Below are 56,722 nucleotides of genomic sequence, written 5' to 3' on the forward strand. Positions count from 1 at the left end.
GAAACAAATGGTTCAGGCGGAGCAAAGAATGTGCTAACTCCTGATGAAATCGAAAGAGCAACAGCCGTCATCGTCGCTGCTGATACAAAGGTGGAGATGGCTCGCTTCAAAGGAAAGCGCGTAATCGAAACCGCAGTGGCTGATGGAATTCGCAAACCTCAGGAATTAATTACTCGTGCTGTAAACCAAGATGCCCCTGTATATCAGGGCGCAGCAGGTGATGCTACCGAAAGAACAACAGGTCAGCAAAAAGGTAAAGGTGTTGGAGCAACTATTTATAAGCATTTAATGAATGGTGTTTCTAATATGCTTCCTTTCGTAGTCGGTGGCGGAATTCTAATCGCGATATCGTTCATGTTTGGTTATAAGGCATTTGACCCTGAGGACCCTACTTATAATGTAATCGCTGAAGCGCTGATGACAATTGGTGGTGGAAGTGGCGCATTTGGGTTCATCGTACCAGTATTAGCTGGATTTATCGCGATGAGTATTGCTGATCGTCCCGGCTTTGCACCAGGTATGGTCGGCGGAATTTTAGCATCAGCAGGTGGTGCTGGCTTCTTAGGTGGAATGATCGCCGGTTTCTTAGCTGGTTATCTCGTTGTCGGTTTAAAGAAAGCTTTACAAGGTTTACCAGCATCGCTTGAAGGGATTAAAACCATCCTGTTATATCCGTTGTTAGGTATTGCTTTGACTGGCTTTATTATGGTTTTCGCAATCAATAAGCCTGTAGGTTTGCTCAATAGTGCGATTACCGATTGGTTATCCGGTATCGGAACTGGAAATGCTGTGGTACTTGGTATGATTCTTGGCTTAATGATGGCGTTTGATATGGGTGGCCCGGTTAATAAAGCTGCTTACGTGTTTGGAACTGGACTTTTAGCAAATGGCGTTTATGAGCCGATGGCTGCGATTATGGCTGCAGGAATGGTGCCGCCGCTAGCGATTGCCGTCGCGACAACATTATTTAAGAATAAATTCACTAAACAAGAAAAAGATGCAGGTAAAGCCAATTATATTATGGGCTTATCGTTTATTACTGAAGGCGCGATTCCATTTGCTGCCGCTGACCCGATTCGTGTGATTCCATCGGTTATGGCCGGGGCTGCTGTAACAGGTGCATTATCGATGATGTTCCATATTGGTATTCGAGCTCCACACGGTGGTATGTTCGTAGTTCCATTAGTAGATGGCAACTGGTTAATGTATCTAGTGGCGATTTTCGCTGGAACACTCGTTAGTGCACTATTAATCGGATTTTTGAAGAAACCTGTTACGGAATAGGTGGAAGAACGGCAGCGCTGAGTCGCTGCCGTTTTTATTTGGGGTAGGGGTGACAAAGTGGTGTGTGTGTGTCGTAATTCGTCGAAAATCGGATAAACCGCCTAATTCGTCGGATAAACGGGCCCAAACGTCGGATAAACTCCAATATTCATCGGATAAACGGGCGAAATCGTCGGATAAACCGCCCGAAACGTCGGATAAACCATCAGACGGGCTTCCAATTGATCCTGAAATTGTCGCTAAAACCCAGAAATGCGTGTATCTGGATAGAAACTGGTGATAAACAATCTTTCCTTGCAATCCCCCGCAACGGAAAGGATTTTTATTGTTTTCGGGCATTTTTGCCTATATACTATTATAATGTGTATGGGTTTTGTCACTTATGGAATTAATGGCTAGTAAGTGATTTTTTATTTTAAAAAAATAAGCTAGACAAACGAGCATGCCCAAAGGTTCACTTTATTGTAAAATGGAAGGAGCAAGACAGTTCAATGAATGAAAAGCAACGTTTAGAAGGTCAACAAGTGGAGGCGGCTAATTCTTCGGACAAAAAATCCGCAAAGGATTACAGCCAATACTTTCAGACTGTGTACGCGCAACCGTCCTTAAAAGAAGCGAAATCGCGCGGGAAGGAAGAAGTCAAGTACCATAAGGACTTCGAAATCCCTGAAGAATTCCGCGGTATGGGCGATGGTAAAAAGTTCTATATTCGCACTTATGGCTGTCAAATGAATGAGCATGATACGGAAGTTATGGCCGGGATTTTCCTAAGCCTTGGCTATGAGCCGACTGATTCAGTTGAAGATGCGAATGTGATTCTGTTAAACACCTGTGCAATCCGTGAAAATGCCGAGAATAAAGTGTTTGGTGAAATCGGCCACTTAAAGCCGTTAAAATTGGAAAAGCCAGACTTACTGCTTGGTGTTTGCGGCTGTATGTCACAGGAAGAATCTGTAGTAAACAAGATTCTTTCAAAACATCAACATGTGGACATGATTTTTGGAACTCACAACATTCACCGTTTGCCGCATATCCTTCAAGAGGCGTATATGTCGAAGGAAATGGTCGTGGAAGTGTGGTCCAAGGAAGGCGATGTCATTGAAAACCTTCCGAAAGTGCGTCGTGGCAATATTAAAGGTTGGGTTAACATTATGTACGGCTGTGATAAGTTTTGTACGTATTGTATAGTGCCATTTACGCGTGGTAAGGAAAGAAGTCGTCGTCCTGATGATATTATCCAAGAAGTGCGTAACTTGGCCGCTCAGGGTTATCAAGAAATTACCCTCCTGGGTCAAAATGTAAACGCATATGGGAAAGATTTTTCCGATATGAAATACGGTTTGGGTGACCTAATGGAAGAAATCCGCCATATTGGGATTCCGCGCATTCGTTTTACAACAAGTCACCCTCGCGATTTCGATGATCATTTAATCGAAGTATTGGCGAAAAAGGGCAATCTCATGGAGCATATTCACCTGCCAGTGCAATCAGGTTCTACTGATGTATTAAAGATTATGGCGCGTAAATACGACCGTGAGCAATATTTAGAGCTTGTTCGTAAAATCAAAAATGCGATTCCTGACGTCGCATTAACCACTGATATTATTGTCGGTTATCCAAACGAAACCGATGAGCAATTTGAAGAAACATTATCACTTTACCGCGAAGTTGGCTATGAGGCAGCATACACGTTTATTTACTCACCTCGTGAAGGGACACCTGCTGCAAAAATGGTCGACAATGTGCCATTGAAAGTGAAAAAAGAACGGTTACAACGTCTCAACAACCTTGTGAATGAACTTTCTGCTGAGGCGCTCAAAAAATATCAAGGACAAATTGTTGAAGTGCTAGTTGAAGGGGAAAGCAAGAATAATCCAGACGTATTAGCTGGTTATACTCGCAAAAGCAAACTAGTTAACTTCATCGGTCCAAAAACGGTAATTGGAAAAATTGTGAAGGTCAAGATTACTGATTGCAAAACATGGTCATTAAACGGAGAAATCGTAGAAGAATTAGAACAAGTAGAGGTGTAGGGGAATGGCGAAATATACAAAAGATGATATCATTCAACGTGCAGCTGAGATTGCACAAATGATTGCTGAAACAGAAGAGGTAGAATTTTTCAAAAAAGCGGAAGCAAAAATTCATGCAAATGAAAAAGTTGCGCAAACGATTAAAACGATTAAAGGCTTGCAAAAACAAGCTGTCAATCTTCAACATTACGGCAAGGAAAATGCATTGCAAAATGTAGAAGAAAAAATCGCTAAATTGGAAGCGGAGCTAGATGAACTTCCAATCGTACAAGAATTTAAGCAATCACAAATTGATGTGAATGATTTACTTCAAATTATCGCTTCAACGATCTCAAACACAGTAACAGACGAAATCATCACTTCTACAGGTGGGGATGTTCTCCAAGGCAAAACAGGTGCTGCTGTCGAGAACGAGCACTGCCACCACGATCATTAATCATTAGCAGGGGATTGGGATGAAAATATTCCAATCCTCTTTTTTATTTGGAAAATAAGCTTATGTTTTGAAGCGTTATTTAGGAGTGTGGCTATGTTTGGAGGAGGTCTCTCGCAAAAGTAGCGCCAATAGCGTGGATTGGAGCTATATTTGGAGGAGGTCCCTCGCAAAAGTAGCACCAATAGCGTGTATTGAAGCGATATTTGGAGGAAGTCCCCTGAAAAAGTAGCACCAATAGCGTGGATTGGAGCTATATTTGGAGATGGTCCTCTGAAAAAGTAGCGCCTATTTTTACTTTTAAATTTTTGTAGGAATCTTTTTGGGACAGCCGATTTTTCGGAACCACTCATCGTAAAATTCATACTATGAACTATGCCTAAACTTTTACCGCAAGGGTTAAAATTGTCGCACACTAGTCTAATATCTCGCATAGGATGAATTGAAAATGAATGAGGAGGTTCGCTCGCAATGGGAGAATACAGAGAGATTATTACAAAAGCGGTTGTGGCGAAGGGTCGTAAATATACACAGTCTAAACACACGATATGCCCTGATCACGATCCGTCCAGCATTCTCGGCTGTTGGATCATTAACCATAAATACGAGGCGAAAAAGGTCGGTAAAACTGTAGAAATCAAGGGGACTTATGACATTAACGTTTGGTACTCTTATTGTGATAATACAAAGACGGAAGTTGTTACTGAGCGTGTCAGCTACGAGGATGTTGTAAAGCTTAAGAACCGTGATCCTGGCAGTTTTGATGATCAAGAGGTTATTGCTCGCGTTCTGCAGCAGCCAAATTGCTGCGAAGCGGTCATTTCCCAAAGTGGCAATAAAATCATTGTCCATGTTGAAAGAGAGTTCCTGGTTGAAGTGATTGGTGAAACAAAGGTTTGTGTAGCCGTCAATCCAGGCAAATGTGTCAGCAAAGATGATGATTGGGGAATGGATTTGGATGATGAGTTCAAGGATATCAATCCTGATTTCCTTAAAGAGAAAAAGGAAAAGTAACCAAAGACTAGGAAGGTCCTACTTCCTAGTTTTTCTTTTTTAATGTATGCACGGGATTTGGACTTAAACATCGTTTTTGGTTTTGGCAAATAAATCGGGATTTTGGCAAATAAATCTCGATTTTGGCAAGTAAATCAGGATTTTGGCAAATAAAATTGCAAATTGGCAAATAAATCACTAAAAGGATTAAGAGATTTAATCGCCATTTCCATTTCAATCAAAATAGGTAAAGGTTTCTTATCTTCACGCTGTGACCGTTATGGTATAATTAATTGTCGAAAATGAACAGATAGATTGAAAACGTTGGAGGAAATTATGGCAGCATACACCCCGATGATACAACAATATTTACAAGTAAAGGCAGACTACCAAGATGCCTTTTTATTTTTTCGCCTAGGCGATTTTTACGAAATGTTCTTTGAGGATGCCATCAAAGCATCACAGGAACTCGAAATAACCCTAACGAGCCGGGACGGTGGCTCAACGGAGCGAATCCCGATGTGCGGCGTGCCCCACCACTCGGCTGCTCAATACATTGATCAACTGATTGAAAAGGGCTACAAAGTCGCAATTTGCGATCAGGTCGAAGACCCCCGCCAAGCAAAAGGAGTCGTAAAGCGCGAGGTTGTTCAACTCATCACGCCGGGAACGATGATGGAAGGGCGTGGCTTGAGTGAAAAAGAAAACAATTACCTCGCATCGATTTCGATTTTTGCTGACGGAACGTATGGATTTGCTTATAATGACTTATCTACTGGAGAAAATCGCGTAGCTCTCCTCGCCGGAAATTTTGAAGAAGTGCTCAATGAACTATCGATTTCGGGTGCTAAGGAAGTTGTCGTTGCATCAAACTTTCCTGACGAGCTGCACCGGAAAATTCGCGAGCGGGCAGTGGTGACACTTTCGATTGAAGATGATGTCAACATGGCTGATTTTTATGAGCCATTGCTGAAAAATGTAGAACAGCCAAACATGCGTCAGGCGGTTGTGCGCTTGCTCAATTACCTATATCGGACGCAAAAGCGCAGCCTGGACCATTTGCAGCCAGTCCAGCCTTATGAAGTCCAGCAATTTATGAAAATTGACTATTACTCTAAGCGAAACCTGGAGTTAACGGAGACGATTCGCTCAAAAGGGAAAAAGGGTTCGCTGTTATGGTTATTAGATGAAACGAAAACGGCCATGGGTGGCCGGTTATTAAAGCAATGGATTGATCGTCCGTTGATCAATCGCACGGAAATCGAGCGCCGTCATGCTCTTGTTGATACGTTTATGACGCACTATTTTGAGCGACAAGATCTTCGTGAAAAATTAACCGAGGTGTACGATCTCGAACGGCTGTCCGGACGGGTTGCGTTTGGGAACGTAAATGCTCGTGATTTAGTTCAGCTGAAGCGCTCGTTATGGCAAATTCCTTTCATTAAGGAGCTGCTTAAAAGTCTCCCGAATGAGATGGCTGTGCAACTAGGTGAAGCACTTGACCCATGTGAGGAAGTAACCGATCTCTTAGAACGGGCATTAGTGGAAAATCCACCCCTTTCGATAAAAGAAGGAAATATCATTCAAGATGGCTATAATCAGGAGCTTGATACTTACCGCGATGCCAGCCGTAACGGCAAGACCTGGATTGCCCAGCTTGAGCGACAGGAACGTGAAAAAACGGGCATCAAATCGCTGAAAATCGGTTATAACCGCGTGTTTGGCTATTATATTGAAATTACGCGGGCAAACCTTCATTTGCTTGCTAATGACCAATATGAGCGGAAACAAACACTATCGAATGCTGAGCGCTTTATCACACCTGAGTTGAAGGAAAAAGAGGCTTTAATTTTACAAGCTGAGGAAAAAATCGTTGAGCTTGAATATCAGTTGTTTACAGAAATCCGCGAAAAAATTAAAGAATATATCCCGAACCTGCAGGGTTTAGCAAAAAAAATCAGTGCGCTTGATGTGCTGCAATGCTTTGCGACCGTCAGTGAAGAGCGGCATTATGTGAAGCCGGAGTTTTCAGAAGAACGCAGAATTTATTTGAAGGATGGCCGTCATCCGGTTGTCGAAAAGGTGATGAACGCCCAGGAGTACGTACCGAATGACTGCTACATGGATAATGAGCGCGAAATATTGTTAATCACCGGACCGAATATGTCTGGTAAAAGTACGTACATGCGTCAGGTTGCCTTAACTGCTATCTTAGCGCAAATCGGCTGTTATGTTCCCGCTAGTGAGGCGGTGTTGCCGATTTTTGACCAAGTATTTACGAGAATTGGCGCTGCCGATGATTTAATATCTGGTCAAAGTACGTTCATGGTTGAAATGTTGGAAGCGAAAAATGCGATTACAAATGCAACGGCTTCAAGCTTAATTTTATTCGATGAAATCGGACGGGGGACCTCAACATACGATGGTATGGCGTTAGCGCAGGCGATGATTGAATATATTCATGAACGGATTGGTGCGAAAACGTTATTCTCAACCCATTATCATGAATTAACGGTTCTTGATGAAACGTTGCCACGCTTGAAAAACGTTCACGTCAGTGCGGTCGAGCAAAATGGCAAGGTTGTCTTCCTTCATAAAATTAAGGAAGGAGCTGCCGATAAGAGCTACGGAATTCATGTCGCCGAGCTTGCCGAATTGCCGCGCGAAGTGATTACTCGGGCCAATGAAATCCTACGGGCCCTTGAAGCGAAAGCTGGGGATACTGAACATGAGATTCCGGCACTTAAACAGCCTGTAGCAGAAAGTAAACCATCCGAAGCAGAGCAGCATGTTGCGGTAGAACCGAAATCGCAGCCAGCTGTTGAGCCTCGAAATGAAGCGGAAACTCGGCCAGCCTCGGAGGCGCAATTAGATGCAAAATCGCAGGTAATCGAAGAGGCACAGCTTTCCTTCTTTACAGAAATGGAGCAGCCGAAAAAGAAAGAAAAAGAGCTCGATAGTAAGGAACGGAAGGTCATTGAGCAATTAAAGGAACTAAATCTATTAGATATGACGCCGCTTCAAGCGCTGAACACATTGTACGAGCTGCATAAGAAAATTAAATGATCCTGCTAGTTTTCGGGGAAAGCCAATATTAGCTTAATTTTAGCAATGAAAATATCAGCTGTGTTTGGAGGTGAGCTTATGGGGAAAATTATTCTGTTAGATGACGCATTATCAAATAAAATTGCCGCCGGTGAAGTGGTCGAGCGACCTGCATCGGTTGTGAAAGAATTAGTAGAAAACTCGATTGACGCCGGAAGCAGCATTATTGAAATCGACGTCGAAGAGGCAGGACTTGCCAAAATCAGAATTATTGATAACGGAGCAGGAATCGAGGAAGAGGATGTGCTGCTCGCTTTTCAGCGCCATGCCACCAGTAAAATCAAGGACGAAAAGGATTTGTTCCGTATTAAAACGCTCGGCTTCCGCGGTGAGGCATTGCCGAGTATCGCCTCCGTTTCAAGGTTGGAGCTCAAGACCTCAACCGGAACTAGTGCCGGAACACGGGTAATTATTGAAGGGAATCAGCTCGTCACCCATGAGAAAGCGCCGAGTCGTAAAGGGACCGACATAACTGTTACGGATTTATTTTTCAATACACCGGCTCGCTTGAAATATATGAAAACGATTCATACTGAGCTTGGGAATATTACTGATTTGGTGAACCGACTTGCGCTCGCACATCCTGAAGTATCGTTCCGGTTGACACATAACGGTAGGCAGCTGCTTCACACGAACGGAAATGGCGATGTCCGCCAAGTGCTCGCGGCGATTTATGGGATGAATATCGTCAAAATGATGGTGCCGATTTCTGGCTCATCCTTGGATTTTACGGTGAATGGTTATATTTCCATGCCTGAAGTGACCCGAGCATCACGTAACTATATCTCGACGATGATAAATGGCCGTTTTATTAAAAATTATTCATTAGTCAAAGCGATTCAAGAAGGCTATCATACATTATTGCCGATTGGCCGTTTTCCGATTGTGATGCTCAATATCGTGATGGACCCGATTTTAGTCGATGTCAACGTCCATCCATCTAAGCTAGAAGTCCGGTTAAGCAAGGAGCAGGAATTAAATCAATTGGTTAGCTCGTTGATTAAGGATGTATTTAAAAAGAAGGAACTCATTCCTTCAGGCTTTACTGCTCCTAAAATCGAAAAGCCAAAAACTGAGCAAACTTTTTTGGAGCTCGATCACATGCCGGTTGCTGCTGAACCTGTACCGGCACGTAAAATAAATATTGAAGAGACTTCTGATGTTTCTGAGCGGAGAGCTGTTGAGCAAGTGATTCAAGAGAAAAGACCTGTTTTTCCGGACTTTAGTATAACTGGTTCAGGATATGTGCAAAAATCAGTCCCGACAGTTGAACCAGAACCAGAACAGGGACCTTCTGATATTTTAGATGATGAACCAGTTGAAATCCCGGCAGAAGTGGAAGAGTCTCTAGTTGGAATATCGGCTGAAACAGAAGATTCACAAGCTGTCGAAGACGCGTCACCTTCACGAATTCCGCCGTTTTATCCGATAGGGCAAATGCACGGAACGTATATTTTGGCCCAAAATGATAAGGGATTGTATTTGATCGACCAGCACGCTGCCCAAGAGCGCATCAAATACGAATACTTTAAAGAAAAGGTCGGTCAGGTCGCCAGTGAACTGCAGGAGCTGCTCGTCCCGATTACGCTTGAATACTCAACCGATGAAGCGATAAAAATCAATGAAAATATCGAGGAGCTTGAAAAGGTCGGCGTGTTTTTAGAGGAATTTGGTCTGAATAGTTATATCGTTCGCTCGCATCCAGTTTGGTTTCCAAAGGGTGAGGAAAAAGAAATTATCGAGGATATGATTGAGCAATTGTTAATGATGAAAAAGGTTGATATTAAAAAATTACGCGAGGAAGCGGCAATTATGATGAGCTGTAAAGGCTCCATCAAGGCCAATCGCCATTTGCGAAATGACGAAATTCAAGCGCTCTTGGACAAGTTACGGACGACAACCGACCCATTTACCTGTCCACATGGACGCCCAATCATTATTCATTTTTCAACCTATGAACTTGAAAAAATGTTTAAACGAGTCATGTAATAGCTGAAACAGTTTAATATTTCTCATCGTCTAATAGGATAGAAGGAAATTTTACAACGTTAAGAGAATATGTAGTAGAGATTCTAGTTTGTGAGGTGTTGAGATTGATTGTATTCGGGCTCCTCAGTACATTTTTACCAGCCATAATCATTATTTTTGTTGTTGTTTATGCTGTGAAAAACAAAGAGCAAGGAGGAGAAAACGTGATTCGGCATCTTTATACTTATCTTGTCTTATTCGCGACACTCATGATGGTAATCGGTGGAGGAATCTCGATTTTTATGGCCGCTGCGGACTTAGTCAGTCCAGCAGGCTATTATCAAAGCTTTTCAGATTATCAGCAAATGAGATTGTCAGGGAAGGAACCTGGTGTGACCGACGCAACCGCCCTAACCGAAAAGCAATTACGGAGCGAATATCAGCTAATGGTCGATGATGAGAAGGCTCGTACAAAAGAACGAGCAATCAATCAAATCATTAAAAGCACAGGCTTCATTATTATTCCGCTACCAGTATTTATCTATTTCAATCGGATGAGAAAAAAGATTAAAGAAGAATAGGTAATATAAAAGAGGCTGCAGATTCCTGCAGCCTTTTTAGTTTGTGGTTTTGTGTGGTGGAGCCTTTGACATTTGTCCGAGGAATTGGGGCGATTATCCGACGAATTTGCATGTTTGTCCGCCAAATCTGAGTGTTTATCCGAGCTTTTCGATGGTTTATCCGACGAATTAGGCGATTTATCCGAAAAGCGACACAATTCGACAGTGAAGGCATGTTCAGCAAACCACGCTGACTTCGGCAGAAACCACAACTTCGTCAAACCACCAAACCACAGATCCATCACCACGCAAGTCCACCTAAATCGCACTAACCCCTTATTTCGCTTCCTTCCCGGCAGCTTGCAATAAATTAAAATAGCTTAATGCTTTTCCGGCTCCGAGCGCAACTGATTCGAATGGATTTGGCGCTAAATGCACGGGCACGGATATTTCCGACCACAACCACTGCTCGATTCCTTTAAGTAATGATACGCCTCCTGTTAAAATAACCCCGCGATCGACAATATCACCGCTTAGTTCGGCTGGACAATCTTCCAGTGTTGCCCGAATCGCTTCTAAAATCGCTAATAAGTTTTCCCTTATTGTCTCGTGAATCCCGTAAGACGACAGGGTGACGGTTTTCGGAAGACCGGTTACTAAATCGCGGCCGCGCACTTCCATGAACATTTCTTCATGCTCACGCATGGCGTGTCCAATTTCAATTTTGATTTTTTCAGCGGTAGGTTCACCGATGAGAAGATTAAATTTTTTGCGGACATATTGGACGATATCCGCGTCCATTTGGTCGCCGGCAATCGGAATCGAATGGGCGGCAACGACACCGCCGAAGGAAATAATTCCGACCTCGGTCGTGCCTCCGCCGATATCGACAATCACGTTTGCGACTGGTTCGTCGACGGCTAAACCAGCGCCAATTGCTGCGGCCACCGGTTCTTCGATGATTTGGACTTTCTTGGCCCCGGCATTGCGAACTGCATCCGAGATCGCACGACGGTCAACACTTGTTGAGCCAGTTGGCGTACAGACGATGACATTGGGCTTTCTGATGGTAAGGCCGCCAACTTTCCCTATTTTTTTCAAAATAATTTTAAGCATGTCCGTTGTAATATCAAAATCGGCAATAACTCCGTCCTTGAGCGGGCGAATCGCTTCAATATTTTCCGGTGTCTTTCCGACCATTTCCTTTGCATCTAGACCAACGGCGACGACCTTTTTGGTTAGTTGATCGATTGCTACGACCGTTGGTTCGTTATAAATTACCCCTTTATTTCTGGTTGCAACAAGTATATTGGCTGTTCCTAGATCAATACCAATCTCTGAAGTTGAAATCATTATGTTTTCCCCTATTCTTAAATGAATTTGTACCTTTATATACTTCTTTTGACAAAAGCAGAAATGAGGGGGTTGATAAACAGTTGTTATCAGATTGTTACCTGTTCGTAAACTAGATAAGATATAGTAATATAATACGATTGTGACGGTGGCAACCTGTTGTATAAGCAAGATTTGATTTGGTCATAATGTTTAGGTGTTCATACAAGAGCTTGAATTATGTTAAGATAGGGGGGAAACCGTGCAGCAACGGTAGCGGCAGCGGCAACTGTAAGGGCAAGACTGCTGAAATTGCAGCATGGATTGATATGTGTAATTAGTTAAAGGCAGAGTGAATGTATTGACAAATAAACAAAAAATCATTGTGATTATCGGTCCAACGGCTGTTGGAAAGACGAGGCTCAGTATTGAGTTGGCTCGCGCTTTTGATGGAGAAATCATTAGCGGAGATTCGATGCAGATTTATCGGGGAATGGATATCGGGACCGCAAAAATTAAGCAGGAAGAGATGGAGGGAATCCCCCACCATTTAATCGATATCAAACAACCTGACGAGGAATTTTCTGCGGCTGAGTTTCAAGACTTAGTTCGCGAAAAGATCACGGAAATTTCCACGCGAAAGAAGCTGCCGATTATCGTTGGCGGCACGGGGCTTTATATTCAATCAGCGATTTACGATTATCATTTTTCTGAGGCTCCATCAGATCTTGATTTTCGGCGAAGTTTAGAAAAGCGAGCAGAAGCTCTGGGAAACCAGGCGATACATGATGAATTGATGAAAATTGACCCGAGCAGCGCCGCAGAAATCCATCCGAATAATGTGCGCCGTGTGATTCGAGCGCTGGAAATTTATCATTGCACGGGTAAAACCAAGGAAGAAACACAAGCAAATCAATCACCTGAGCTCATCTATGATACAGCCTTAATCGGGTTAACAATGGAGCGTGATCGTTTATACGAACGGATAAATCAACGCGTTGATCTTATGGTCGAAGAAGGATTGCTTGATGAGGTTCGCACCCTGCACGACCGGGGACTGCGCGATTGCCAATCGATTCAAGCTATCGGCTACAAGGAAATCTATCAGTATTTAGATGAACAAATCAGCTTATCAGATGCAATCGAAATGCTTAAACAAAATTCACGTCGTTATGCCAAGAGGCAATTAACTTGGTTTCGCAACAAAATGCAGGTAAAATGGTTTGATATGGGCGCTAATGTTCCGTTTGAAAAAAAATTCAACGAAATTTCAGCCTATATTGAAGGAAAGCTTCAACTTAAATCGAATACATAATACTAGAGATAAAAGAGGAGGATCAGTAATGAAAACATCCATTAATATCCAAGACCAATATTTAAACCAACTCCGCAAGGATGGAACGAATGTCACTGTATTTTTGTTGAACGGATTTCAATTAAGAGGCCAAATTAAAGGTTTTGATAACTTTACGGTCTTATTTGAATCTGAAGGTAAGCAACAATTAGTTTACAAACACGCAATTTCTACTTTTGCCCCTCAACGTAATGTACAATTGGATTTAGAAGGCGCTCAATAATCCTTCTTAAATAGATGCTTAAAAACGATTCACTTTCATAGTGAGTCGTTTTTTTTATTTGTTAAAGTCCAATTAAACATAATGAACGTTGGAGGACGTGAATACATTTATAAGAGGAGTCCCGTTTTAAAAGTGAGGTGAAAGCTTTGGACCAACCAATGCGAATGAAAAATAATGGACAAATCAGCATCGTGCTTAACTCACAAAAGCGAAATGAGTTAACAAAAACTCTCCCTGACTTATCAAACGTTGTTCCAAATAGCATTCCCCCTGAGCATACAGCCTTAAAGGAAATTGAGGAAGAGCTTGGAGCACTCGTTGGTATGGATGAAATGAAGCGAATGATTAAAGAAATCTACGCCTGGATATATGTGAATAAAAAAAGAGCGGATATTGGATTACGTTCAGAAAAACAGGCCCTTCATATGATGTTTAAAGGAAATCCCGGAACCGGAAAAACGACGGTTGCCAGGCTCATCGGCAAACTGTTCTTGAAAATGAATGTTCTCTCAAAAGGGCATTTAATTGAAGCGGAGCGGGCTGATCTCGTTGGTGAATACATTGGTCATACCGCCCAAAAGACGCGGGATCTCATCAAAAAATCACTCGGCGGTATTCTCTTTATTGATGAGGCCTATTCACTTGGGCGCGGTGGTGAAAAGGATTTTGGAAAGGAAGCCATCGATACGCTTGTAAAGCATATGGAGGATAAGCAGCACGAATTCATCCTCATTTTAGCAGGATATTCACGGGAAATGGATTATTTCTTAAGCTTAAACCCCGGCTTGCATTCGCGTTTTCCACTTGTGATTGATTTCCCTGATTATTCAATTGATCAGCTGATGGAGATTTCCGGGTTAATGCTGAAGGACCGTGAATATGTCCTAAGTCATGAAGCTGAAAAAAGGCTTCGCAGTCATCTGGCATATGTGAAAACTGCGCACAGCCCAAGCGGCTTTTCCAATGGCCGCTATGTCCGAAACATTATCGAAAAATCAATCCGGTCCCAATCAATGAGGTTATTAATGCAAAACAGCTACGACCGTCACGAGCTCTTAACGATCAGAAGCAACGATTTGGTGCTGGAGGAAGAATGATGAAACTTTGAAAAGAAGGTATTGGATGTTTCTTTTGGAGTTGAGCGGAGCGTAGCGGACATCTATTCCTTTATTATTGATTTTAACGGTGGATTTTGCGCTTTGGGGGACATGAGATGCCTTATTTCGCTTAAAATAGTGACTCTGGCTTGATTTTTAGGCAAATAGCGAACCCCATGTCCGATAATATCCCCATATGAGCATTTTTTATGAAAATAACGAACTATATGTCCCCACAAAAAACCGCATGGACGCCATCATGGTCCATGCGGTTTTCATTACGTTAATATTCCTGTCCTCTAACACTTTGGAGCTTTTTTTGCGGTGACATACTGCGAATCGGCAACTTCCAATCATAAGTATAAGAAAGAATCCGCAATGCCGTGATAATGACAAACAAAACGTACAGCTCAAGTCCTGTTTTAGCCATGCCAAGTCCGATAGCAGCACCAGCTATTATGGCCCAAAGCCCGTAAATTTCTTCTTTTAAAACAAGTGGTTTCCGTTTTGCTAGCAGGTCACGGATAATTCCTCCGCCAGCACCTGTTAAAATGGCTGCAACGATTACGGCGCTTATAGGGTGATCCATTTTAACCGCATAAAGGGCTCCCTGAATCGCAAACGCCGACAAGCCGAGGGCGTCAAAAAAATTACCCCAGCGCTGCCAATGGGCAAGCAATCGATTGGGAAACATAAAGATGATCGTTATCGAAACAATGGCAGTAGTAAAATATATACCTTGATCCCAGAGGGCAGACACGGGAACGCCAATCAATAGATTCCGGATCGCTCCACCACCAAATGCGGTGACAATGCCCAGAATATAAACTCCTAATATATCATATTCCTCTTCCATTGCTACAAATGCTCCGCTGGCAGCAAAGGCAATTGTACCAATCATGCTTAAAACTTCCCAGGTCATTTCGTGTCCACTCCCAGTTTATTGCAAATTTTCAAAAAGTGACAATTTAGTGAATTCGATATAAAAATTTTAACATGGATAATCGGAATTTCAACTGTTTTCTTGGTGAAAAATGTTGAATAATAGTACATTAGGGAAATAAGGATAATTTTGTTATGATAGGGAGAGAATCAGAACTAAAAAAAGAAAGAGGGATTGCGATTGGAAAGACAAAGTGAGTTAGAAAAAGTCATATTAGTCGGCTGTCAAACTCCTGAAATCGACGACCTCCATTTTCAATATTCAATGGATGAGCTTACCTCACTGACCGATACGGCTAAAGGTGAGGTGTTAATCACTTTAAGTCAAAAGCGTGACCGGGTCCATCCGGCAACATACATAGGAAAAGGAAAGCTTGAAGAGTTAAAAGCGTTAGAGGAGGAATTGGAGCCAGATATCATTATTTTTAATGATGAATTATCTCCCACCCAAATTCGAAATCTATCGCGCGGATTTGAAGCACGCGTAATCGACCGGACTCAGTTGATTCTGGATATTTTTGCGCAACGAGCTCGTTCAAAAGAAGGGAAGCTTCAGGTGGAACTTGCTCAGCTTCAATATATGCTCCCTCGCCTTGTCGGACAGGGGACAGCTTTGTCCAGATTAGGTGCCGGGATTGGGACGCGCGGACCAGGAGAAACAAAGCTTGAGTCAGACCGTCGTCACATTCGCAGACGAATTGATGATATTAAAACACAGCTATCCGTTATCGTGGGACATCGTGAGCGTTACCGAGAACGGCGCAAGAAAAACAATGCCTTTCAAATTGCGATCGTCGGCTATACAAACGCTGGGAAGTCGACGTTGTTTAACCGATTGACGGAAGCGGAAACACTCGAAGAAGATCAATTGTTCGCAACGCTTGACCCAACGACGCGCAAGTTAATTTTACCGAGTGGCTATACGGCGCTCATTACCGATACAGTTGGATTTTTACAAGACTTACCGACAACTTTGATTGCGGCTTTCCGCTCAACTTTGGAGGAAGTCAACGAGGCCGATTTGCTGCTTCATGTTGTTGATAGCTCAAATCCTGATTATTTTCAGCATGAACAAACCGTTTCTGGGCTGTTAGAAGAACTCGAAAATCAGCATTTGCCGCAATTAACGGTATATAACAAACGGGATATTATGAGCTCGGAATTTGTGCCCACCGCTAAAACTGAAACAATCGCCATCACCGCCTTTTCCGAAGAAGATAGACAAAAATTGAAGCAAAAGATTGAAGACATCATTATTGGAATGATGGAGGCTTATCATGTCCTGATTCCATCGACAGAAGGCAAGCTTCTTTCGCAATTAAAAAATGAAACAATCTTGCGGGAGCTTGTATTTGCCGAAGATGTGCAAATGTATGTCTGTAAAGGGTTTGCCTATCAAAATCAAACCATTGCCGGACAGTTGAAAAAATACTCAGTTTAAGATAGGGGAAGAAAGATGTATCAACAGTTAGTTCATGGGGAAGCACTACAAATGTTAGTGAATCAAGTTGAAACGCAAATTTCCGCGGTTCACAAACAAATCGACGAAAGGATTGAAACCAATCAATATCGTGTTTTAACAAGCTACCAAAATAACAGAGTCAGTGATTCACATTTTATCCCATCAACAGGATATGGATATGATGATATCGGTCGCGATACGCTGGAAAAAATTTATGCTGAGGTTTTTGGAGGCGAAGCGGGGCTAGTACGTCCGCAAATCATCTCTGGAACTCATGCGATTTCGATTGCCCTATTTGGAATTCTACGTCCAGGCGATGAATTGCTTTACATAACCGGTAAACCTTACGATACTCTTGAGGAGATCGTCGGAATCCGCGGCAATGGCGTTGGCTCATTAAAGGAGTTCGGAATCTCTTATCAAAGCGTTGACCTGACTGACAGTGGAGAAATTAATTTTGAAGCGGTAGCCTCAGCGATTAAGCCAAACACAAAAATGATTGGCATCCAGCGTTCTAAAGGATATGCGACAAGACCTTCGTTTACGATAAGTGAAATTAAAGAAATGATCCAGTTTGTTAAAGAATTAAAGCCTGATGTTGTTGTTTTTGTAGACAATTGCTATGGAGAATTCGTTGAGGATTTAGAGCCATGTCACGTCGGTGCTGATTTAATGGCGGGTTCTTTAATCAAAAATCCTGGTGGAGGTATTGCAAAAACAGGTGGCTATATTGTTGGAAAAAAAGAATATGTTGAGGCCTGCTCCTATCGAATGACCTCACCAGGGATTGGCGCCGAAGCCGGGGCATCCCTATATAGTTTACAGGAAATGTATCAAGGTTTCTTTCTGGCTCCCCATGTAGTTGGGCAAGCGCTCAAAGGCGCGGTGTTCACTGCGGCGATGCTCGAGAAGCTTGGAATGAATACGCAGCCGAAGTGGAATGCGACAAGAACTGATTTAATCCAATCCGTTCAATTTGATGATCGTGATAAAATGGTGGCATTTTGTCAGGCGATTCAATACGCTTCTCCAATCAATTCACACGTCACACCGTATCCGAGCTATATGCCAGGCTATGATGATGATGTGATTATGGCAGCAGGAACCTTTATTCAAGGTGCTAGCATCGAATTAACCGCAGATGGTCCAACGAGACCACCATATGTTGCTTATGTTCAAGGGGGATTAACCTACTCCCATGTAAAGATAGCTGTGTGCATTGCGTTAAATCATCTGCTCGAGAAGGGCTATATCCAATTAATATAATAGAACTGCTAGATAATTTAAAAAATACTAGCATTTCCCTATTTTTAGTGTAAAATCAAAATCGGGAATCAACCATTTTCCGTTTCGGAAAATAATTTTATTAAATGATGTTAAAAAACCTAACATCTTATTGACATATTTTCTAACAATAAATATAATGTAAACAAGAAGTAACATACCAAGGAGGAGAAATCGATTGAGCGGTAGTCAAATTAGACGAACAATGCCGTTGTTTCCCATTGGTACGGTTATGCAACTCACGGATTTATCAGCCCGACAAATTCGTTACTACGAGGAGCATGAACTGATTTCTCCGGCACGTTCTGATGGGAAAAGAAGAATGTTTTCACTTAATGATATCGATAAGCTTTTGGAAATTAAGGACTTAATCGATCAAGGTGTAAACCTAGCAGGCATCAAGCAGATTTTTGCAAAAACTCAAGCAGAAGCAGTACAAACGCAAGAAATAACGCAAGAAACTGAAAAAGCAAGACGTGATTTGACGGATAGTGAAATCAGAAAACTGCTACGCAATGAATTGTTACAGGCAGGCCGCTTTAATCGCGGTGGTGGTGCACAACGACAAGGTCATATGTCGCGCTTTTTTCAATAATTTTTGATGTAAAAAAGGGAGGAAATCGAAAATGCATAAGAATTACACTAAAGAAGACATTTTCAGAATGGCTAAGGAAGAAAACGTAAAATTTATCCGCCTTCAATTTACAGATATCCTTGGAACAATCAAAAACGTAGAGATTCCTGTAAGTCAGCTTGAAAAAGCATTAGATAACAAAATGATGTTTGATGGATCTTCAATTGAAGGTTTCGTTCGAATTGAAGAATCAGATATGTACTTATATCCGGACCTAAGCACTTGGGTTATCTTCCCTTGGACTGCTGAAAAAGGTAAAGTGGCTCGTTTAATCTGTGATATCTATAACTCAGATTTAACTCCATTTGAGGGCGACCCTCGTAACAACTTAAAACGTGTTCTAAATGAAATGAAGGAATTAGGCTTCACAAACTTCAACTTAGGACCTGAGCCAGAATTCTTCCTATTTAAATTAGATGATAAAGGCGAACCAACTCTTGAGCTTAACGATAATGGCGGTTACTTTGACCTTGCACCAACTGACCTTGGTGAAAACTGCCGTCGTGATATCGTGCTTGAACTTGAAGAAATGGGCTTCGAAATTGAAGCATCTCACCATGAGGTTGCTCCTGGTCAGCACGAAATCGATTTCAAATATGCAGATGCTCTAACTGCATGTGACCAAATTCAAACATTCAAGTTGGTTGTAAAAACAATCGCTCGTAAGCATGGTCTTCATGCTACATTCATGCCAAAACCATTGTTCGGTGTAAACGGTTCTGGTATGCACTGTAACCTATCTTTATTCAAAGACGGCGAAAATGCATTCTACGATACAAGCAAAAACTTAGAATTAAGTGATGATGCACTTCATTTTATCGCAGGTGTTATCAAGCACGCTCACGGATTTACAGCGGTAACAAACCCAACTGTAAACTCTTATAAGCGTCTAGTGCCTGGCTACGAAGCGCCATGTTATGTTGCTTGGTCTGCTCGTAACCGTTCACCACTTATTCGTATCCCAGCTTCACGTGGTCTAAGCACTCGTATTGAAGTACGTAGCGTTGACCCAGCGGCTAACCCATACTTAGCGATGGCTGTATTATTAAAAGCTGGTCTAGATGGAATTAAGAACAAATTAACTCCTCCAGTTCCAGTTGACCGTAATATCTATGTCATGACAAAAGAAGAGCGTGTTGAAGCAGGTATCGATGATCTTCCAGCAACATTGGCAGTCGCTCTTGAGAACCTTCAAGCTGATGAAGTCATCACAGCTGGTTTAGGAGCTCACATTCTTGAGCACTTTGTTGAGGCAAAAGAGATCGAATGGGATATGTTCCGTACAACTGTTCACCAATGGGAAAGAGACCAATACATGAAAATGTATTAATCATTAGATTAATGATGAAAGATAGCCGAACTTGGCCTTGTGCTGAGTTCGGTTTTTCTATTTTTGGATAAAATAAAAAAATCCAAAACCCTTTAAAAGATTTTGGACCTTTTTACTAAAACAATCTATTAATTTATTAGAATCAAGTTCTTAGTGAATATGACGGTAAACTCCGATTACTTTTCCTAAAATCGAAACGTTTTGGAGAATAATAGGCTCTAACGCTGAATTTTCCGGTTGTAAACGAATATAGTCTTTTTCTTTGAAGAAACGCTTAACGGTAGCTTCGTCATCCTCGGTCATTGCCACGACAATTTCACCATTTGAAGCTGTTTTTTGCTGTTTCACAATAACGTAATCGCCGTCCAAAATTCCAGCTTCGATCATACTGTCTCCCATTACCTCAAGCATAAATACTTGGTCATCACCTGCAGCTAAACTTTCAGGGAGAGGGAAGTACTCCTCAACATTTTCAATTGCAGTGATTGGAGTTCCTGCTGTAACTTTCCCGACAACTGGTACATTAATCACGTTATTTTTAGGGATGTTGTTGTCTTCGTCAATATCCAATATTTCAATCGCGCGGGGCTTGGTTGGGTCGCGGCGAATAAGTCCTTTGCTTTCTAGTCGAGCTAAGTGGCCGTGTACGGTAGAACTTGATGCTAAGCCAACAGCTTCGCCAATTTCACGAACGGAAGGTGGATAACCTTTTTTTCTTACTTCATCTTTTATGTAATCTAATATATTCTGCTGGCGCTTCGATAACTTTGTCATACTTCCCACCTCATATGGTTTTCTAATTACTCCCATTATAACACAAGATTTCATGATAATACAAACATAAGTTCGAATTTCAGTTGACACAAACGAATGTTCGTAATATACTCTAAATAGAACATATATTCGTTTTAGGGGTGCTATTTATGAAATTAATTTGGAAACGTTATTCATATGTCATTGTCCTTATTGCCGTAAGTTATCTTGCAATTTTTGCTATTATACATAAGTTAGATAAAACAGATGAATTTATCAATATTACCGTACAAGAAGGGGAGTCTCTTTGGGTAATAGCCGAAAAATACTCAGACAGTCATGATATGACAGAGGAGGAATTTGTCCATTGGGTACAAGCTGAGAACGGTTTGTCCGAAGATGCAATATATCCAGGTGATCAACTGATGATACCTGTGCAGGATAAATTTACCTCTTCAGATGTGACGGTCCTTGCGGGTGAGTAACCATGAAACAAAGTAATGCAATCATATACTGTCGCGTCAGTACGACGAAAGACACTCAAGAAACCTCATTAGTAAGGCAGGAGGAAGAATTAATTCAGCTTGCTCGGCATCATGACTTTAAAATCATTAAGATTATTACAGAGAAGGCAAGTGGCTACGATTTAGAACGAGAAGGGATGTTGCAGCTGCTTTCAATGATAAAAGATGGTCAAATTGATGCCATCTTGATTCAAGATGAAACACGACTGGGTCGAGGAAATGCGAAAATCGTTCTGCTGCATTGTATTTTGAAAGAAGGTATTAAGCTATATTCAGTAGACCAAAATGGTGAGTTGCAAATTTCTGAATCTGATTCCATGGTTTTGAAAATTGTGGGGATGGTCGAAGAATATCAGCGGAAATTACATAATATCAAAATAAAAAGGGGTATCAATCGTGCTATAAAAAATGGATATAACCCCCTTAAAAATTTGAAAAATCAAGGCGAGCACGCTGGTAGAAAGCTTAAAGAGATCCCAATTGAAGAAATTATTAAGCTGAGACAGAATCAATTAACCTTTGCGGAGATCGCAGCGACACTAAGAGGATTTGGTTATGATGTGTCAAAGGCAACCGTCCATCGCAGGTACCAGGAATATATGGAAATAGGTCAAAATCAAGCACAGCAACTTGTCAAAAACAAAGACTTTTAGTAATATGGCATTTAGTTGACAGTTTTAAAAAGGAGTAAAGTAAATGCAACTAAATGAATTAATTGCTAGAATAAATGAACTTTCCAAGAAGTCAAAGACGACTGGATTGACTATCGAAGAGGCAAAAGAGCAATCGAAGCTTCGCGCAAAATATCTTGAAAACTTCCGCTCACAAGTACTTAATACGATGAAATCTGTAAAGATTATTGATCCTGAAGGTAATGATGTTACCCCAGATAAATTAAAAGCGTTAAAATCCAAAAAAAGTCTTCATTAAAAGAAAAAAAGGGGATGCATCGATTTAGATGATTCCCCTTTTTTTAAGTTTTTTTCCGCCACTCTGTGGTCTGTAGTTTTTAAAACGCCTCAATCTTCATTGTAAAAACTAAGCTAATTCCGTTTGCTTTGTTTCTTTCCCTAAGAATAAGACAGCTAATGCACCAATCACGATGGCGACCGTAAAGACCGTAAACATGGTCGGAATCGCAACCTCTCTAACCACGAGATATCCAACTAACAAAGGACCAAAGATACCGCCAATTCGTCCGAATGCTGCTGCCATCCCGGCTCCGGTCCCGCGAATCGCTGTAGGATATTGTTCAGGTGTGTAGGCATACAAGGCGCCCCATGCTCCTAAGTTAAAGAAAGATAACAGAATACCTGATGTGATTAGTAATCCTAAAGACTCAGCAAAGCCAAAGAAATAAGCGCTCACAGCAGTTCCGAGTAAGTATGTAACTAAAACAAATTTCCTACCTAAGCGTTCAATGAACCATGCTGCAGTAAAATAACCAGGAAGCTGCGCCAAAGTCATAATCAGTACATATTGAAAGCTCTTAATCAAGCTGAATCCCTTCATAACCATAACGCTCGGAAGCCACATGAACATCCCGTAATACGAGAAGACGACACAAAACCATAAAATCCACAGCGTTACTGTTTGCTTCGTATGGGGTTTAGCCCAAACTGAAATAATATTTTCCGTCATGCTCTTTTTGGTGCTGTTACTTTTTGCGATAAACTGTGGTGAATCGGGCAGTTTTAAACGCAAATACAGTGCATAAAACGCAGGTAAGGCACTAATGAGTAAAGCGATTTGCCAGCCGTATTTTGGAATAATAAAGAATGATATTAACGCTGAAATTAACCAGCCACCGGCCCAAAAGCTTTCCAAGAGAACAACGATCCGGCCTCTTTTCTCAGCAGGGACAATCTCTGAAACTAATGTCGAAGCAACTGGTAATTCTCCACCTAAGCCCATGCCGATAAAAAAACGGAGAATCATAAACATCGTTAAAGTTGTTGTAAGTGCCGAAAGACCACTTCCGATAGAAAAAAGTAAAAGCGTAATAATAAAGACATTTTTGCGGCCGATGCGGTCGGCCATTAACCCGAAAGTAAGTGCTCCAACAGCCATTCCAATCGAATTAATGCTGCCAATCCAACCCATTTGTTCTGTCGTTAAATTCCACTCTTTTTGCAGGGCTGCTATGATGAAAGACAGCATCCCGACATCCATCGCATCAAAAAGCCATCCTAAACCTGCGATTCCTAGTAGCCGTCTCTGTGAAACCGAGCTTGAGTTATTCATTTACATCTCCCCTTAGTTGTTTCTGAAATAAATATAGCATTATTTTGTCCAAATCTATTATAAGTAAAGTATTTTTTGTCATACTAACAGAGAAATCGACATTTTTTAAAAAAATAAACGGCTATTGGTTGTGAAAAAAAGCTTGTAACTATAATATAAAAGATGTGAAATCTTATGTTAATGAGGAAAGGATGAAAGAAATGTTTGAAAAAATCGATTCCTTATCGATAAATTCCATTCGCACATTGTCGATTGATGCGATAGAAAAAGCGAATTCCGGCCATCCGGGAATGCCGATGGGCGCAGCGCCAATGGCGTATACTTTGTGGACTCGCTATATGAATCATAATCCGAAAAACCCTAGTTGGTTTAATCGCGATCGCTTCGTGTTATCAGCTGGGCATGGGTCTGCGTTATTATACAGCTTACTCCATTTGTCTGGTTATGATCTATCTATGGATGATCTTAAAAATTTCCGCCAATGGGGAAGTAAAACACCAGGACATCCTGAATTTGGACATACTGCTGGTGTAGATTCTACCTCTGGTCCACTTGGACAAGGGATTGCAACCGCAGTTGGAATGGCAATGGCCGAAAGACACTTAGCTGCACAATATAATAAAGAAAATTATAACCTTGTTGACCATTTTACATATTCAATTTGTGGTGATGGAGATTTAATGGAAGGCGTTTCAGCTGAAGCTGCCTCTCTTGCTGCGCATCTTCAATTAGGCCGTTTAGTTGTATTATACGACTCAAATGATATTTCTTTAGATGGTGACTTACACAAGTCATTCTCTGAAAGTGTAGAAGGTCGCTTTAAAGCATACGGATGGCAATATATCCGTGTTGAAGATGGAAATGATGTTGCTGCAATTGCCAAGGCGCTTGAAGAAGCGAAGCAAGATTTGACTCATCCAACTTTAATTGAAGTCAAAACAGTTATTGGCTATGGTTCACCTAATAAATCTGGGAAATCAGATGTACATGGATCTCCACTAGGTGCCAATGAATTAAAATTAACAAAAGAAGCATATGAATGGACATTTGAAGAAGATTTCCATGTGCCAGAAGAAGTATATGCTAACTTCAAGCAGCTAGTTCAAGATAATGGCGCAAATAAAGAACAAGCATGGAATGACCAATTCGCTCAATATAAAGAAGCGTATCCTGAGTTAGCAAAACAATTTGAAACAGGTATGAAAGGTGACCTACCAGAAGATTGGTCAAAAGATATCCCTGTTTACCAAGAAGGCAAGAGTTTGGCTAGCCGTGCATCATCAGGAGAAGTTCTTAATGCGATTGCGAAAAATGTTCCATATTTCTTTGGTGGGTCTGCAGATTTAGCAGGATCCAACAAGACAACGATTAAAGGTGCTGGCGATTATTCTCGCGATTCATACGAAGGCCGTAACATCTGGTTTGGTGTTCGTGAATTCGCAATGGGCGCAGCTTTGAATGGTATGGCACTACATGGTGGTTTGAAAGTATTCGGTGGAACATTCTTTGTATTCTCTGACTATGTAAAACCTGCGATTCGTTTATCAGCTTTAATGAGTCTTCCAGTAACCTATGTATTTACACACGATAGTATCGCGGTTGGTGAAGACGGTCCAACCCATGAACCAATTGAGCAATTAGCTGGTTTACGTTCAATGCCGAATCTATCAGTAATCCGTCCAGCTGATGGAAATGAAACAGCTGCAGCTTGGAAACTTGCGCTTGAATCAAAGAATGTACCAACTGCGCTTGTTCTTACTCGTCAGGATTTACCAACAATTAAAGATACTGCTAATACTGCCTATGAGGGTGTATCTAAAGGTGCATACGTGGTGTCACCAGCATCTAAGGAAACTGCTGATGCGTTATTATTAGCTGCGGGATCTGAAGTTGGTTTAGCTGTTGAGGCACAAAAGGTTCTAGCGGGAGAAGGTATTGATGTTGCTGTTGTCAGCATGCCTTCATGGGATCGCTTTGAAAAGCAACCGAAAGAATATAAAGACTCAGTTATTCCGAAAAACGTTAAGAAGCGCTTAGGTATTGAAATGGGCTCTTCATTTGGATGGCATAAATACACTGGAGATGAAGGCGACGTTTTGGCGATTGATCAATTCGGTGCGTCTGCACCTGGTGAAAAAGTAATGGCTGAATACGGATTTACCGTTGAGAACGTTGTTTCTCGTCTAAAAGCTATTTTATAATAATAAAACCATAAAAAGGAACGAATCAATGATTCGTTCTTTTTTTATGGTTTTAAACGTAAAAAACGACTCATCAATGAAAAACATCACACTTCTATAGGTGTTTTCCCCTACATGTTCAAATTGTCACAATCATGAAACAAGTTAACTCATTTTCGAAAAATTTTTATAATATAATTTAATTGTAGAGAGATTTTACCAATAGGAGGGGAGAAATGTGGATGTTTTACTTTTGAGTCGGCTCCAGTTTGCCATCACCGTTTTTTACCACTTCTTGTTTGTGCCGATGACAATTGGAACTGTGATTTTAGTGGCGGTAATGGAAACAAAGTATGCGCGCTCGGGTAATGTGCTGTATCGGAACATGGCAGACTTCTGGGGTAAGTTGTTTTCGATTAACTTTGTCCTCGGTGTCATAACTGGAATTACGATGGAGTTTCAGTTTGGTACAAACTGGTCGGAGTACTCACGCTACGTTGGTGATATTTTCGGGTCGCCTTTAGCAATCGAAGCGTTATTGGCATTCTTTCTTGAATCAACCTTTATGGGTATTTGGTTGTTTGGGAAAAACAAATTTTCACCTAAGATGCGTGCTTTTGCAATCTGGATGGTTGCGCTCGGCACGAATATTTCCGCATTATGGATTATCACAGCCAACGGTTTTATGCAAAACCCTGTTGGTTTTACAATGACCGATGGCAGAGTGGAACTCGAAAGTTTTAGTGCATTGGTAACCAATCCATATGCTTGGCGAATGTTCTTCCATACCGTAATTGGCTGCTACATCGTTGGATCATTTTTCGTTATGGCTGTTTCAGCTTATCATTTATTGCGTAAGAACAATGTGGAATTTTTTAAAAAATCATTCAAATATGCCCTCGTGATGGCCTTGTTCGCCAGCACAGCTACTCCATTTTTAGGACACCAATCTGGTGTGTTTGCAACCGAGATTCAACCGGCTAAAGGAGCTGCGATGGAAGCGGTTTGGGAAACGCAATCAGGAATGCCTTTTAACATCATCCAAATCCCTGATCAAGAAAATAAAACAAACTCTGTAGAATGGCTAAGCATCCCGAAATTGGGCAGCTTCTTTTACACAAATAGTTTTAACGGTACAGTTACAGGACTAAATGATATACCAGCTGATGAGCAACCGCCAGTTAATTTAGTTTATTATAGCTTCCGGGCAATGGTTGTGCTTGGAATGGCGTTTCTTTTCATCACTTGGTACGGCTTCTATCTATATTGGAAGAACAAACTAGTAAACTCACAAAGGTATTTAAAGCTTATTTTGTACTCAGTTCTCCTTCCGTACCTAACCATTAATTTAGGCTGGATGGTGGCGGAGGTTGGACGGCAACCGTGGTCGGTTTACGGGTTAATGAAAACAGCTGATGCGGTTTCACCGATTTCAGCTGGGCAAATCTGGTTCTCTTTAGCTAGCCTTGTAGTGTTCTACACCGTCTTATTAGTGGCGGATGTTTATCTGTTGGTTAAATATGCGAAAAAAGGGCCTGAAGGATTAGTAGTTGCCAAAGGAGGTAGTGAAAGTCATGTCTCATGATGTATTGGCCGTAATTTGGTTTGGTCTGTGGGGACTTATTTGGACGGTCTACATCTTCCTAGATGGTTATGATTTGGGGACAGGCATGCTTTTTCCGTTTGTCACTAAAGACCGTACCGATCGCAATCAGCTCCAGGAGGCGATTGGTCCTTTCTGGGGAGGAAATGAAGTTTGGTTATTAACTGCAGGGGGAGCAACGTTTGCGGCATTCCCGGGTGCTTATGCTGATATGTTTTCATTCCTTTATGAAGCGATGTTTTTAATTCTGTTTTCCTTATTCATCCGGGCAACCGGGCTTGAATTTATGCATAAACTTGATTCACCTAGATGGGTGACCAGTTGGAAATGGGCGTTTGCAGTCGCCAGTTTCTTGATTGCCCTATTGTTTGGGGTGGCCTTTGCCAATCTTTATCGAGGTTTATTAATTGGTGAAAATGGCTACGAAGGCAATCTATTAAGCTTGTTAAATCCATATGGAATTCTCGGTGGTGTATTGTTTGTTTCGATGTTCCTGTTATCGGGTTCATTGTGGATTCAATTAAAGACAAAAGGAGGACCAGCAGAGCGCTGCAAAAAGCTTGCTAGGCCTTTTGCGATGATAGCAGCGGCGGTATTGGCGATATTCTTTGTGGCGACGATGAACTGGACGCCGCTCCCAGATAATTTCAATGAAACACCTATTCTCTGGATCATTCCGAGTCTCTCAATAATCGCTATTTTACTAACAGTATTCTTCGTCTTCAAAGGTCGAAACGGTCTGGCTTTTACCGGAGTATGTTTGGCAATTATTACCCAAATGGCAACCGGCTTTGTTGGAATGTTTCCAAATATGCTACCTTCTCATATCGCTGATAAATACAGTGTTACTTTATACGATGCAGCCGGTAGTGCCTTGAATTTACAAGTCATGTTTACGGTAGCGTTAATCTTTGTGCCAATTGTAATAGCTTATCAGGTTTGGAGTTATTACTTATTCCGCGAAAAAATTACGAAAGAAAACGCTAAGGGATATTGATTTAAGGGGGCGTAATGCACCTGTTGTTGTTAAAAAATCAAGCCAGGATCGCGAGAGTTGCGGTCCTGGTATTTTTTATGCTCATATCTGCATTATTCCATTTTCTCCAGTGCTAAAGATGTTTTCCAATATACAGAAAATTAAAATCAAGTACTTACATCACATTTTTGATAACAGACACAGATAGTTCAAAAGTATGACATAGTTTTGACACAAGTGATTATTATCACAGAATATTTTAGTACTATAATAATTGTCATAGAGAGATATTTTTTTATATTACAGGGAGGAAGAAAAGATGGAGGAAGTATTACTGTTAAGCAGATTGCAATTTGCAATCACAGTGTTTTATCATTTTTTATTCGTACCATTGACAATCGGTCTAGTTATACTGGTGGCAGTGATGGAGACCAATTATGCAAGGACATTAAATCCACAATATCGAAACATGGCTGATTTCTGGGGTAAGCTATTTTCAATCAACTTTGTCCTTGGTGTAATTACCGGGATCACGATGGAATTCCAATTTGGAACAAACTGGTCTGAGTATTCACGATATGTAGGAGATATTTTTGGATCTCCGTTAGCAATCGAAGCATTACTAGCATTTTTCTTGGAATCGACGTTTATGGGAATTTGGTTGTTTGGAAGAAATAAATTTTCACCGAAAATGCGCGCAATTTCAATTTGGATGGTTGCGTTAGGAACCAATATCTCAGCGTTATGGATTATCACCGCCAACGGCTTTATGCAAAATCCGGTTGGTTATAAATTAACCGACGGTCGCGTTGAATTGGAAAGCTTCAAAGCACTTGTAACAAATCATTATGCTTGGAACATGTTCTTCCATACCGTCATTTCATGTTATATCGTTGGAGCATTTTTCGTAATGGCAGTGAGTGCTTATCACTTATTAAGAAAAAACAATGTGGACTTTTTCAAAAAATCATTCAAATACGGACTTATCATGGCAGCGTTCGCTGCAACAGCAACACCATTTCTAGGGCACCAATCAGGCGTGTATGCAACAACGGTTCAACCAGCAAAAGGGGCAGCAATGGAAGCAGTTTGGGAAACACAAACGGAGTTACCATTCAGCCTCATTCAAATTCCTGATCCGGAAAATAAGAAAAACTTTGAAGCCTTAACAATTCCGGGCTTGGGCAGCTTCTTTTACACTAATCGCTTTGATGGCAAGGTAACCGGCTTAAATGAGATTCCTGAAAATGAGCAACCGAACGTTCCGTTAGTATACTACAGCTTCCGGGCAATGGTAGCACTTGGTGTATTTTTCTTAGGATTAACATGGTACGGTGTCTATCTGTATCGCAAGAATCGCATAATAGAATCTAAAAAATACTTAAAGTTAGTTATCTATTCAGTATTATTACCGTATTTAGCTATAAACCTTGGCTGGATGGTCGCTGAGGTGGGCCGTCAACCATGGGTCGTCTATGGATTAATGAAAACGACCGATGCGGTTTCACCGATTTCATTAGGTCAAATTGGTTTCTCGCTCGTTAGCTTAGTGGTATTTTATACGGTATTATTAATCGCTGATGTATACTTAATCATTAAATATGCAAAAAAAGGACCTGAAGTGGCGAAAGAAGCAAAAGGAGGGACTGTAAGCTATGTCTCATGATATGTTGGCAATTACTTGGTTTGGTCTTTGGGGTTTAATCTGGACTGTATATATCTTTTTGGACGGATATACACTAGGTACCGGAATGCTGTTTCCTTTCGTGACAAAAAATCGTCAGGAACGCAACCAGTTACAAGAAGCGATTGGACCATTTTGGGGCGGCAATGAAGTTTGGTTGTTAACAGCGGGCGGTGCGACATTCGCGGCCTTCCCTGGTGCTTATGCCGACATGTTCTCATTCCTTTATGAAGCAATGTTCTTGATTCTGTTCGCACTATTCATTCGCGCAACTGGACTTGAGTTCATGCACAAGGTTGATTCAGCTCGTTGGCAAAATTCTTGGAAATGGGCGTTCGCAATCGCGAGCTTCTTGATTGCCTTACTATTCGGAGTGGCATTTGCTAACCTTTATCGCGGCTTATTAATTGGGCCAAACGGTTATGAAGGCAATTTATTGAGTCTCTTAAACCCATATGGTCTGCTTGGCGGAGTGTTATTCGTATCAATGTTCCTTTTATCCGGATCACTTTGGATTCAATTAAAAACAACAGGCGATGCAGCAGAACGCTGTAAGAAGCTTTCTCGCACTTTTTCAATGATTGCAGCAGGTGTTTTGGCAATTTTCTTTGTGGCAACGATGAATTGGACACCAATCGCCGAAAATTATAATGCGACGCCGGTGTTATGGATCATTCCGAGCTTATCGCTCATTGCTATTTTACTCGCAGTGGTGTTTGTGTTTAAAGACAAGGTGGGCGCAGCATTTGCGGGCGTTTGCTTGGCAATTATTTTACAAATGGCAACGGGCTTTGTCGGAATGTTCCCGAACATGCTAACTTCCATCATCGGCGATGAATATAGCGTGACGCTATATTCCGCAGCGGGAAGCGCATTAAACTTAAAGGTGATGTTCACAGTAGCAGTCATTTTCGTTCCAATTATTATCGCTTATCAGGTGTGGAGCTATTTCTTATTCAAGGAAAAAGCAACGAAGGAAAGCGCAAAAGGATACTAAAAAGAAGAGCCGCGATGGCTCTTCTTTTCTTCATGGTTAGCTGATGCAAAAAAATCCATAAATATGAAATCGAATCCCTCAGACAGAGCACTGAAAATCACGTTTAAAACCTAAGAAATAGGTGTGAAAACGGATAGATTATTATTCGACAAAAGTAGTGATTGTTTTTGACGCTTTAAGACAAACCTCCCATTGACTTTTTTCTATAATGAGAGAAAAGGTCGCAGGTTAGGGGGAGTACCATTGAGATCCTATCAGCTTTATTTAATAGAAGATGAGTTTGCCTCCCATTATTTTGGAAAAGAGCGGTTGTTTTTTGAATTATTTTTAGAAAAAGATCAATCAAAAGGTGAATTAAGGGAGATTATCGAACGGCAAATTCAGTTTATTACAAAGCCGATTCCAACCTTCAACTTGCATAAAGTCATCACGCAAAAATTAGGAAAAAACAGGGATTTTCGCTATGAAAACGGGGCATATTATATAGAAAGAAGAGGAGTTAAAAGTACAGCTCGACTAACGATTACCAATCGCGTCGCCTTTCTGGAATCCGAAGGTAGCTATGATACGGAAACAATCTTTTTTGAAGCACTCAGACAATGCGAAACCTCTTTTTTAGCGATGGATTTTGAGCATGCGCGCTATGGCTGGCTCAATCCAATCAAGGAAAGAAAATTTGTCTAAAATGCACAAAATTTGATGCAGATATTGTATAATTACCTTTGGTCTAGTACACTGTAACTTAGACAACATGAAGGAGGAAGTTTTTATATGTGGGTATACATTCTAGTCGGCATACTAGCATTAGCTGCTGGTGTAGCTCTAGGATTTTTCATTGCTCGGAAATATATGATGGACTATTTGAAGAAAAATCCGCCAATTAACGAACAAATGCTTAAAATGATGATGATGCAAATGGGAATGAAACCATCGCAAAAGAAAATCAATCAAATGATGAACGCCATGAATAAACAAGGACAAGGAAATAAATAAGCTAGACAAGCACTCTTATTGATAAGGGTGCTTTTTTCTTTGATTAGGAGAGGGAGCTTGGAGCTATATTTTTCGAGTAGAGTATGCAAAAGTAGCGTCAATGACGGCGATTGGAGCTATATTTTCAGGGAAGAGCATGCAAAAGTAGCGCCAATGACAGCTATTGGAGCTATATTTTCGGGGTAGAGCCCGCAAAAGTAGCGCCAATGACAGCTATTGGAGCTATATATTCAGGGAAGAGCCGTCAAAAGTAGCGCCAATGACAGCTATTGGAGCTATATATTCAGGGAAGAGCCGGCAAAAGTAGCATCAATGACAGCTATTGGAGCTATATTTTTCGAGATAAGCCGCAAAAGTAATGCCAATCCACTCCTTCACACCACCCAACCATCATATCAGTGTTAAATTTTCTGGAAATTTGGTAAAATGTTTTAGCGATATAATGTTAAAAAATAGAGAGGAGGAGCATCACTTGAAAGTGTTTCTCGATTTAATGTGGTTTTTTAAGCAAGAGAAAAAGGCGTATCTATCAGGGGTTTTTCTGCTCGTGATTGTTGCCTTGTTAATTTTAGTACCACCGCGGGCGATTGGGATAGTCGTTGACCACATTCATGATGGTACGTTGACGCTTGGGATATTAGCATTTTGGGTTTTTATGCTGCTCCTTTCTGGATTATTAAGTTATGTACTACGTTATTTTTGGCGAATAAGTATCTTTGGTTCTGCGGTAAAGCTTGCACGTAATTTGCGTGATCAGCTTTATGAGCATTTTACGAAAATGTCACCTGCTTTTTACCAAAACTGGCGTGTCGGCGATTTGATGGCACATGCGACAAATGATCTGCAGGCGATTCAGCAAACGGCCGGGATGGGTGTGTTAACGATGGTCGATTCGCTGATTACAGGCGGAATCGTCGTCATTACGATGGTCGCAACGATCAGCTGGAAATTAACGCTGATTTGCATGATTCCGATGCCGTTAATGGCAATCCTCACAAGCTGGTACGGAACGCACTTACATAAACGGTTTCATCATGCCCAACAAGCTTTTTCCACTTTGAATGATAAAACCCAAGAGAGCATATCTGGAATTAAGGTCATTAAAACGTTCGGGCAGGAGCAGGAGGACATTGCTGATTTTAAAATAAAATCGGAGGATGTTGTCGCAAAAAATATTGCCGTGGCTCGCGTTGATGCCTTATATGATCCGACGATATCGATTGTCGTTGGTATATCTTATTTTCTAGCGATCGTGTTCGGTTCGCGCATGGTTCTAAACGGCGAGTTGACGATTGGCCAATTAATTTCTTTCACGTCATATTTAGGGTTATTGATTTGGCCGATGCTGGCGTTTGGCTGGCTGTTTAATATCGTCGAAAGAGGGCGCGCCTCCTATGATCGCGTCATGAAGCTTCTAAATGAAAAAATAGAGATCGTTGATGAAGCGGAAGCGGTCGATGAAGCGCCGAGCGGGGAAATTGAGTATCGCATTAACAGCTTTACCTATCCAAATGATATGAAGCCGAGCCTTCAAGATATTTCTTTTACCCTAAAGCAAGGTCAAACATTAGGAATTGTCGGCAAAACGGGTGCGGGAAAAACAACACTCTTAAAGCTGCTCCTGCGAGAATTTGAGGAGTCAAATACACAAATTTTGTTCGGCGGACATCCGCTATCTCATTATAAAATCAATCAGTTAAGAGGGGCGATTGGTTATGTGCCCCAGGACCATTTTTTATTTTCAGCAACAATTGGTGAAAATATCGCCTTCGCCAAACACGATGCCACAAAGGAAGAAATCATTGCCGCAAGTCAGCTAGCCAATATTGCCGAAGATATTGATCGTTTTCCGGAAAAATATAACACGGTTGTCGGTGAGCGCGGGGTATCGCTGTCGGGAGGACAAAAGCAGCGAATCTCGATTGCCAGAGCACTGCTGTTGAATCCTGAAGTATTGGTGCTCGATGATTCGCTATCTGCCGTTGATGCGAAAACGGAAGAGGGCATTTTGACAGCGTTGAAACAAAATCGGACAGGAAAAACTACGATGATTACCTCGCATCGCTTAAGCGCCATTGCTCATGCTGACTTAATCATTGTTTTAGACGACGGACGTATGATAGAACAAGGGACGCATCAACAATTAATGGAACAAAACGGCTGGTACAAGGAAATGTATGTCCGCCAACAACTCGAAGACCTTGTCGAACACGGAGGGTGATTATGGAGAAAACCACCGTCTTAACCGGAAAACAGCAGCGAAAGGTATTATTTCGGCTGTTAACCTATACAAAACCACATCGGAAATTAATTATCACTGCGTTTAGCTTACTACTTTTGACAACAATAGGTGATGTGCTAGGGCCGATTATCGTAAAAATCTTTATCGACGATTATTTAACACCGCGAAATCTAAGCTTTCAACCACTTGCCACATTAGCTGCAGCCTATCTGTTAATTCAGGTTGGCAATGTGATTGTATCCTATTTTCAATTGTTTAAGTTTCAGGAAATCGCGATGTATATCATCCACCAGCTCCGGCTCGATGTATACGCCAAGGTTCAGTCACTTGGACTGCGTTATTTTGATAAAACCCCAGCGGGCAGCATCGTTTCTAGAGTAACGAATGATACCGAAGCGATTAAAGATATGTTCGTGTCGGTATTGGTCACTTTTATCCAAAGCGGGTTTTTGATGCTCGGGATTTTTGTCGCGATGTTTAGCTTAAATGTGAAGTTGGCGGTCTTTTGTTTGCTGATTCTGCCGATTATTTTCTGGATTATTCGATTGTACCGGAAGTATAGTTCGATTTTTTACCAAGATATGCGGGAGCGGTTGAGTCAGCTCAATGCGAAGCTGAGTGAATCGCTGCAGGGAATGGCTATCATTCAAATGTTTCGCCAGGAAAAACGGTTGAAGCAGGAGTTTGCGGAGATTAACCAACAGCATTTCTTTGCTGGAATGAAAAATATTAAAGTGGATGGTCTCCTGTTAAGACCAGCGGTTGATATGGTCTATATCATCGCTTTAATGATTGTGTTGAGCTTTTTTGGGGGGAGTTCGTTTGATAGTCCGATTGAGGTGGGGGTATTGTACGCCTACGTCAATTATTTAGACCGCTTCTTTGAGCCGGTCAACAATATGATGATGCGCTTGTCGATGTACCAACAGGCAATTGTCGCAGCGTCACGGGTGTTTCATTTATTGGATGAAACGGAGACAGCTCCTGAACAAAAATCTGAATCTATCAACATCACGAACGGCGAAATTGAGTTTCGCAACGTTAGCTTTTCCTATGATGGCAAGCAAGATGTTTTGAAAAATATTTCTTTTACTGCTAAGCCTGGTGAAACGGTGGCACTTGTGGGGCATACCGGAAGTGGTAAAAGTTCGATTATTAATCTGCTGATGCGTTTTTATGAATTTGAACGCGGTGAGATTTTGATTGATGGAAGGTCAATCAAGGATTATTCGAAAGAGGAATTGCGCAGTAAAATGGGGCTTGTTCTCCAGGATCCGTTTCTCTTTTACGGGACGGTGAAGGATAACATTCGGCTTCATGACAAGTCATTGACGGATGAACAAATCATCGATGCTGCTCAATTTGTTCAGGCTCATTCATTTATTGAAAAGCTCGAGCATGGCTATGATGACCGAGTTGTTGAAAGGGGAGCAACCTTCTCGAGCGGGCAACGCCAGCTGATTGCGTTTGCGCGGACCATCGCCGCAAATCCGAAAATCTTAGTACTTGATGAGGCAACTGCCAATATTGATACGGAGACCGAAGAGGGTATTCAAGCGGCACTTGAAAAGATGCGCCAAGGGCGAACGACGATTGCGATTGCGCACCGGCTTTCCACCATCCAGGATGCCAATGAAATACTCGTGCTCCATCAAGGGACTATCGTTGAAAGAGGCAATCACCAGGAATTGCTAGCGAAAAAGGGTCTCTACTATAAAATGTACCTCTTACAAAATGGTAGTGTTGATTTGCTAGAGAGTGCGGTTCAATAATAAAAAAGCAGATTGGAATACTTGCGTCCGGTCTGCTTTTTTAATGTGTGTGTGATGGGATTTTTTTAATAAAAATGTTATTGTATTTATTAAGCAATTCGTCTAGTTCTTGGCTGTGGCGAATCGCTGCCGATGAACTTAGACCGTTTTTGGAAACGACTGAAATTAATTCCGCACGTTTTTGTTCAATTAAGGTAAGCAGCTCATGTTTAAGCAAGTTAAATGTTCCCTTCATGTATAATTTGTAAATGATTTCACAAATAGTATTAAATAAAAAGAATAAATGCTAAGAAACTTACATTTGTTTACATTACCTTCACCATTATAACGAAGAATGTTTGTAAATTCAAAGGAAAAATAGTAAAAAAATTCATGTTTTATACATTTCGAAAAATTGTCATAAAATGATGTTATCGTTATTACTGTCATTATGTAAAATACGGTACAGTGCTTGAATTGTTCACAGCTTCTTCGGTATCATTACAAAACAACTTTTGATAGAATGAGACAAGGATAAATGTAAGAAAGGGATGTGTAATGAATGGATGAAATTAATATCTTCATAGCACTCGGTGCAGGCTTTTTAAGCTTTATTTCACCATGTTGCTTACCATTGTATCCGGCGTTTCTGTCGTATATAACGGGAATGAGTGTAGGAGAGTTAAAGAGTGAGAATGGTATGCTGCAAAAGCGCAGCTTGCTACATACATTGTTTTTCCTTGTTGGTTTTTCAATTATTTTTATCGCATTAGGTTTTGCGACGTCTCTAGTAGGCCAGTTCTTTAGAGAATATAACGACCTAATCCGTCAAATCGGTGCAATTTTCATTATTTTATTTGGACTCGTCATTGTTGGTGTGTTCAAGCCTGAATTTTTAATGAAGGAAAGACGTTTTGAAATTAAGAACCGTCCATCTGGTTATATTGGCTCCGTGCTTATCGGGATGGCGTTCGCAGCGGGCTGGACGCCTTGTACTGGTCCAATTCTTGGTATCGTTATTTCACTTGCAAGCACAAACCCTAGCTCAGGAATGCTTTACATGATTGCCTATTTACTAGGCTTTGCGATTCCTTTCTTCGTGCTGTCATTCTTCATTGGCAGAATGCAATGGATTCGCAAGAACAATGTGAAAATCATGAAAATTGGCGGTTGGGTCATGATTATCATGGGTATTGTGTTATTCTTTGACTGGATGACTAAAATCATTATTTATCTTCAACAGCTTACAGGTGGATGGTCTGGGTTCTAACTAAATTGTTCCTTGATTAACTTTACATTTGTTTGACACTAGTTGAATATGTTAAAATTTTTGCTAGAGTTAAATCGCAGGGGGAACTTTAATGGCCAGAATTTTAATCGTTGATGATGCGAAATTTATGAGAACCATGCTGAGGTCTATTTTAGAAAAAGCGAACCATGAAATCGTTGGTGAAGGTGAAAACGGGAAAGATGCGGTCAAACTCTATGCTGAAACAAACCCCGATTTAACGATTATGGATATTACCATGCCGGAAATGAGCGGCGTAGAAGCAATGAAGGAAATCAGACGCGAATTCTCTGATGCCAAAATTATCATGTGCTCAGCGATGGGCCAGCAAAAATTGGTAGTCGAAGCGATCGAAGCAGGCGCCAAGGACTTTATCGTCAAGCCCTTTAATGAAAGCGGCGTTTTAGAGGCGATCAAACGAATCCACTGATAATCACAAAGCCATTTAAGAATTTTCTTAAATGGCTTGTTTTAGCTTTAATGTGGTTGTAAAATGAACATTGTTTGATGCTGATTATGTTTTTTTCATGGAGAAAAGGTCGTTAGGATTTTTCTTTTTTTGCGTTTTGTATATAATGTTAGTGTAAATTAAAAAGATAAGGATGAAGTATATGATATGGGTCGTTCTTTCTTCAATCGGTGCCGTCTTCATGGGAACTTTCGTCATGATAATGAGGATCCGGTCCGCCAAAAAACCAGCTAGTGCTAAGAAAATTATCTTACCACCGTTATTTATGAGCACTGGTGCGTTAATGTTTTTGTTTCCAATGTTTCAAGTGACTTTAAGTGAAGTCGTTGAAGCAGCGTCTGTCGGCATGTTGTTTTCAATTTTATTAATCAAAACATCTAAATTCGAAATTCGAGATGAAGATATTTATTTAAAACCGTCCAAAGCTTTCGTGTTCATCCTCGTGGGATTGTTGATTGTTCGCACCATCGCAAAATCAATCCTCAGTTCATCAATCGATGTGGGCGAACTTGGCGGCATGTTCTGGATCCTAGCATTCGGAATGATCGTCCCTTGGCGCGTTGCCATGTTCATCAATTTCCGTAAGCTGCAATTGCAATTACAAGGTCGGACTACTAATGTAACGCCAGTATAAGTATAAAAAACAAGTGGAGGAAAACATGATGTTTCCCTCCACTTGTTTTTTTGTCTAATTGAATTGTTGAGGTGGTCATAAGGACAATTCATCTGAATTCTTGCTGGGATTTGGCCTTATGAGTTTTTATAAGACCATTTCATAAGAATAATTGCTGGGATTTGGCCTTATGAGCCCTTCATAAGACCATTTCAATAGAATACTTGCTGAGTTTTGGCCGTATGAGCCCTTCATATGACCATTTCAATAGAATACTTGCCGAGATTTGGCCGTATGAGCCTTTCATAAGTTCATTTCACATGAAATAATAATGAGTTTTGGACTCATGGGCAGTTCATAAGCTAATTTCGAAAAGTTTAGCAGATACCTTGATATGTCATTTTAGAAAAATTGTTCATATGGAGCAAGGTCAATGTGACGCTCGTCCATTTTTTTACGTAAAAATTTATGATCGCGCTTTGGTGTTGCCAAAATATAACCGCGGATAATTAAATCCTGGGTAATGGCCTTTGCATGTTCTGCCAAGGCAAGCTCACCAATCTTACCGGCAATCTTTTGCTTGGCTACATCACGGAACAATTCTGGTACAGGACTAACTAGGTCATTAAGAAACTCTTTTTGCTCATCGCCCCAAAGCTCAAGCGTTTCATTAATATAATGCAGTTCCCAATCCATATCAGACTTGCCATCCTGCTTAGGTAATTTCTTAAAGAACTTGCGAAACATAAAATAGCCGCCAATTGTCATCAACACAACCATGACTGCGCACCAAAAGGCGATAAACCACATAAACCAATTATGAAGCATCTTGTTCACCTACAAAGCCATTATTTTCGGGCAGCATTGTTTCTCCGTCAACCGGGGTGATTTTTACGAACATCATCGATAACCGTTTCTGCTTCATAAAAATCAAAAATGCAAAATATTCTGCCCTTCGTTATTATCATTATAGTAAATATTACGAATAAATGACAAGTATATGGGCGCAACGACAATATTCGACGTTTTTCACTTTCGCCACTTGATAAAATGGTAATATCTCAGTATAATAAAGCTTGTCACTTCATAATTACAATGGGGCTGGATGGGGTACTGGTGTCCTCCGCGGTCTTCAAAACCGTCTGTGACCTGCGTGCCAGGTTGGGTGGGTTCGATTCCCACGCGGTCCCGCCATATCAACCAATAACCGCAAGGGTTTACGGTGATTGTAGCCGTTGATTGTTACGGTGATTGAAGCGATATATCAACACGGTTTTCGCCCAGTCTACGATAAGACTGTGTCAGACCGATTAATTAAACCGTTTTAGACTGAATATGAAACCGTTCAACCTCTTACGTATTTTTTACGGAAGGGGTTTTTATTTTGCGCAAAAATAGCACACGGATATTAAAACGTGAGCCAAAACGCGTTATATCTGAATACTTAACAATGTCGGATATGTTCGACGAGTTCATGCTGATTAAAAAAGGCGAAGGCCTTGCACGCCGAACCATCGACGAATATTACATAAATTACCGTTATCTAAAGGAATATATCGGGCGAGAAATTACAGCGGAAGAAATGACGACAGAGTTATTTGTCGGCTGGATTGAGCACATGATCGAGGAATTAGACTACTCGCCGGCCACCGTTAACATTCGCGTTCGCACTAACCGGTCGTTTCTACGTTACGCATACGACGAAAAAGGCTGGATAACCGAACCGATACACCGCCGATTCAAGCCGATTAAGGCGCCAATAGATAACGTTGAAGCACTAACGACAGACGAATTTCGCCGTCTAATAGGCGCAATGGACGATAGCAGCTACGTTTCCTTTAGGGCAAAGGTTTGCGCGTTTGTATTGCTCGATACAATGATGCGAGTTTGCGAACTTGTCGACGTCAAACGGTCAAATGTGGACCTTAAAGCGATGACTATTCGACTCGAAGCTGCCGACACAAAGAACCGCGTCGGTCGTTACGTGCCTTTATCGGCTCGTACAACGAAAATATTATCGGAATATTTAGACGAGACTACGCAATTTAACAGCGATTACGTGTTTTTAACGTATGAAGGCGAGAAAATGAGCGAGGCAACTGTCCGCGATAATCTGCGCGTTGCCGCACAAGTCGCGAAGATAAAAGACAAGCGAGTTAGTCCGCACGTGCTACGGCACACTGGCGCATTGTTCTACATTCTTAACGGCGGGGATCCATTCTCATTACAAAAAATCTTGGGCCACACACACATGAACATGGTACGCCGTTACGTTCAAATGACCAACATGGACGTTCAGAACCAACACAGTGCGTTTTCGCCGTTAAATTACGTGTTTAAAAAATAACCGATAAACAAAAAAAGAGCGCGGTTGCCGCAAACAACCAAACGCCCCATTCAAATTATCTACGTATATATTATCGAAAAAATAGCGTCTAGTCAACGTTTGTTTAACTATGCGCTTAAAATCGAACATATGTACGTATTAGGGCGAGCGCTCCAACGAGGAGAGCCGAAACTATGTATAAATCAATCGAAGAACTAAACGAAACAGTCCGCACACATCGCCGCAATCACAAACTATCCGCAACCGAACTCGAAGTCCTGGACGTCTTAGCACGTTATAGCTGCAAGGACATCGGGCGTTCATTCCTCGCGAAATCAACTATCGCCGAACTGATCGGCAAGTCACGTCGTACTATTGTCCGTGTATGCAACCGCCTGGAATTACTCGGCATTATTCGCCAGTCGACACGTATGCGTCAAACAGGCGACCGTCGTCAAACGAGCAACCTAGTCGAAATCCAACGTGCGGTCGAGCAGCCGGCAGCAACGCCGTGTCATACCGACGTGGCACACCAAGAATCTCCGTCTATAAACCCTAAAAACAATAATACAAAAGAAACGGCGCCAGCGACGGCAGGCGCGTTAAAACGTTCGATTTATGAGCCGTTATACAATGCGTTAAAACCGTATTTTAACGACGACGACATGTATAACGTTTACGGAATCTTACTACGAGCAAAAGCAAGCGTTGACCGTGACGTTAGAATCGAGGACCACAGCGACGACTATATCGACGTATTGAAGGCGGTTGTGTTTGCGTACAAACAAGGTCGTGTCCGTAGTATATACGGCTGCTTATACGGAGCATGGAACAAAGTAACTGCGGAAATATCACGTCGTATTAAGCGTGCTAATGGCGTTAGCGACATACCTGTTTACGATTGGTTAGCGCAATAACGTTACATGTAACTTTGTAATTCCGATGTGTTTAATCGGATATATAATAGAAGAAACTCGGTATAATTGCGGATATTGGCTGCGTGCAATGTTACGTTAGGACGAATACAGGCGTTTACATAACGGCATGATTCCGATAGTTGGAGCGCTATTTTACCAGGCGCGAGGCCTTGACGCGTGACCGTCCGGAAAACTCGAGGGTATCCGTTTATTTTATGCACGTTCTTATACATCGCCATGCACACGATCACAACGTAGCAATGCGGGTTCATCGACTGCATAAACTTAGGCCGATAACGTGTTCGCAGTCAACAACGGATAAACCGCGTCATATAAACGTTTGTTTAATCGAATGAACGTAACACAACACGCATCTGTTACATTCGTTATGCAGTCGTTTGTATATCGTATGCACTTCGGAATAGGGGGCGGCGGGGTCATTTTTCAGCAGCCTATCCCTCCCGTATTCAGATATGCGCCAAAGTCAGAGACTCGGACCCGATTACGGAATGTCGACGCCAGGCGGAAAAAATTTGCGATAAAATTTTTAACCTCGGGGGGTAAAGTCGGACACGCTGCGGAAATTAACGCATACCAACGAGTAGCCGGCGAAGCAATATTCGAAATCGGCAAACGGTTGAAGCACGTTAAGGAGAACGACCTGGCGCACGGAGAATGGTCGAAGTGGTGCGATTCAATCGGAGTGGATAGAAGTAACGCTAATAAATTCATTCGAATATATGACGAATTGTCTAAGTCGAATGTGGTGACGTCACCACGTTTAGGAATGGACGCGCTATACTTGATTGCGCAAATACCCGAAGAACAACGCGAACAACCGCACACAATACCGTCAACAGGCGAAACAAAATTATTTTCGCTAACCCGTTGACATTACGTAAAAGCTACGGTAATATTACGGTAACGAAACAAAACGAGGGGGCGTTACTTATGAACGTAGTCGAACCAATCCGCAACAAACGCGACATCGACCGCATGAAAAAGGCGCTACACGGCCGCGATCAACTACTATTTATATTCGGAATCAATTCGGCACTACGTATTAGCGACATACTGGCGCTGAAGGTCGGCGACGTACGAGGCAAAGAGTCGATCACATTAACGGAAAAGAAAACGGGCAAGTCGAAGCAGTTCCGCGTCAACAAGGCGATTAGCCAGGCGGTTAAAAAGTGCGTGCCGGCCAACGCAGCTGACAACGACTATCTGTTTCCGAGTCGCAAAGGCAACGGGGCCATTAGCCGCGTTCAAGCTTACCGGATATTAAACGAAGCAGCAGGCCGCGCCGGCTTAACGGTCAACATCGGCACACACACGCTACGTAAGACGATGGCTTATCACGCGTATCAGTCCGGAGTTGATATTTCGTTACTAATGAACGTGTTAAATCACAGCAGTCAACGCGAGACGCTACGCTATATCGGAATCACGCAAGACCAAGTTAACGGCGTATTCGAAGCGCTAAACTTATAAGGGGTGAAAAACGTTATGGACCACGTAATTGGAGCTATTCAAACGTACTACGAGATTGAACTTGATGATGTCGCAGACGAACTACGCAGCGGAAAATACGGAAAACTTAGCGATTGTCCATCGTATCGAAGCGCAAAGGCTATGCTTGAGGCAATTCGAGTATTGGAACGTGCGTATTATGGTGAAGGCCGAACAGTTAATATCCGCGAGGAAATGCGTTATAGGGGGTTTGCGGTATGAACGAAGCTAAACTAAAGCGACTGCTCGCCTACATTGACGGAGCAATCGAACGAGAATCACACAGCATTGAGTTCCGCCGTAAGATTGGCAAAAACGATAAGGCCGACGGCATGGCAGAGGTGCTGGATGAATTGCAATACGTGCGCACAGAATTGTCGAAAAGTATTGACGAAAAAAGTAACAGATAACGGAAAACAAGGAAATGAATTGTCAATGACGAAATTATAAATCAATTCCGCGGAAGGTGGCTGTATTAATGAGACAACAGGCGTATTTGTTAGACGGAACTATTTGCTTAAGCATCACGGACGTTTGCGAGACGATCGAACACATGGCGACAGACTGGGCGAAATCAAGCTACAACAAGGCTACATACGAAATTATTAAGGGGACGTTTAGCGGTTATGTTAACGACAACAACTGTCCGGTGGGAATGTTTGCAGCCGATGACGGCCGCGAGTTTATTGCGAATGAAGATGACGAGGTAATCGAACTTGAAATGGCGCTGCTCCTATAATGGGGCGGCTTTTTTTTATGCCGAAAACGACCCAAGCAGCGCGTTTTGAGCGTTATATATAGTATAGGGGCGAAAAACTCCGCACTAGCCATTGTCAATCGATATTTATAGTAGGAGGATACCTCACGTCAACATTTTAGGAATAGTACGGACTATTATATGAAGGCTTACTTTCAGCCGAAATTATATCAGGATTAGTAAGAAATTAGTACCATTTTAAGCGTTTAGTTATCTATGTATTATGAAGGGGAATTTAAACGACATTTTTGCCGAAATGTTACGTAATAAAGAATGAAGGGTATAAAATCACTGGATTGTTTGCCTTTTATTATGAAGGTACTCAACTTTTTGCCGTTTAGTTATCTATGTTTTATGAAAGAACTTTTAACTAACATACAAGCGTGTTTGCAACGTCTAGCCGGCGGACGCAGCACGCTCTTTTTATTTCCGTAAGTGTTAATAAAAATCAACGTATTACAAAGGAGGGTCTAAACGATGCACTTAACGGCTAACGAGTTTCGCATGATTCGCAAAGTCTACCGATTATCTACGGTCGAGTACGGCGCACTGTGCGACATATCCGGAGCATACGTAAATTACATCGAAAATAACAAACGCAACCTAACTGATCGCGTAAGGCGTAAGTTAGTAGCCGAACTACAACTAACACCGGATAAGCTGGCGCAGATTACCGCCGTTTATAACGAGTACAGCGTTAACGCTACTTGACAACGGTTAACGGTTAATTCTGCGACACTAAACGTCGAAAAAGTCAGTAATGACGCGGTTTCTAGCGTGTCGTCCTTATAACTAAAGATACGCTAATTCGTAGCGAATTAACACAGGCTAACGCCTGGCAGTCGATAAAGAACAATCGCCTGCAGTTACTTTTTCGGTGTTCTTTTATTTCGGAAATAAGTTTCGTTAAACGGTGGCAGTGGCTAAATGAGGTACGAATTTAGACACAAGGTTTTTAAAAAAAGTATATATTTTCTTTTAAGGAAAAAACGCTGAAACCCTTGCGGCTCTAAGGCTCGTAAAAAATTTTAGGAAGAGTTCTTCCTAAAACGGAGTCGAGTAGCGCAATTAAAAAACAATTTAGGAGTGGATAGGATGGTTAACATTACAGTAGTAGATTCGATTATGGGAGCAGGAAAGACGTCGTGGGCGATTCAGTATATGAACGAAGCCTCGCCGTTAGAAAAATTCATCTATATTACGCCGTTCTTAACCGAAGTTGAGCGTGTGAAAAGTAGCGTATCAAGTCGTAATTTTCTACCGCCTAACAACGCAAACGTTGAAAAAACTAAAATGCGTAGTCTGAAAGATTTAATCGTACAAGGCGCCGACATTGTTTCGACTCATTCGTTGTTCCAAACGGCCGACGACGAGTTGATCGAGTTAATAACGGATTCAGGCTACACGTTGATATTAGACGAAGTTATGACTGTTATCGAGCCAGTAAGCGTTAAGGCAAGCGACATTAAGAAACTCGAAGCAAGTGGCGACATTATAATCGACGGTAATAAGGTAATTTGGACCGGCGACCCTCACGACGATAGCCGTTATCGAGATGTTCGCGAACTAGCGCAAGCAGGTAATTTATTTTATCACCGCGGCAAGTTCTTAATATGGGCGTTTCCGCCTTCTGTATTCGCTGCGTTTAGTAAGGTTTTAATTTTAACGTATATGTTCGACGGGCAAATCCAACGGTATTACTACGATATGTTTCGTTTTGAATATAAGTATAAAAGCGTTGTATCGGCTAACGGTGTTTATTCGTTGATTGATTACGATAGAACACGGGAGAACCGGCGAGAGTTGTTCGGACTTATTGATATTTACGAGGGAAAAAAGAACGATATTGGCAGCCGTAAGAACGCATTGAGCGCTACATTCTTACGTCGTGGCGACCTTGATACATTAAAGCAATTGAAAAACCATATTTACGGCTATTTTATTAACGATATTAAGGCGAAAAAACACGAGGTTTTTTGGTCGACTCTAAAGGAATTAGAAGGGCCGTTAACGCCTAAAGGCTATAAAGGTCGTTATATTCCGGTTAATGCGCGAGCGACAAACGAATATCAAGACGTTTCGACATTGGCGTATATATTTAACCGATACCCAAATCCGCATGAGCGAGCATTTTTCGAGGATAACGGCGTAACTGTAAACGTTGAAGCGTTGGCCGTGTCCGATTTACTTCAGTGGATATGGCGTTCAAGAATACGAAACAACGAGCCTATTAATTTGTATTTACCGTCAAGCCGTATGCGTGAATTATTAAAAGCATGGGCGGATTACGAAATTTAAGGGAGTGGATAAGAATGTTAGAAAAAATTAAAGAGACGGCAAAAGACGAATTACAATTCTTAAAACTAGCGAAACAGTTGCGAGTAGGTTGTAACGAAGTAACGTTAAATGCGTTCGACGTTGTAATCGAAGAAGTCGCCGATGATATTAAGGACACTATAAACGATTTATTATTCGAAAACGACGAAAAAACTATCGAGTATTACGAAAAATATTCGAGTTTGCAAAAAGACGTCGATCAATTAGAACAATTAGTTCTTGAATTTCCGGAAGTCGCAGTATTCGGTACTGACAACGTACCGGACGACGTAGAAGAAGCGTTAAAAGACCATACGGAATATCAACAACTAAAAGTCGAGTATGAGCAAGCACAAGCTAAATATAGTGAGTTTTCCGATAAGTTCGACGATTACACGGACGAGCAAACGGAACATTACTTCGAATTAGTAACTAAAGAATAGCAGCCTAACCGCTGCTTTTTTATTTTAACGTGGAGGTGATTGGAATGGATACGGATAAAATCGCGCTAGCGTTGTATTTTGTCGGCTTGGCAATCGTTCAAAAGACCGGCATTAAGTACGTTAACCGCGAAATTGAAATAGCTATCAACGCATTACAAAAACAGCTTAACCTAAAATAAACGGATTGGAGCGGATTGGAATGAGCGAAATATTAGAACTATTAAAGGGTATTGACGCAAAGTTAAACGAGGCGTTAGAAATCGGAGGTGGCAGCGATGAGTAAAATCGAAACGAAAACATGCACACGCTGCGAAGAAACGAAGCCAGTAACGGAATTTCTTTATAACGGCAATAGACGGACAAATTGCAACGATTGTGAACGAATAGAATCAAGCGATAGAATGCGCCGGTACAATAAAACACTACGCGGCAAGGCGTCACAGGCATTGCAGTCTAGTCGCAAATGGATAAAACGCAACGGCTACGAAGTCGAGGACGATTTAACGCTAATGGACGTAATATGGACGTTTACAACGGCACAAGGCGAATGCAGCTACTGCGGTAATGTTACGGAAGATTATCACATGGAGCATATCGTTCCGTTAGCTAAAGGCGGACCAAATACGTTCAGTAATATTACGGTAGCTTGTCGGTCGTGCAATTCGTCGAAATCTAGCCACGATTTATTACAATGGCGCGACTTTGAAGAGGTGGGCGAGGTAATCGAAAAAATGGCGACGCGTAAGGGCGTTAGCATTAAATCAGTGCTAGAGGACATGGAACCGGATGAATAGTCGTGAACTAAATTCGATACAAGCGAAGCTAGGCCGCCTTGCTCGCAACGAATGCGTCAATTATAAAGACGGCACTTGTGAGTTGCAGCGATGCGGTGCTTGTGTCGTAACCATTAAAACGGACAGCTTACCAGGCAACGTATGCAGATATTTTATGACGTCGGTGCTGCCGGCAGATAAATCGTTAAATAGTGAATATCTCGGTTATTTTCCGCGAGGTTATCCGTTAAAGAAAACGAAAAAGCCGTCGGCAACGTGCCACCGGTGCGGCGAACCGTTTGAAAAGACAAGCAATGCTGCCAAATATTGCGAGGACTGCCGATCGTTGAATGAGCGCGATAAGGCGAGGGCAAGAAAGCAAAAAGAACGGCGTAAAATGTCACGGGATTAAACGCTATAAACCATTGATATAACAGTGTTTTTAAGTGCAAAAAATGGCTATCGGCTACAAATACATTACTTACTATAAATATGCACGTCAATAGCGTGACATTGGAGGGATGTTCGTTGAAACAAGACAAGCTTAACGTTATGTATTGTATGCCACACGAAAAGCTGCCGCCTAACGAGCGATTTATTCGCGTTAAGGTGTCAGACGGCAAACGAACCGAGATAATCGACTTCGGCCGGCATACGCCATTTAAAACGGTAGTTTCCCAAATTCCGGTCATATTCGGCCATAGGACTTCGGGCAAATCACGGAAAAAGGCGGTGTAACGATTGCGTAAATTTCGCGCGGTGTTATTACACGACGATAGCGACGGCCATTACGGAGCCGGCATCGAGGAACGCGTCGACGGCCAAACGGTATGGATTGCCAGTTTATATCTTGGACCGATGCCGAGCCGTAAGCAAGCGCAAAACGAACTAATAAACGTAATTGAGCAACAACTAGCGCCAGGCGACGAGGTAACGCTAAAGATTCCGGACTTTTCGTTTTATAAACGGGGCGACGAGTTTGCGCCACGATTTACGATTCACAGCGAACGCCTAAAAAAAGTCGTTACAGCGAGAATGTTGTGCGAGGACGCGCTAAAACGGCGCAGCGATATTATTGAAAAATTATAAGGGGGATTTAAACAATGAAACTACATGAATTAGTAGAAATTTACAAGCAAGTTGAAGAAGCGAAAAAGGAATTATTTTCCGCAAAGCTACGTCAATTCGAGCACCTGGACGAGCACCTAATCGGACTATTACAACGCGCAGCTAGTCACGACACGTCGTTGTTAGACGAACTAGAAAGCGTTATTAAGGAGGCTAAATAATGGAAATTTATTTAACGAGATCACACACATTTGGCGGTGTTAAGCACGACGGCGGCAAAATTTACGAATATGACGACGCCAACGGTCAACGGCTAGTCGCGGAAGGCTACGGCGTGCCGGTCAATTTTCCGACCATACAAGGTTACTCACGCGAGATTAGCAGATTAGTAAAAGAATACCGCAAGGAACGCGACGAAATCGCAAAGTCAGAACGCTACCGCGATAACGAGGCGGAGCGTGAGTTCCAGCTTAAAAAGCTACGCATTGATCTTGACGAAGCTGTGGCGGAAAAGAAAGACGCCTATGAGGTGGATTTAGAAGTCGCGTACCGCGAAAACGCAGCAAAGGCGTTTGAAATCACGATAGACGATACAGCGAAGGCGTTTGTTGACGCAGTTAAGACGCAATTTAGCGTAGCGCAGAACAAAAGCGACTTAGCCGATATGTTAGTCGCAAGACTGAAGAACGCCACGCCAGAGGAAAAGGCCGCACTGTCAATGGCGCTGAACGATATTTCGATTCCGTCGGAACGTTTAGACTCAGTAAAGCACGAACTAAAAGGCGCTGCACCTGGAGCAGAATCGATGCAAAACTGCGCTATATTGAGCGCCTACAAACAGTATCAAAATCCGGCGGTAGCGTATGAGCAGCTAAAGGCGGTGAGTGAGCGTGAGCGATAAATCTTTTGAGCAAAAAGTTGCTGAACGTTTGGAAAAGCAGAAATATAGTGGTGGCGCCGACCCGTCTATTAACAATCCGGCACGTCAACAACCGCGCTATATGGACTTGGCTGAGCACGGCCGCAAGATGTACGAGCGTATCAAACACAAAATTAAACGATAAAACAGGGGGAAATAAAAATGAACGTACAAATTACAGTAAGAAAAACAGTTTATCAGAAATCTAACTTTAGAGCAGCGGGAACAGGTTTTTCCTCGGAAATTAAAAAAGAAGGTTATGATTCATTTTTTACTGGATTACATCGAAACGGATTATTAACCGATGAGATTGACAACGCAATGAAACGATTAATTGGAAGTTTGGTAGGAAATGAAGATACTGACGCAAATGTAACTATTATTCTACCGGAAGGCTATGCGCTGACCGAAACGTTAAAGCAGCATTACATCGATAAATTAACCGTGGAGCCGGAAATTAATTCGGTAGTGTTCGCCTAATTCATAGAAAAAAAATTCCATGCGCTGCTGGATCTCACTTAACCGCAACATGGAAAAGTAATACACGGTCGGCCGACGTTGTCGGTCAAACTTGGCGCTTGTGGCTTCGGCTGCGGGCGTCTTTTTTATTACGAACAAAGGAGGAAAAACGGAATGAATAACTTATACGATGTTAAAGCAATCGTCGACGAATATCTGACGGAAACAGGACGCTATATGGAGAAAGAGCGCCACAACGCCGATACTATCGACGAATTGCACGATATTTTCCGCGAAGCTGAACGCAAGTTTAACGACGGATTAGCGAAGTTACACGCGTTAAAGCTTAGTCGCGATGATCGTCGTCATTTCAGTCTAATTACGGGCGCATTTGCAACGGCTATGAAGTCGTGCCAGTACGGTGCTAAAGGTCGCTACAAGCACGCAGTCGATAAGATGGCAGAATGTAATAGGCTAGTAGCGCAGTATGTAATGAGGCAGTTAGGTCGGGTGTCTAAATCATGAGTGACGGATTAAATATTTCATTCAAGATTTCGGCAATTGACGACTTTTCGAAAACAATGTCGAACTTACAATCGTCCACGCAAAAAGCATTTGACACAATAGCTAACGCTGGTAAAGTTGTGGCCGGTGCGGGCGCTGCAATGTCCGTTGCTGCTGGCGCAGCGATGGGCGTTGGCTTAAACTATCTCGCGGGAATGCAAAAAGCAGAAATCGGGTTGCAAACTTTAACCGGATCCGCCGATGAAACTGCGCGGATTATGAAAGACCTGCAAAACTTCGCTATCAACACACCGTTTGAATTTGACGGCATGTTGCAAGGTACTCGTCGATTAATCGGTATGGGTATGGCGTCGGACCAAGCGACTCAAATGCTATACGCAACCGCCGACGCAGTAGCCGCGGCCGGTGGTGGTGCTGCCGAACTAGACGGCGTTTTATTAGCGCTCGGTCAAATTCAGGCAAAAGGCAAAATCAGCGCCGAAGAAATGAACCAACTCGCAGAACGCGGCATTCCAGCCTGGAAAATACTCGGCGAACAAATGGGAAAAACGCCAGGCGAATTAATGAAGTTGGCCGAAGAAGGTAAGCTGCTAGCAACCGACGCGTTACCGGCATTACAACGAGGTTTCGAAACGACGTTCGGAGGTGCTGCTGCAAAGCAAGCAGACGGGTTTGCCGGTAGATTAGCGAACCTTAAAGAGCAAGCGGTAATCATGGCGGGCACGTTTGCGAAGCCGTTGTTTGAGCCTATCACTCGAGCGATGGGAGTCGCGCTTGAAAAAGTACAAGCGTTTAGTGAGTGGTTTCAGAAACTTCCACAAGGCGTGCAGACATTCGCAACAGTTGCAGCGCTCGCTATACCGGTATTAACGCTATTTGCCGGTGGTTTGATGATGTTTGTCGGATTTTTACCAAATATAATTCAAGGATTTACACAGTTAGGCGGGGCGTTTGCTAAAGTTGGACCAATGCTTGCCGGAACTGGTGGAACGATTTTATTAGTCGTTGCCGCACTCGCAGCACTAGCGGTTGCGTTTGTTTGGGCGTATCAACACGTTGAGTGGTTCCGTAACGGCGTAGACGCTGCCTGGGCGTGGATTAAAGAGGCATTTAATACCGCGTTAGAATTTATTAAAGGCGTTGTGACTAGCGTAATGTCCGAGGTTTCCGGATTTATTGGCGACCAGTTAGCGAAAATAAAGGCGTTTTGGGACGAAAACGGAGCGCAAATAACGCAGGCCGCGCAAAACGTGTGGTCTTTTATTTCCGGCTATCTGTCGCAAATTATGCAGAATATTACCGCGATTTTCCAAATTGCGTGGCCGATTATTTCGGGTATCGTGCAAATTGCCTGGGGTTTAATCAAAAATATCGTTTCGACGGCCATTGACGTAATTTTAGGCTGGATTAAGTTTTTTTCGCAAGTATTTACAGGCGACTGGCGAGGAGCGTTCGACACCGTTAAGCAGATCGCAACCGACATTATGAACGGAATCACTGGCATATTCGAAGGAATCGACTTACTGCAAATTGGTAAGGACATTATTAACGGATTACTCAAAGGGTTACAGTCAATCGACGTTGCCGGCGCCGTTAAGAAGATAGCAGCGAAGATTCCGGCGGGCATTAAGAAGCTGCTCGACATTCACTCACCGAGCCGTGTGTTAATGGAGTTAGGTATGTATGCCGGTGACGGTCTAGTTATCGGTATTAGCGATCAGGTCAACGCCATTAAAAACGCTTCGCGCGACATGGCTATGGCTGCGGTTCCGAAAATCGACCGACAAGCACCGCCGTCTTACGTGTACGACATCAAGCAACCTCGCCAAACGGAGCAACGTCAACAAGTACCGCAAAAAGTAACGGTCGAGATTCCGTTATATATCGATGGTCACGAAATCGCACGTAGTACAGTTAGCGACATTAGCCGACTCATTGACGATAGTCTCGGACTAAAATTACGAATGAACGGGGTGAGATAATGTTAAAAAAGGAGCAACTCGAGGCTATTAAGTACCTCGCGCAGCCTAAAAACGGCGGCTTAACGCAAGATCAAATTGCGGAGGCCGTTGGTGTAACACGTATGACCTTGCACCGATGGAAACAAGATATCGAGTTTCAAGACGAACTCAAACGGGAAATCGGTCGTAATACAATGAACCGTATTCCGGACGTACTCGAAGCGATGTTTAAGTCGGCAACGCAGCACGGCTCGGCCAACGCCGCAAAGCTAATCTTGCAATCGGTCGGCATGTTAACGGACAAACTCGAAGTCGAGGACCGCACGAAACACAGCGAGCAACCTAAACACGACGTCGAGACGATGCAAGCCGAAATCGAACGCATTCGAGCGCTACGACGCGCAAAGTAACGAAACAAAACGCCTCACTCAAAAAGAGTGGGCGTACTTTACATAGTACGTGCATTATTTCGCGATTGCTCGCATAAGCTGACATAAGAAGAAGTCAGCGTCAATAGGCAAACTGCGCCTTTCTCCTATTGCGGGGGATCGGCGCTATTTTTTTGTGCCTATTTTCCGAGACCCTTGCGCATTAACTCCAATATCGCAGCAGCGCGACTAGGTAAACTATTATCCTCTTTATAATCATCGACCTTTTTTAGCATAATATCATTCAAACGTATCTCTACTCTTGTAGTCTTTTTTTCTGACATTTTAATCACCTCACTGTTGATTTTACGGTAAAGCTACGTTAAAATCAAGATAACCGTAATAAATACGTTAAATATACGTATAATTTACTGTGAGGGGAGTCTCCCCTACCGTTGTTACACTGTAACGCAGTAACACGGTTGACACTGTCAAATGTCAAGACAATGTGAAAGAGAGGTTACGAGAATGATAGAGGGGAAAGGCTTAGGGAATAAGAAAGTTAATCGCGTGAACATATCGCTAACCAACAAGGAAAGCGCAAAACTAAACCGACTGGCGACCGCTTGCAACATGCGACCTACTACACTCGCCGGTATGCTTGTTGAGCGCTGCCTTAACGATGTTAATATAATAAATGAAATCCAATCGGAATACTGTACTTATTCAGCATACCGCATTGTCGTCCTTAAAATCGGCAACGAGGTCAAGTATATAACGGGCGGACGTGAGGACCTATGATAGATGGTTTCGTAATGGGCGTGATGTCTGCCGTGATCACTTACGCAATATTCCGCAGCCGTGACGATGAAGCATACGACGAGGACGATCTAATCGAAGAAGTTGCCGCAGCCGATGACGACTATGACGTTAGCGACTACAAAGAACGAAGCGTAACGATGTCGTGCCAAACTTGCCGCAAGCTGAAGCGTCACCGTGAAATCGAGCCGAACTTGTACCAATGCGTCAAATGCAAGCGTCATACCGATTTACGGCGTCGTTAGATTCGAATATTCGTAGTATTGCCCGTCTCGTTGCGAAATATACGTTGACTACCGCATTAATGCACGTCTATAATTAAACCGTATAGGTTGAACGGAGTCTGTGACGGACTTTTAACGAAATCCGTTACGACGGTTGATTGACCGTTGATATACCGCTGATTGTCCGTAATGATTAGGCGTGTTGGACTGACGATAACTTCAAAACCGTCTGTGACCTGCGTGCCAGGTTGGGTGGGTTCGATTCCCACGCGGTCCCGCCATATCAGTAATATCAACGTTAGTACATATTTTCACTTGCACGGTTTTATCGGTAAAAATTAGCAAAACCGATGAAGTCCGATAAGTGAAACCGTACAGGACATTTACACTTAACCACCTATAAAAATTCGTAGGGGGTTATTTTTATGCAACAAACTATTCGGAAGTACAAACGTGGACAGGCTGGAAAAAGGACTACTAGAAAGGTAATGGAATCATTTTCGCTGTTTGAAATGTTTGAACGATTCATGTTATTTAAAAAGACTGAAGGCTTAGCATCTAGAACGATAAATGATTACTATACTAATTTTGATTACTTTAAAGAATTTATCGGTGAAGATTTATCGGTAGATGTAATAACGACTGAGTTATTCCGAGACTTTGTCGGTTATATGTTACACGAAAAAGAACTATCACCAGTAACTGCCAATGTAAGAATTAGGACTTTAAGGGCATTTATTCGATTTTGTTATACTGAGGGATACATAGATATTCCTATTCATGAAAATTTCAAACCAGTAAAGACACCGGAAGATACGCTTGAATCATTTACACCAGCAGAAATAAAGAAGTTACTTTCTGTAATTGATGATGAATTATATACTGGATTTCGTGATAAAGTTATTATTTTTGTCTTTCTAGATACTTTAGTAAGAATATCCGAACTGGTTGCAATCAAACGATGTAATGTGGACTTAAAAGGTGGATTCATTCAGTTAGAAGCTGGTGAAACCAAAACAAGGAAAGCAAGAACAGTTCCACTATCATTTAAGACTATAAAACTATTATCTGAATATATGAAGGAAACGGAAGATTTTGAAGCAGAACACCTATTCCTTACTTACGATGGGCACCAAATTAATGATGCGACAGTAAGAATAAATTTAAGGGATTTTGGTAGAAAGGCTGGAATCACTAGGAAACGTGTTTCACCTCATACTTTTAGACACACAGGGGCTTTATTTTATGTAATGAATGGTGGTGACCCCTTTTCATTACAAAAAATTCTAGGTCATTCACATATGAATATGGTTAGAAAGTATATACAAATGACCGATACTGATGTTAGAAAACAACATAATGCATTTTCACCAATAAACAGCATTTTTGGAAAATGATAATCATTTAACGTTCCTTTAATTTAGATTAAGGGAACGTTTTTAGGTTGACTACGAAATATTTCAGTAAAAATTTACATTAAAGTACCATTTTTTATATAAAGAATAGTTGGAGTGTTATAATTAACAAAAAAAAGGGGGGAATTAATGGGTTTATTAGATACTTTAATATACTTAACAAAATCATCCACGCTTAGAAAATTAAGTGGAGAACCAAAACGGCTTTATAAATATTCTATTGTAGCCACGTTTTTCAACATTGTCGCTGGAAAACATCTCCAAACTGGTCAATTTGAAAATATAGAAATTGCTAAGGATATTATCAGAGACCCCAAGAATGCTAGTGAAAATTATTCACTTCCGCACTTTAAAAAGGAAGTGCATTATTGTTTAAGGCTTCGACATTTCCATAATCCTGATTCAGGTGAGACAGTAGACTATTTATTTAGTTTTTTTAGAGAGAAACTAGAGGGATTAAAAAAGGGAAAAAGATTTTGGAAAGGAAGTGAATTTGAGAAAATTATATCATTGGATGAATTCTTTAAAGATACTCATGCACGACCTATAAAAGAACATCATTGGATTGATTTTAATATAGAAAGAGGGTTGATTCCAACGATACCAGAATTTATTACATACGGTGATTTAATTAATTCATGGAATTTACTGCTTGAACGGTGGAAGAAATATCAAAAGTTAGCCGAAGAACATACTGGTTTTATTTCACAATTGGATTTTAAAAAGAGTGAAAAAGGGAGAGAGATAGAATATGAAATCTTTACTCTTCAAAGAACATGTTATACAGCTTGTGTAACATTTGTAGAATCTTATCTATTCTACCTTTTCTATAACTTCAAATCAATTAAACTATTTGAAGAGGATAATGATATTTCCAATTTATACAAATTAAACGAAAGAAATATAAATGATACAAACGTTATCGAAACAATTATTATTCCCAAATTTATAACTACCGAAGAAAATAATAAAAAAATGAAAGATTTATATAATGAATTTGAACACATTAATAATACTAGGAACTCAATTATACATACAACTGCTTATGAAGATAAATCAAAACAAAAGTCATTTATGGAACTGTTCTTTGAAATCAATTTAGACAAAGTAGAGAAATCAATGACTAATTCAATTGAAATAGTATTATTTATTGAAAGTTTATTACCTGAAGAACATAAATTACTTCAATGGTGGGATAGATTTGAGACCCCTGATTTTAGTTTAAGAAGAAAAATTTCTATCGTAAATCCTGAATCTAATCTTTCAAAGTTAAGTAGTATATAGAAAAGAAAAACCGTTGCTTATTCAACTGTTTTTTATCAACACAGAAACGTAAGGAACACTCAAAATATTCCATTTATTACGATGATATACTTACCTTGTAACTATACAATCGTTAGGGGGAATTTTGTGTTTCAAACTATTAACGGTGTCCAAGTAAAGGAACACGATGATACAAAAGAATTGACTAACTGATGCTAGACTAAAAAGTAGACACAGATTGTTATAATAAATATATCAACTATAACGGGGTGTGTCTGTATGGCAAGAGGTAAACGATTCGAAGATTCA

General features: G+C 41.6%; 62 protein-coding genes, 2 tRNA genes and 1 pseudogene (1 of these 65 only partly in view). 58 read left to right on the forward strand and 7 right to left on the reverse strand.

The features are described from left to right. From HHO41_RS04585 to HHO41_RS04615, 7 genes are all read left to right on the forward strand, one after another. Positions 1-1,284: the 3' portion of a PTS fructose transporter subunit IIABC gene (locus tag HHO41_RS04585; RefSeq protein WP_169095944.1), read on the forward strand. It extends 600 nt beyond the left edge of the window; 1,284 of the gene's 1,884 nt are visible here — the last part of the coding sequence; the start codon falls outside the window, past its left edge; it ends in the stop codon at positions 1,282-1,284. 491 nt (positions 1,285-1,775) lie between these two features. Beyond that, entirely contained in the window at positions 1,776-3,317 is a 1,542-nt protein-coding gene (gene miaB, locus HHO41_RS04590) for a tRNA (N6-isopentenyl adenosine(37)-C2)-methylthiotransferase MiaB (protein WP_169095946.1), read from the forward strand. Positions 3,318-3,321: 4 nt separating this feature from the next. Beyond that, entirely contained in the window at positions 3,322-3,753 is a 432-nt protein-coding gene (locus HHO41_RS04595) for a YlbF/YmcA family competence regulator (protein WP_169095948.1), read from the forward strand. 468 nt (positions 3,754-4,221) lie between these two features. After that, complete coding sequence (locus tag HHO41_RS04600; RefSeq protein ID WP_169095950.1) at positions 4,222-4,764, forward strand: outer spore coat protein CotE; 543 nt, start codon at positions 4,222-4,224, stop codon at positions 4,762-4,764. A 315-nt stretch (positions 4,765-5,079) separates the two neighbouring features. Continuing rightward, positions 5,080-7,809, forward strand: a complete 2,730-nt coding sequence (mutS, locus tag HHO41_RS04605) for a DNA mismatch repair protein MutS (protein ID WP_169095952.1) — start codon at positions 5,080-5,082, stop codon at positions 7,807-7,809. 78 nt (positions 7,810-7,887) lie between these two features. Beyond that, the gene (gene mutL / locus HHO41_RS04610; RefSeq protein WP_169095954.1) at positions 7,888-9,837 is read left to right on the forward strand and encodes a DNA mismatch repair endonuclease MutL; all 1,950 of its coding nucleotides are present in this window, start codon (positions 7,888-7,890) and stop codon (positions 9,835-9,837) included. A gap of 95 nt (positions 9,838-9,932) precedes the next feature. Next, positions 9,933-10,397, forward strand: a complete 465-nt coding sequence (locus tag HHO41_RS04615) for a hypothetical protein (protein WP_348981218.1) — start codon at positions 9,933-9,935, stop codon at positions 10,395-10,397. 315 nt (positions 10,398-10,712) lie between these two features. On the opposite strand, the gene mreBH is transcribed toward HHO41_RS04615, so the two are convergent. Beyond that, positions 10,713-11,729, reverse strand: coding sequence for a rod-share determining protein MreBH (gene mreBH / locus HHO41_RS04620; RefSeq protein WP_169095958.1), 1,017 nt, complete (start codon positions 11,727-11,729; stop codon positions 10,713-10,715). A gap of 340 nt (positions 11,730-12,069) precedes the next feature. Here mreBH and miaA point away from each other — a divergent pair, with 340 nt between their 5' ends. From miaA to spoVK, 3 genes are all read left to right on the forward strand, one after another. Beyond that, complete coding sequence (miaA, locus tag HHO41_RS04625) at positions 12,070-13,023, forward strand: tRNA (adenosine(37)-N6)-dimethylallyltransferase MiaA (protein ID WP_169095960.1); 954 nt, start codon at positions 12,070-12,072, stop codon at positions 13,021-13,023. Between the two features lie 28 nt (positions 13,024-13,051). Continuing rightward, positions 13,052-13,285, forward strand: coding sequence for an RNA chaperone Hfq (gene hfq, locus HHO41_RS04630; protein ID WP_169095962.1), 234 nt, complete (start codon positions 13,052-13,054; stop codon positions 13,283-13,285). A 146-nt stretch (positions 13,286-13,431) separates the two neighbouring features. Beyond that, positions 13,432-14,382 carry a stage V sporulation protein K gene (gene spoVK / locus HHO41_RS04635; RefSeq protein ID WP_169095964.1) on the forward strand — a complete coding sequence of 317 codons (951 nt, stop codon included), beginning with the start codon at positions 13,432-13,434 and terminating at the stop codon, positions 14,380-14,382. Between the two features lie 283 nt (positions 14,383-14,665). Here spoVK and HHO41_RS04640 read toward each other — a convergent pair whose 3' ends face one another. Next, entirely contained in the window at positions 14,666-15,304 is a 639-nt protein-coding gene (locus tag HHO41_RS04640) for a trimeric intracellular cation channel family protein (protein ID WP_169095966.1), read from the reverse strand. Positions 15,305-15,505: 201 nt separating this feature from the next. On the opposite strand from HHO41_RS04640, the gene hflX reads away from it, so the two are divergent. The 4 genes from hflX (at position 15,506) to glnA (ending at position 20,034) form a co-directional block, all read left to right on the forward strand. After that, positions 15,506-16,765: a GTPase HflX gene (hflX, locus tag HHO41_RS04645; protein WP_169095968.1), complete on the forward strand. Its 1,260-nt coding sequence runs from the start codon at positions 15,506-15,508 to the stop codon at positions 16,763-16,765. Positions 16,766-16,780: 15 nt separating this feature from the next. Further along, the gene (locus HHO41_RS04650) at positions 16,781-18,052 is read left to right on the forward strand and encodes a methionine gamma-lyase family protein (protein WP_169095970.1); all 1,272 of its coding nucleotides are present in this window, start codon (positions 16,781-16,783) and stop codon (positions 18,050-18,052) included. A 223-nt stretch (positions 18,053-18,275) separates the two neighbouring features. Further along, a complete protein-coding gene (locus HHO41_RS04655) occupies positions 18,276-18,665 on the forward strand; it encodes a MerR family transcriptional regulator (protein WP_211171042.1) in 390 nt (129 codons plus the stop codon). Between the two features lie 31 nt (positions 18,666-18,696). After that, positions 18,697-20,034 carry a type I glutamate--ammonia ligase gene (gene glnA, locus HHO41_RS04660; protein ID WP_169095974.1) on the forward strand — a complete coding sequence of 446 codons (1,338 nt, stop codon included), beginning with the start codon at positions 18,697-18,699 and terminating at the stop codon, positions 20,032-20,034. Positions 20,035-20,184: 150 nt separating this feature from the next. On the opposite strand, the gene lexA is transcribed toward glnA, so the two are convergent. After that, positions 20,185-20,808: a transcriptional repressor LexA gene (gene lexA / locus HHO41_RS04665; protein ID WP_169095976.1), complete on the reverse strand. Its 624-nt coding sequence runs from the start codon at positions 20,806-20,808 to the stop codon at positions 20,185-20,187. Positions 20,809-20,957: 149 nt separating this feature from the next. Here lexA and yneA point away from each other — a divergent pair, with 149 nt between their 5' ends. The 3 genes from yneA to HHO41_RS04680 are packed head-to-tail and all read left to right on the forward strand — an operon-like array spanning position 20,958 to position 22,241. Next, positions 20,958-21,272, forward strand: a complete 315-nt coding sequence (gene yneA, locus HHO41_RS04670; RefSeq protein WP_169095978.1) for a cell division suppressor protein YneA — start codon at positions 20,958-20,960, stop codon at positions 21,270-21,272. Between the two features lie 2 nt (positions 21,273-21,274). Further along, entirely contained in the window at positions 21,275-21,964 is a 690-nt protein-coding gene (locus HHO41_RS04675) for a YneB family resolvase-like protein (protein WP_169095980.1), read from the forward strand. Positions 21,965-22,007: 43 nt separating this feature from the next. Further along, the gene (locus HHO41_RS04680) at positions 22,008-22,241 is read left to right on the forward strand and encodes a DUF896 domain-containing protein (protein WP_169095982.1); all 234 of its coding nucleotides are present in this window, start codon (positions 22,008-22,010) and stop codon (positions 22,239-22,241) included. Between the two features lie 108 nt (positions 22,242-22,349). Here HHO41_RS04680 and HHO41_RS04685 read toward each other — a convergent pair whose 3' ends face one another. Then, on the reverse strand, positions 22,350-23,555 hold the full coding sequence (locus tag HHO41_RS04685) for an MFS transporter (protein WP_169095984.1): 1,206 nt from the start codon (positions 23,553-23,555) through the stop codon (positions 22,350-22,352). 200 nt (positions 23,556-23,755) lie between these two features. Between HHO41_RS04685 and tkt the strand changes: the two genes are divergently transcribed. From tkt to HHO41_RS04730, 9 genes are all read left to right on the forward strand, one after another. Continuing rightward, the gene (tkt, locus tag HHO41_RS04690) at positions 23,756-25,756 is read left to right on the forward strand and encodes a transketolase (protein ID WP_169095986.1); all 2,001 of its coding nucleotides are present in this window, start codon (positions 23,756-23,758) and stop codon (positions 25,754-25,756) included. A gap of 217 nt (positions 25,757-25,973) precedes the next feature. After that, a complete protein-coding gene (locus tag HHO41_RS04695) occupies positions 25,974-27,320 on the forward strand; it encodes a cytochrome ubiquinol oxidase subunit I (protein WP_169095988.1) in 1,347 nt (448 codons plus the stop codon). Then, positions 27,310-28,335, forward strand: a complete 1,026-nt coding sequence (gene cydB, locus HHO41_RS04700) for a cytochrome d ubiquinol oxidase subunit II (protein ID WP_169095990.1) — start codon at positions 27,310-27,312, stop codon at positions 28,333-28,335. Before HHO41_RS04695 ends, cydB (HHO41_RS04700) begins: the two co-directional genes overlap by 11 nt. A gap of 298 nt (positions 28,336-28,633) precedes the next feature. Then, positions 28,634-29,980 (forward strand): cytochrome ubiquinol oxidase subunit I, encoded by a 1,347-nt coding sequence (locus HHO41_RS04705; protein WP_169095992.1) that lies wholly within the window; start codon positions 28,634-28,636, stop codon positions 29,978-29,980. After that, entirely contained in the window at positions 29,970-30,995 is a 1,026-nt protein-coding gene (cydB, locus tag HHO41_RS04710; protein WP_169095994.1) for a cytochrome d ubiquinol oxidase subunit II, read from the forward strand. The genes HHO41_RS04705 and cydB (HHO41_RS04710) overlap by 11 nt, the downstream gene beginning before the upstream one ends. Before the next feature lie 243 nt (positions 30,996-31,238). After that, positions 31,239-31,679, forward strand: coding sequence for a sporulation inhibitor of replication protein SirA (gene sirA / locus HHO41_RS04715; RefSeq protein WP_169095996.1), 441 nt, complete (start codon positions 31,239-31,241; stop codon positions 31,677-31,679). A gap of 87 nt (positions 31,680-31,766) precedes the next feature. Then, positions 31,767-31,988: a YneF family protein gene (locus tag HHO41_RS04720; protein WP_169095998.1), complete on the forward strand. Its 222-nt coding sequence runs from the start codon at positions 31,767-31,769 to the stop codon at positions 31,986-31,988. 472 nt (positions 31,989-32,460) lie between these two features. Next, positions 32,461-34,209 (forward strand): ABC transporter transmembrane domain-containing protein, encoded by a 1,749-nt coding sequence (locus HHO41_RS04725; RefSeq protein WP_169096000.1) that lies wholly within the window; start codon positions 32,461-32,463, stop codon positions 34,207-34,209. A gap of 2 nt (positions 34,210-34,211) precedes the next feature. Next, positions 34,212-36,002 (forward strand): ABC transporter ATP-binding protein, encoded by a 1,791-nt coding sequence (locus tag HHO41_RS04730; RefSeq protein ID WP_169096002.1) that lies wholly within the window; start codon positions 34,212-34,214, stop codon positions 36,000-36,002. 40 nt (positions 36,003-36,042) lie between these two features. Here the strand turns inward: HHO41_RS04730 and HHO41_RS04735 are convergent, their stop codons facing one another. Beyond that, positions 36,043-36,219, reverse strand: a complete 177-nt coding sequence (locus tag HHO41_RS04735; RefSeq protein WP_169096004.1) for an aspartyl-phosphate phosphatase Spo0E family protein — start codon at positions 36,217-36,219, stop codon at positions 36,043-36,045. 324 nt (positions 36,220-36,543) lie between these two features. Between HHO41_RS04735 and HHO41_RS04740 the strand changes: the two genes are divergently transcribed. From HHO41_RS04740 to HHO41_RS04750, 3 genes are all read left to right on the forward strand, one after another. Beyond that, entirely contained in the window at positions 36,544-37,251 is a 708-nt protein-coding gene (locus tag HHO41_RS04740) for a cytochrome c biogenesis CcdA family protein (protein WP_169096006.1), read from the forward strand. Between the two features lie 91 nt (positions 37,252-37,342). After that, positions 37,343-37,699 (forward strand): response regulator, encoded by a 357-nt coding sequence (locus HHO41_RS04745; protein WP_169096008.1) that lies wholly within the window; start codon positions 37,343-37,345, stop codon positions 37,697-37,699. Positions 37,700-37,880: 181 nt separating this feature from the next. After that, positions 37,881-38,372, forward strand: coding sequence for a CcdC family protein (locus tag HHO41_RS04750; protein WP_169096010.1), 492 nt, complete (start codon positions 37,881-37,883; stop codon positions 38,370-38,372). A 381-nt stretch (positions 38,373-38,753) separates the two neighbouring features. On the opposite strand, the gene HHO41_RS04755 is transcribed toward HHO41_RS04750, so the two are convergent. Then, on the reverse strand, positions 38,754-39,179 hold the full coding sequence (locus HHO41_RS04755) for a DUF2621 domain-containing protein (protein ID WP_169096012.1): 426 nt from the start codon (positions 39,177-39,179) through the stop codon (positions 38,754-38,756). Between the two features lie 269 nt (positions 39,180-39,448). Between HHO41_RS04755 and HHO41_RS04760 the strand changes: the two genes are divergently transcribed. The 24 genes and pseudogenes from HHO41_RS04760 to HHO41_RS04865 all read left to right on the forward strand — a co-directional run bounded on the left by HHO41_RS04760 (position 39,449) and on the right by HHO41_RS04865 (position 52,734). Continuing rightward, a tRNA-Sec gene (locus HHO41_RS04760) sits at positions 39,449-39,545 on the forward strand. Between the two features lie 190 nt (positions 39,546-39,735). After that, entirely contained in the window at positions 39,736-40,698 is a 963-nt protein-coding gene (locus tag HHO41_RS04765; RefSeq protein ID WP_248278362.1) for a tyrosine-type recombinase/integrase, read from the forward strand. Positions 40,699-40,871: 173 nt separating this feature from the next. Next, a pseudogene (locus tag HHO41_RS22315) lies at positions 40,872-41,081 on the forward strand (helix-turn-helix domain-containing protein); the annotation flags it as partial. Positions 41,082-41,108: 27 nt separating this feature from the next. Next, complete coding sequence (locus HHO41_RS04770) at positions 41,109-41,594, forward strand: hypothetical protein (RefSeq protein WP_248278371.1); 486 nt, start codon at positions 41,109-41,111, stop codon at positions 41,592-41,594. A 352-nt stretch (positions 41,595-41,946) separates the two neighbouring features. Then, a complete protein-coding gene (locus tag HHO41_RS04775; RefSeq protein WP_248278363.1) occupies positions 41,947-42,486 on the forward strand; it encodes a DUF3102 domain-containing protein in 540 nt (179 codons plus the stop codon). A 59-nt stretch (positions 42,487-42,545) separates the two neighbouring features. After that, complete coding sequence (locus HHO41_RS04780) at positions 42,546-43,085, forward strand: site-specific integrase (protein WP_169096016.1); 540 nt, start codon at positions 42,546-42,548, stop codon at positions 43,083-43,085. A 15-nt stretch (positions 43,086-43,100) separates the two neighbouring features. Continuing rightward, a complete protein-coding gene (locus tag HHO41_RS04785) occupies positions 43,101-43,325 on the forward strand; it encodes a hypothetical protein (RefSeq protein WP_169096018.1) in 225 nt (74 codons plus the stop codon). Continuing rightward, positions 43,322-43,513 carry a hypothetical protein gene (locus tag HHO41_RS04790; RefSeq protein WP_169096020.1) on the forward strand — a complete coding sequence of 64 codons (192 nt, stop codon included), beginning with the start codon at positions 43,322-43,324 and terminating at the stop codon, positions 43,511-43,513. The genes HHO41_RS04785 and HHO41_RS04790 overlap by 4 nt, the downstream gene beginning before the upstream one ends. Positions 43,514-43,581: 68 nt before the next feature. Further along, entirely contained in the window at positions 43,582-43,842 is a 261-nt protein-coding gene (locus HHO41_RS04795; RefSeq protein WP_169096022.1) for a hypothetical protein, read from the forward strand. 495 nt (positions 43,843-44,337) lie between these two features. Continuing rightward, complete coding sequence (locus HHO41_RS04800) at positions 44,338-44,571, forward strand: helix-turn-helix domain-containing protein (RefSeq protein WP_169096024.1); 234 nt, start codon at positions 44,338-44,340, stop codon at positions 44,569-44,571. 384 nt (positions 44,572-44,955) lie between these two features. After that, positions 44,956-46,158: a hypothetical protein gene (locus tag HHO41_RS04805; protein WP_169096026.1), complete on the forward strand. Its 1,203-nt coding sequence runs from the start codon at positions 44,956-44,958 to the stop codon at positions 46,156-46,158. Between the two features lie 14 nt (positions 46,159-46,172). Beyond that, positions 46,173-46,619, forward strand: a complete 447-nt coding sequence (locus HHO41_RS04810; protein WP_169096028.1) for a hypothetical protein — start codon at positions 46,173-46,175, stop codon at positions 46,617-46,619. Positions 46,620-46,663: 44 nt separating this feature from the next. After that, positions 46,664-46,798 carry a hypothetical protein gene (locus HHO41_RS22560; protein WP_282434261.1) on the forward strand — a complete coding sequence of 45 codons (135 nt, stop codon included), beginning with the start codon at positions 46,664-46,666 and terminating at the stop codon, positions 46,796-46,798. A gap of 96 nt (positions 46,799-46,894) precedes the next feature. After that, positions 46,895-47,413, forward strand: a complete 519-nt coding sequence (locus HHO41_RS04815) for an HNH endonuclease (protein WP_169096030.1) — start codon at positions 46,895-46,897, stop codon at positions 47,411-47,413. Further along, positions 47,406-47,804 (forward strand): cysteine-rich VLP protein, encoded by a 399-nt coding sequence (locus HHO41_RS22565; protein ID WP_169096032.1) that lies wholly within the window; start codon positions 47,406-47,408, stop codon positions 47,802-47,804. The genes HHO41_RS04815 and HHO41_RS22565 overlap by 8 nt, the downstream gene beginning before the upstream one ends. Before the next feature lie 116 nt (positions 47,805-47,920). Continuing rightward, positions 47,921-48,130 carry a hypothetical protein gene (locus HHO41_RS04825; protein ID WP_169096034.1) on the forward strand — a complete coding sequence of 70 codons (210 nt, stop codon included), beginning with the start codon at positions 47,921-47,923 and terminating at the stop codon, positions 48,128-48,130. A 3-nt stretch (positions 48,131-48,133) separates the two neighbouring features. Next, positions 48,134-48,481, forward strand: a complete 348-nt coding sequence (locus HHO41_RS04830; RefSeq protein ID WP_169096036.1) for a hypothetical protein — start codon at positions 48,134-48,136, stop codon at positions 48,479-48,481. Positions 48,482-48,495: 14 nt separating this feature from the next. After that, positions 48,496-48,681 carry a hypothetical protein gene (locus HHO41_RS04835; protein WP_169096038.1) on the forward strand — a complete coding sequence of 62 codons (186 nt, stop codon included), beginning with the start codon at positions 48,496-48,498 and terminating at the stop codon, positions 48,679-48,681. Beyond that, positions 48,681-49,361, forward strand: coding sequence for a hypothetical protein (locus tag HHO41_RS04840; RefSeq protein ID WP_169096040.1), 681 nt, complete (start codon positions 48,681-48,683; stop codon positions 49,359-49,361). The genes HHO41_RS04835 and HHO41_RS04840 overlap by 1 nt, the downstream gene beginning before the upstream one ends. Then, positions 49,351-49,524, forward strand: a complete 174-nt coding sequence (locus tag HHO41_RS04845; RefSeq protein WP_169096042.1) for a hypothetical protein — start codon at positions 49,351-49,353, stop codon at positions 49,522-49,524. Before HHO41_RS04840 ends, HHO41_RS04845 begins: the two co-directional genes overlap by 11 nt. Before the next feature lie 17 nt (positions 49,525-49,541). After that, on the forward strand, positions 49,542-49,859 hold the full coding sequence (locus tag HHO41_RS04850) for a hypothetical protein (RefSeq protein WP_169096044.1): 318 nt from the start codon (positions 49,542-49,544) through the stop codon (positions 49,857-49,859). A 153-nt stretch (positions 49,860-50,012) separates the two neighbouring features. Continuing rightward, positions 50,013-50,363, forward strand: coding sequence for a hypothetical protein (locus tag HHO41_RS04855; RefSeq protein ID WP_169096046.1), 351 nt, complete (start codon positions 50,013-50,015; stop codon positions 50,361-50,363). Continuing rightward, positions 50,360-52,345 carry a tape measure protein gene (locus tag HHO41_RS04860; protein WP_169096048.1) on the forward strand — a complete coding sequence of 662 codons (1,986 nt, stop codon included), beginning with the start codon at positions 50,360-50,362 and terminating at the stop codon, positions 52,343-52,345. Before HHO41_RS04855 ends, HHO41_RS04860 begins: the two co-directional genes overlap by 4 nt. After that, a complete protein-coding gene (locus HHO41_RS04865; protein WP_169096050.1) occupies positions 52,345-52,734 on the forward strand; it encodes a phBC6A51 family helix-turn-helix protein in 390 nt (129 codons plus the stop codon). Before HHO41_RS04860 ends, HHO41_RS04865 begins: the two co-directional genes overlap by 1 nt. A gap of 158 nt (positions 52,735-52,892) precedes the next feature. Here the strand turns inward: HHO41_RS04865 and HHO41_RS04870 are convergent, their stop codons facing one another. After that, entirely contained in the window at positions 52,893-53,036 is a 144-nt protein-coding gene (locus HHO41_RS04870; RefSeq protein WP_169096051.1) for a hypothetical protein, read from the reverse strand. 151 nt (positions 53,037-53,187) lie between these two features. Between HHO41_RS04870 and HHO41_RS04875 the strand changes: the two genes are divergently transcribed. The 5 genes from HHO41_RS04875 to HHO41_RS04895 all read left to right on the forward strand — a co-directional run bounded on the left by HHO41_RS04875 (position 53,188) and on the right by HHO41_RS04895 (position 56,434). Next, on the forward strand, positions 53,188-53,493 hold the full coding sequence (locus tag HHO41_RS04875; RefSeq protein WP_169096053.1) for a hypothetical protein: 306 nt from the start codon (positions 53,188-53,190) through the stop codon (positions 53,491-53,493). Continuing rightward, positions 53,490-53,756, forward strand: coding sequence for a hypothetical protein (locus HHO41_RS04880; protein WP_169096055.1), 267 nt, complete (start codon positions 53,490-53,492; stop codon positions 53,754-53,756). Before HHO41_RS04875 ends, HHO41_RS04880 begins: the two co-directional genes overlap by 4 nt. Before the next feature lie 175 nt (positions 53,757-53,931). Further along, positions 53,932-54,016: transfer RNA gene (locus tag HHO41_RS04885), tRNA-OTHER, on the forward strand. A 144-nt stretch (positions 54,017-54,160) separates the two neighbouring features. Further along, the gene (locus HHO41_RS04890; protein ID WP_169096057.1) at positions 54,161-55,132 is read left to right on the forward strand and encodes a tyrosine-type recombinase/integrase; all 972 of its coding nucleotides are present in this window, start codon (positions 54,161-54,163) and stop codon (positions 55,130-55,132) included. 147 nt (positions 55,133-55,279) lie between these two features. Further along, on the forward strand, positions 55,280-56,434 hold the full coding sequence (locus tag HHO41_RS04895) for a hypothetical protein (RefSeq protein ID WP_169096059.1): 1,155 nt from the start codon (positions 55,280-55,282) through the stop codon (positions 56,432-56,434). Positions 56,435-56,722 lie beyond the last annotated feature (288 nt).

Source organism: Bacillus sp. DNRA2 (genome assembly GCF_012843265.1).
Lineage (GTDB): Bacteria > Bacillota > Bacilli > Bacillales > Cytobacillaceae > Bacillus_BU.

Excerpts from the sequence above, each read along its gene's own strand:
- HHO41_RS04890 (WP_169096057.1), top strand. The coding sequence starts at position 54,161 with ATGCAACAAACTATTCGGAAGTACAAACGTGGACAGGCTGGAAAAAGG.
- HHO41_RS04840 (WP_169096040.1), top strand. The coding sequence starts at position 48,681 with ATGGAAATTTATTTAACGAGATCACACACATTTGGCGGTGTTAAGCAC.
- HHO41_RS04705 (WP_169095992.1), top strand. The coding sequence starts at position 28,634 with ATGGAGGAAGTATTACTGTTAAGCAGATTGCAATTTGCAATCACAGTG.
- glnA (WP_169095974.1), top strand. The coding sequence starts at position 18,697 with ATGCATAAGAATTACACTAAAGAAGACATTTTCAGAATGGCTAAGGAA.
- HHO41_RS04685 (WP_169095984.1), bottom strand. The coding sequence starts at position 23,555 with ATGAATAACTCAAGCTCGGTTTCACAGAGACGGCTACTAGGAATCGCA.
- hfq (WP_169095962.1), top strand. The coding sequence starts at position 13,052 with ATGAAAACATCCATTAATATCCAAGACCAATATTTAAACCAACTCCGC.
- miaB (WP_169095946.1), top strand. The coding sequence starts at position 1,776 with ATGAATGAAAAGCAACGTTTAGAAGGTCAACAAGTGGAGGCGGCTAAT.
- HHO41_RS04600 (WP_169095950.1), top strand. The coding sequence starts at position 4,222 with ATGGGAGAATACAGAGAGATTATTACAAAAGCGGTTGTGGCGAAGGGT.
- mutS (WP_169095952.1), top strand. The coding sequence starts at position 5,080 with ATGGCAGCATACACCCCGATGATACAACAATATTTACAAGTAAAGGCA.
- HHO41_RS04880 (WP_169096055.1), top strand. The coding sequence starts at position 53,490 with ATGATAGATGGTTTCGTAATGGGCGTGATGTCTGCCGTGATCACTTAC.
- HHO41_RS04810 (WP_169096028.1), top strand. The coding sequence starts at position 46,173 with ATGTTAGAAAAAATTAAAGAGACGGCAAAAGACGAATTACAATTCTTA.
- HHO41_RS04855 (WP_169096046.1), top strand. The coding sequence starts at position 50,013 with ATGAATAACTTATACGATGTTAAAGCAATCGTCGACGAATATCTGACG.
- HHO41_RS04875 (WP_169096053.1), top strand. The coding sequence starts at position 53,188 with ATGTCAAGACAATGTGAAAGAGAGGTTACGAGAATGATAGAGGGGAAA.
- HHO41_RS04835 (WP_169096038.1), top strand. The coding sequence starts at position 48,496 with ATGAAACTACATGAATTAGTAGAAATTTACAAGCAAGTTGAAGAAGCG.
- yneA (WP_169095978.1), top strand. The coding sequence starts at position 20,958 with ATGAAATTAATTTGGAAACGTTATTCATATGTCATTGTCCTTATTGCC.
- HHO41_RS04865 (WP_169096050.1), top strand. The coding sequence starts at position 52,345 with ATGTTAAAAAAGGAGCAACTCGAGGCTATTAAGTACCTCGCGCAGCCT.
- lexA (WP_169095976.1), bottom strand. The coding sequence starts at position 20,808 with ATGACAAAGTTATCGAAGCGCCAGCAGAATATATTAGATTACATAAAA.
- HHO41_RS04675 (WP_169095980.1), top strand. The coding sequence starts at position 21,275 with ATGAAACAAAGTAATGCAATCATATACTGTCGCGTCAGTACGACGAAA.
- HHO41_RS04755 (WP_169096012.1), bottom strand. The coding sequence starts at position 39,179 with ATGCTTCATAATTGGTTTATGTGGTTTATCGCCTTTTGGTGCGCAGTC.
- cydB (WP_169095994.1), top strand. The coding sequence starts at position 29,970 with ATGTCTCATGATATGTTGGCAATTACTTGGTTTGGTCTTTGGGGTTTA.
- HHO41_RS04850 (WP_169096044.1), top strand. The coding sequence starts at position 49,542 with ATGAACGTACAAATTACAGTAAGAAAAACAGTTTATCAGAAATCTAAC.
- HHO41_RS04800 (WP_169096024.1), top strand. The coding sequence starts at position 44,338 with ATGCACTTAACGGCTAACGAGTTTCGCATGATTCGCAAAGTCTACCGA.
- HHO41_RS04750 (WP_169096010.1), top strand. The coding sequence starts at position 37,881 with ATGATATGGGTCGTTCTTTCTTCAATCGGTGCCGTCTTCATGGGAACT.
- HHO41_RS04680 (WP_169095982.1), top strand. The coding sequence starts at position 22,008 with ATGCAACTAAATGAATTAATTGCTAGAATAAATGAACTTTCCAAGAAG.
- HHO41_RS04650 (WP_169095970.1), top strand. The coding sequence starts at position 16,781 with ATGTATCAACAGTTAGTTCATGGGGAAGCACTACAAATGTTAGTGAAT.
- HHO41_RS04795 (WP_169096022.1), top strand. The coding sequence starts at position 43,582 with ATGAGACAACAGGCGTATTTGTTAGACGGAACTATTTGCTTAAGCATC.
- mreBH (WP_169095958.1), bottom strand. The coding sequence starts at position 11,729 with ATGATTTCAACTTCAGAGATTGGTATTGATCTAGGAACAGCCAATATA.
- HHO41_RS04780 (WP_169096016.1), top strand. The coding sequence starts at position 42,546 with ATGAACGTAGTCGAACCAATCCGCAACAAACGCGACATCGACCGCATG.
- HHO41_RS04790 (WP_169096020.1), top strand. The coding sequence starts at position 43,322 with ATGAACGAAGCTAAACTAAAGCGACTGCTCGCCTACATTGACGGAGCA.
- HHO41_RS04720 (WP_169095998.1), top strand. The coding sequence starts at position 31,767 with ATGTGGGTATACATTCTAGTCGGCATACTAGCATTAGCTGCTGGTGTA.
- HHO41_RS04775 (WP_248278363.1), top strand. The coding sequence starts at position 41,947 with ATGAACGTAACACAACACGCATCTGTTACATTCGTTATGCAGTCGTTT.
- HHO41_RS04745 (WP_169096008.1), top strand. The coding sequence starts at position 37,343 with ATGGCCAGAATTTTAATCGTTGATGATGCGAAATTTATGAGAACCATG.
- cydB (WP_169095990.1), top strand. The coding sequence starts at position 27,310 with ATGTCTCATGATGTATTGGCCGTAATTTGGTTTGGTCTGTGGGGACTT.
- HHO41_RS04815 (WP_169096030.1), top strand. The coding sequence starts at position 46,895 with ATGAGTAAAATCGAAACGAAAACATGCACACGCTGCGAAGAAACGAAG.
- HHO41_RS04730 (WP_169096002.1), top strand. The coding sequence starts at position 34,212 with ATGGAGAAAACCACCGTCTTAACCGGAAAACAGCAGCGAAAGGTATTA.
- HHO41_RS04785 (WP_169096018.1), top strand. The coding sequence starts at position 43,101 with ATGGACCACGTAATTGGAGCTATTCAAACGTACTACGAGATTGAACTT.
- HHO41_RS04895 (WP_169096059.1), top strand. The coding sequence starts at position 55,280 with ATGGGTTTATTAGATACTTTAATATACTTAACAAAATCATCCACGCTT.
- HHO41_RS04740 (WP_169096006.1), top strand. The coding sequence starts at position 36,544 with ATGGATGAAATTAATATCTTCATAGCACTCGGTGCAGGCTTTTTAAGC.
- HHO41_RS04860 (WP_169096048.1), top strand. The coding sequence starts at position 50,360 with ATGAGTGACGGATTAAATATTTCATTCAAGATTTCGGCAATTGACGAC.
- HHO41_RS04655 (WP_211171042.1), top strand. The coding sequence starts at position 18,276 with ATGCCGTTGTTTCCCATTGGTACGGTTATGCAACTCACGGATTTATCA.
- HHO41_RS22560 (WP_282434261.1), top strand. The coding sequence starts at position 46,664 with ATGGATACGGATAAAATCGCGCTAGCGTTGTATTTTGTCGGCTTGGCA.
- HHO41_RS22565 (WP_169096032.1), top strand. The coding sequence starts at position 47,406 with ATGAATAGTCGTGAACTAAATTCGATACAAGCGAAGCTAGGCCGCCTT.
- mutL (WP_169095954.1), top strand. The coding sequence starts at position 7,888 with ATGGGGAAAATTATTCTGTTAGATGACGCATTATCAAATAAAATTGCC.
- HHO41_RS04870 (WP_169096051.1), bottom strand. The coding sequence starts at position 53,036 with ATGTCAGAAAAAAAGACTACAAGAGTAGAGATACGTTTGAATGATATT.
- HHO41_RS04640 (WP_169095966.1), bottom strand. The coding sequence starts at position 15,304 with ATGACCTGGGAAGTTTTAAGCATGATTGGTACAATTGCCTTTGCTGCC.
- HHO41_RS04595 (WP_169095948.1), top strand. The coding sequence starts at position 3,322 with ATGGCGAAATATACAAAAGATGATATCATTCAACGTGCAGCTGAGATT.
- HHO41_RS04770 (WP_248278371.1), top strand. The coding sequence starts at position 41,109 with ATGCGTCAAACAGGCGACCGTCGTCAAACGAGCAACCTAGTCGAAATC.
- tkt (WP_169095986.1), top strand. The coding sequence starts at position 23,756 with ATGTTTGAAAAAATCGATTCCTTATCGATAAATTCCATTCGCACATTG.
- HHO41_RS04805 (WP_169096026.1), top strand. The coding sequence starts at position 44,956 with ATGGTTAACATTACAGTAGTAGATTCGATTATGGGAGCAGGAAAGACG.